The following is a 50,512-nucleotide window of genomic DNA, read 5'->3' on the forward strand; positions in this document are numbered from 1 at the left end:
TATGGCAAGGGCTACCAGGACGTGCAGCACCGCGTGCCGAAGATCGACAACACCATCGAAGAACTGGGCTGGAAGCCCGGGATCAGCATGGAAGCGGCGCTGCGCCGCATCTTCGAGGCGTATCGCACGCACGTGACGGACGCAAGGACGTTGGTGAACCAGGGGTGAGGCTGGAGGCAGTCTCAAGCCGCATGCCGAAGCCTGCTGGCGTTCCTTCTGGCTTGGGTACTCCCTCTCCCGCTTGCGGGAGAGGGTTGGGGTGAGGGCCAGGTGTATCGACGAAGTAACGCGTGTCGGTATGCCTGTGCCTGCCCTCACCCCCTGCCCCTCTCCCGCAAGCGGGAGAGGGGAGCACACCCGCGGCCTCAGCCGACCGACACTTCAATCCGCCGCGGCCGCGCCTCTTCCCTGCGCGGGATCGTCAGCTTCAGCACGCCGTCCTGCAAGTTGGCCTCGATGCGCGAGGCGTCAAGATCCGGGCTGAGCGTAAACGTACGTGCATAGCGCGGCTGCCGAATCTCGGCATGCTGCACGCGCAGGCTCGCGGGCGTCGGCACGACGGCTTCGCCTTCGATGCGCAGGCTGCTGTCGTGGACGTTGACCTCGAGGTTCTCGCGCGGCACGCCGGGCAGATCCGCCCACAGCGTGACTCCTGCTGAGGTTTCGTAGATATCGACCGCGGGCACCAGCGTCATGGTCTGGATTTCCTCGCGGCGTTGCGCGACGGCGCCCCGCTCGCCTTGGCCGCTTGTGTTCTGGTCGCGCTGGACGACCTGCTTCGAATCGTTCATGGCGTCCTCCTCACGTTAGCTGACGGTGATGGCGCGCGGACGCGACGCTTCGCGCTTGCCTACGCTGATCGAGAGGCAGCCGTTGGTATAGCGTGCCTGCACCTTGTCCGGATCGGCCGACTGCGGCAACTCGATCACGCGGCGGAAGCTGCCGAAGAAGCGCTCCTGCGCATAGGGCCGTATCTCGGCTTCGCCCTCCGGCTGCACCTGGGCACGCTCGCCGCTGATGGTCAGCAGGCCCTTGTCGATCGATACCTCGAGCTGGTCCGTCTTGATGCCGGGCGCGAACACCACGATCTCGATCGAGTCATCGGTCGCGCCGATATTCAGCGGGGGGAACGCCCCGAAACGCCCGGAGCGCAGGCTGGTTGAAAACCCGCCGAAGAGATTCGCCATCTGCCGTTGCATCCGGTCGAATTCACTGAACGGGTCGTTCCCGAAAAAGAAGTCACTCATGGTTAGATCCTCCTTCTATGCAGCGGGGAGGCGCAGGACCCTGATGTAGTGCACCTGGCCTCCTGCCAGGCCGCTGCAAACCAACGGAAAACACGCAGCGCCGCGTTGCCGCGACGACTGGGCAATCCATAATTAGTGCTGCCCCGCGCGAATTTCAAGGGGTCGGATAGCGGGACAATCTGACGCTGGCAGGTATCGACCGCATCACAGCCTCAGGTCCGGAATTCAGGCGCCGGCGCGATCGAAGCCGGCCTTGCGCGCCAGCACGATGGCCTGCGCGCGGTTCTCCACTTCCAGCTTGGCGAAAATGCTGGTGATGTGGTTGCGCACGGTCTTTTCACACAGGTCAAGATGCGCGGCGATCTGGGCGTTGTCGCGGCCCTGCGCGATCAGTTCGACGATATCGCGCTCGCGCCGTGTCAGCGCGGTGAAGGCCGGGTCGCGCACTGGCTCCCCAGCCTGCAGGAAGGCGCGCACCTCGTCCAGCCAGCGCAGCCATGCGGGCTCGGTTTCCAGCAACAGGTGATTGCCGCTTTCCAGCGGCACGAAGCGCGCGCCGGGAATCTCGCTGGCGATCAGGCGCCCTTCGTCGAACGGCACGCGCGCATCGCGCACCGCGTGCAGCACCAGTGTCGGGCACGATACCTGGGGCAGCAGCGCCACCACGTCGATCTCATTGAAGACGCGCATGAAGCGTGCGGCATTCAGCGGCGAGGTCGAGACCCGCTCCAGTTCATTGAACCATGCATGCTGCTCGGCCGTGCCGCCGGGGATGAACTGGGTGGTGAAGAACTGGCGGAAAGCCGGATTCTCCTGGCCCCAGCCAAGCTCGGCGAGCTTGTTCATCAGCTCGGCCTCTTCCAGCAGGCGCTGGCTCAGGTGGTCGCGCTTCAGGCGCCCCCGCGCGTAGCCACCGTGCAGCACCAGATGGCTGACCCGCTCGGGATGCGCGACCGCGTAGGCGACGGCAATCGACGCGCCCTGCGAGATGCCCAGCAACGGAAAATGGTCCACCCCGGTGGCGTCGACGATGGTTTCCAGGTCGCGCAGCCACGCGTCGAAGGACAGGTCCTCGATATCCCGGTCAGAGAGCCCGCAGCCGCGCTCGTCATAGCGGATCAGCGTATGCGTGGCAGACAGCGCCGTGATCATGTGGCTCCACACCGGGCTGCCGACGTCGAACTCCAGGTGGCTCATCCAGTTGGCCGCCTTGACCAGCGGCGCGCCGCTGCCCGTGATGGCGTACGCAAGGCGAACGCCGTCACGGCTGGTGCACAGGCGGAGCTGCTGCTTGAACATCGGCATGTCGGGGCCGCGCGGTGCTGGGACGGCCTGCCGGCAGCCGCGGGCCGCGGCTGCCATGCGGGCGCGCCGCGTGACTTCCCTAGCTTAGGCAAAGGATGGGCGGCGCCAAAGCGCCGTCGATCACTCAGGACAGGCATTCCTCGCTGCCGCGTGCATCGCTGCGCGCGCCGTCGGTGAAACCATCGCGAGAACTGATATGCGTCCCCTCGGTAAAGGGATCGAAGCGTCCCATGCGCGCGCCATCCGTGTATGGATCAGGCTTGCGCTTCGCATCCCGGTTCGGATCAAAGCCACGGACCACGCACACTGACATGCTGCCGCGAGCCACCACGGGCCGCATCGCGGCCTCGGCGGCCGGACTGCGCGCGCCGTCCGTGAAGGCGTCGCGCTGCGCGTTGTGGCGCGGCACGGCAGCGGCCAGGGCTTCGCCATATGCACCGGCGTGGGCGGCATGACTGAACCCGGCGGCGAGTGCGGCAGCGACTAGCAGGGTCTTGGCAAAATTCTCATGCATTGCAATCTCCAACAGGGATGCCGGCGGCATTGCCGCGACGGCACGCCTCATGCGGGCGATCGGCTACGAAACAGCACGGGCCGCACGGGATCGCCTCGAGCCGTGCCAGCCGTTGCCTGGCGCAAGCCGGCTGCCATCCCATCATGGCAGCGGCGCAGCGCCTGACTCCTGGATCAGTGTTATGCGGATGCGGGAAAGCGGCCGCCCTAGTGCAGCCATGCGAGCATCGCGAACAGCGCTGTCAGCGACGGCAGCAGCCGCGCCGGACTGCGCCCGAGTGCTGCCAGGCACGCCGCCCCCCGGTCGGCGGCCAGCTGCACCGCGGCGTGCCAGGCAGCCGGATCCGGTGCCTGGCGTCCGCGCAGGGAGCGCGCCAGCGACAACGCGCGTCCCAGCTCGCGCGCCGGCGCGCCGTGATCGTGACTCAGCTCACGCAGTGAGGCGAGGCACGATTCCCAGTTCGCATGTGAATGACAGAAGACGTAGAGCAGCAGGAGCGCCGGCAGCAGCAGCGGCAGCCACGGCGGCAGCGCCCGTCGCAGCCGACGGATGCGACGGATACCGTCGGCATGCCGGCTGGACTGGCGAGACCACTGCTGCAACGCGCACATGGCACAGGCTCCTTCTGGAAGAGACCGCCTTGAAGGCGGTCAGTGACAAGCTGAGGGTTGCATTGTGTGGCGCGGGGCGGTGTGCACGCATGAGGCCGGTGTCCCAGTTCGGGGTCCGCAATGCGCGACTTCCCGGGACATGCGCCCCGAGGGCAGCGCAAACCAGGCAGAAAGCAAAACCCCCGGGTTGCCTGGCGGCGCGTCCGGGGGTTGCTGAGTTCGACGGAAGCGGGCGCCGGGGCCCGCGCGCTCAGATCTCGACCTTGGTGCCCAGCTCCACCACCCGGTTGGCCGGGATCTGGAAGAAGTCCGACGGCTTGGCGCCGTTCTGGTGCATCCAGGCGAACAGGCTCTCGCGCCACATCGGCATGCCCGGCAGCTTGGACGGAATCACCGATTCGCGCGCGATGAAGAACGAGGTCTCCATCAGCTCGAAGTGCATGCCAAGCTTGTGGTCGGCCAGGTCCAGCACCCTCTGCACATCTGGCGTTTCCTTGAAGCCGTATTCGGACTTCAGGATAAAGACGCCGCCGCCGAGGTCCTTGCTGCTCACGCGCTGGTTGTCGTCCACGTAGGGGATATCGCGCGTGACGAAGGTCAGGAACACCACGCGCTCATGCAGCACGCGGTTGTGCTTCAGGTTGTGCAGCAGCGATACCGGCACGGAGTCGGTATTGCCGGTCAGGAACACCGCGGTGCCCTCGACCCGGTGCGGCGGGTGCGCCAGCAGCCCGGCGATAAAGGGCTCGAGCGGGATGCCGTCTTCCAGGCTGCGCGCGCGCAGCAGCTTGCGGCCGCTGTGCCAGGTCATCAGCAGGAAGAAGGCCGTACCGCCCATCAACAGAGGGAACCAGCCGCCTTCGGCAATCTTCAGCAGGTTGGCCGAGAAGAACGCCAGGTCGACCAGCAGGAATGACAGGCCGATCAGCGTGACCAGCACCGGATGCCACTTCCAGACATTACGCATCACGACGGCCGCCAGGAAGGTCGTGATCACCATGGTCGTCGTGACGGCAATACCGTAGGCAGCCGCCAGGTTCTCAGACTTCTTGAACGCCACCACCACGATCACCACCAGTACCAGCAGGATCCAGTTGATCACCGGCAGGTAGATCTGGCCGATTTCTGCTGCAGAGGTATAGCGGATGCGCATGCGCGGCACGAAGCCAAGCTGGATCGCCTGGCTGGTCAGCGAGAAGGCTCCCGAGATCACGGCCTGCGAAGCAATCACAGTGGCGGCGGTCGCCAGCAGCACCATCGGCAGCTGCAGCATGTCCGGCACCATCAGGTAGAAGGGATTGGAGATGTTTGCCGGATTGTTCAGCAACATCGCGCCCTGGCCAAAATAGTTGAGCATCAGGCAGGGCATCACCAGCGCGAACCACCCATACCGGATCGGGCGCGCGCCGAAGTGGCCCATGTCCGCGTACAGGGCCTCGGCACCGGTCAGCACCAGGAACACCGAACCCAGCACGACGAAGGCCTGCAGCGAATGCTCCATCAGGAAGCTGATCGCATAGTGCGGGCTGACTGCCAGAAGGATGCCCGGCGCCTTCACCAGGTGCAGCAGCCCCAGCGCACCAAGCGCGAGGAACCACGCAACCATGATCGGGCCGAACAACTTGCCCACGGCATGCGTGCCGCTGCGCTGGATGAGGAACAGCGCACACAGGATGACCAGCGTGATCGGAATGACGAATTGCGACAGGCCCGGCGCGGCGATCTCCAGCCCTTCCACCGCCGACAGCACTGAGATTGCCGGCGTAATGACCGCATCGCCATAGAACATGCAGGCACCAAAGATGCCCAGCATCATCAGCAGGCGCGCCATACGCGAGCGCGGTGCCGCTGTGCGCAGCGCCAGCGCCATCAGGGCCAGCACGCCGCCCTCGCCGTCGTTATCAGCGCGCATCACGAACATCACGTACTTGAGCGAAACGACGATGATCATCGCCCAGAACAGCATCGAGATGATGCCAAGCACGGCATCAGCGCTGAAGGGAATGCCGTGTTCCTGGCTGAAGCACTCCTTGAGCGCGTAAAGCGGGCTGGTGCCGATATCCCCGAAGACGACACCGATCGCTCCCACGATCAGCGCCCGCGTACTGGGGCTTTCGACAAAATAATGACTGGTTGTTGCGGATTGGGTCATGAGTATTGGTCTGATTGACCGGGCTCGCGGGCGATTGATGCCTCTCCGGCGACCCGGCCCTGACGCGGTGGCTGCGGGTCCGCTAACTTCTTCTATTGCATCGCACAAACGCGCGCAATTTTAGATGAACTGTCGACGATCGACCACTGCGGCAAAAAGGGATGCCGCTTTCGTGACTTCGCAAGGATGGGAGGGAAGCGGCGGATGGTCAAGCCCCGGGAGAGCAAAACAGCGTGTCCTTGCGCCCGCAAGCAGCGTTGCGGCAGGACAACATAAGGGTCTTATGCGGCGCTTTCCACCTCAAACGCCCAGATAGCGGTCCAGCGCTTCGGGCTTGCCGGCAAGATCCGACGCGGGGCCAGACATCACCACCCGGCCCTTTTCCAGCACCACGGCGCGGTCGGCGTGGGCCAGCACCGAGCGGAAATTGCGGTCGACCACGACCGAGGCGATGCCGGTGCCGCGCACGGTGGCGATGACCGCCCAGATCTCGCGCACGATGCGCGGGGCCAGCCCTTCGGTGGCCTCGTCCAGCACCAGGCAGTCGGGATTGGTCATCAGCGCGCGGCCGATGGACAGCATCTGCTGCTCGCCGCCGGACAACTGCTGGCCGCCATGGGACAGGCGTTCCTTCAGCCGCGGGAACAAGTCGAGCACGCGCGCCTCGTCCCAGTCGTTGCGGCCGTTGCAGCCCTTGCGCGCGGCCATCAGCAGGTTTTCACGCACCGACAGGCTGGGGAAAATGCCGCGGCCCTCCGGCACGTAGGCCACGCCCAGGCGCGCGACCTCGAACGGCTGCGCGCGCGAGACGTCGCGGCCAGCCACGCGGATCTGCCCCTGGCGCTGGCGCACATGGCCCAGCAGCGTGCGCAGCAGCGTGCTCTTGCCCATGCCGTTGCGGCCCAGCAGCCCGACCGTTTCGCCCACGCCCACGGTGAAGTCGACGTCGCGCAGCACGTGGCTGGAGCCATACCAGGCGTTGATGCCGGTGGCTTCGATCATCGGGGCATTCATGCGGCCTCGCTCTCTTCCTCGCCCAGGTAAGCGACCTGGACCTCGTGGTTGGTCCGGATCGCCTCGGGGCTGCCAGTGGCAATCACGGCGCCGTTGACCATCACGGTGATGCGGTCGGCGACCGAGAACACCGCGTCCATGTCATGCTCGACCAGCAGGATGGCGTGGCCCTCGCGCAGGCCGCGCAGCAGCGCCAGCATCCGCGCCGACTCTTCCGCGCCCATGCCGGCCAGCGGCTCGTCCAGCAGCAATGCGACCGGCTGCGTGGCCAGGCACATCGCCACCTCCAGCTGGCGCTTCTGGCCATGCGCCAGGTCGCTGGCGAGCCGGTCCGCCAGCGGTGCCAGGCCGGCCCGCTCCAGGGCCTCGTCGGCCAGCGTGGCGCTGGTGCGGCAGCCCTGGGCGCTTTCCCACAGCCGCCACGCGCGCTGCGCGCGCGATTGCGCGGCGAGCCGGCAGTTTTCGCGCACCGTCAGCGGCAGGAAGATATTGTTGCGCTGGTAGCTGCGCCCGACCCCATGGCGCGCCAGCCGCGGCTGCGACCAGCCGGTCACGTCCTCGCCCTTCAGGTGCAGGCGGCCGGACGACGGCGGCAGTTCGCCAGACAGCATATTGATCAGCGTGGACTTGCCCGCGCCGTTGGTGCCGATCACGGCATGGATCTCATGCAACTCCAGCGACAGGTCGACGCCCGCCACGGCGGTCAGGCCGCCGAAGCGCCGGGTCAGTTGCTGCGCCTGCAGGATCGGGGTTCCTTGCGATGTCATGCGGCCTCCGTATTGCGGCGTCCTTCGCGGCGGCTGTCCGCGGCGCCCGCGGCCTCATCCGTGCCGGTGCCGGCATCGCCATTGCGGCGTCCGCGGCGACCGTGCCGCAACACCGACGGCAGGCTGACCAGTCCGCGCGGCAGCAGTGCCACCGCGACGATGATGAAGCCGCCCATCAGCAGCTGCCAGTGCTTGGTCAGGGTGCTGAACCACTCGGCCAGCAGCACGAACGAGAACGCGCCCAGCACCGCGCCGGCCAGGCTGCCCACGCCTCCCAGGATCACCATCAGCATGGCGTTGCCGGACTGGTGCCACGACGCGATCTCCGGATTGACGAAGCCAAACTGGATCGCATACAGAAACCCGGCCAGCCCCGCCAGCAGCCCGCCCGCGACAAAGGCGCCAAGCTGGTAGCGGTAGGTGGCATAGCCGGCCGCGCGCATGCGCTGCTCGTTGTGGCGGATGCCGACCAGCGCGTGCCCGAAGCGCGAGCGCAGCACCAGCGCCAGCACCGCTACCGTCAGCACCAGCCCGATCCATACCATCCAGTAGAAATGCGTGGGATCGTTGACCGTCAGCAGGTGCTCGCCAGGCACCGGGAATTCCGGCCGGAAGTAGATATAGGTGCCGTCGCTGCCGCCCGCGATCTTGGTGTCATGGAAGACGAAATACACCATCTGCGCGAACGCCAGCGTGACCATGATGAAATACACGCCGCGGGTGCGCAGCACCAGCGCCCCCACCACCAGCGCCAGCAGCGCGGACGCGGCCAGCGCACCCGCCAGCAGCAGCCAGCCGTTGCCCGGGCCGGCCTGCGGCGCCAGGATTGCGGTGGCATACGCCGCCATGGCGAAGTACGCGGCATGGCCCAGGCTGACCAGCCCGGTGTAGCCGATCAGCAGCTGCAGCGACAGCGCGAAGATCGCCATGATCATCACCTTGCTGAGCAGCTCGATGTAGAACTTGTTGCTGTCCGCGGTCAGCAGCAGCGGCAGTGCCGCCAGCACCGCGAACGCCACCAGCCAGCCCAGCCCGGTGGCCAGCGTGGCATTGCGCAAGGAGTGCCGGCGCGCCGGCAATGTCGTCGGGTTCATGTCATCCTGCCTTGAACAGCCCCTGCGGCTTCCACAGCAGGATCACCGCCATAAGCAGGTAGATCAGCACGCCGGCCGCCTCCTGCCAGAACACCTTGCCGAAGGTATCGACGAAGCCCAGCAGCAGCGACGCCACCAGCGCGCCCTTGACCGAGCCGATGCCGCCGATCACCACCACCACGAAGCAGACGATCAGCACCTGCGCGCCCATGCCCGGATAGACCGACGACACCGGCGCGGCGATCATGCCGGCCAGCACTGCCAGCGCCACGCCCAGCGCGAACACGAAACGGTACAGCACCGTGATGTTGATGCCCAGCGACTGCACCATCTCGCGGTTGGTGGCGCCGGCGCGGATCATCATGCCCAGCCGGGTGCGCCGGATCACGTAGTACATCGCCAGGGCCACCACCAGGCATACCGCGGAGATAAAGAGGCGGTACACCGGATAGGTCATGTCGTTGCCGATCGCCAACGAGCCGTCCAGCAGCGCAGGCACCTGCACGCCGTGCACGTCATCGCCGACCAGGATGCTGCGCAACTCCTCGAACACCAGGATCAGCCCGTAGGTCATCAGCACCTGCTGCAGGTGGTCGCGCTCATACAGGTAGCTGAAGAAGGCCCATTCCAGCACGTAGCCGAATGCCACCGCCAGCACGATGCCGAGCGGGATGGCGATAAACAGGTTGCCGGTCAGGCCGGCGAGCGTGAAGGCCAGGTAGGCGCCGAGCATGTAGAAGCTGCCGTGGGCGAGGTTGATCACGCCCATGATGCCGAAGATCAGCGTCAGGCCGCTGGCCACCAGGAACAGCAGCAGGCCGTACTGGACGCTGTTCAGGCACTGGATCAGGAAGGAGACGATATCCATGTTGCGTCAGCCGCCACCGCGCCTGTCCCTGGAGGACGAAGGCGCGGTATCAGGCTGCTCCGGAAGAGCCGATCAGAGGCGGCAGCCGCGGGCCGGGTCGGCCAGTGCCTTGACGGCCACCGAGCTGACCTTGTTCTCGCGCCCGTCGACCTTGCGCAGGTAGAAATCCTGCACCGGGTTATGCGCCTTGGACAGCGTGAAGGCGCCGCGCGGGCTGTCGATCCTGGCCGCGCCCATGGCCTTGTACAGGTCGGCCTTGCGCGTCATGTCGCCCTTCACCGCCGTGGCGCCGGCGGCCAGCAGCTGGGCGGCATCGTAGCCCTGCACTGCGTACACGTCCGGCTGCAGCTTGTAGGTCTTGGCGTAGTCCAGGCGGAAGTTCTTGTCGCGCGGGTTGGTCAGGCCATCGGCGTAGTGCAGCGTGGTTTCCAGCCCCTGCGCGGCGTTGCCCTGTGCTTCGAGCGTGCCGTCGGTCAGGAAGCCCGAGCCGTACAGCGGAATCTTGTCCTTGAGCCCCGCCGCAGCCCAGTCCTTGACAAACTTGACCGCGCCGCCGCCGGCAAAGAACACGAACACGGCGTCAGGCTTGAGCGACGCCACTTCGGTGATCAGCGCCTGGAACTCGACATTGGGGAACGGCAGGTTCAGTTCCTTCACCACCTTGCCGCCCTTGGCCTCGAACGCTTCCTTGAAGCCCTTCACCGACTGTTCGCCGGCGGCGTACTTCCAGGTCAGCGTCACCACCTTCTTCAGGCCGCGCTCGCCCAGCACCTGGCCCATGGCGTAGCCCGGCTGCCAGTTCGAGAACGAGGTGCGGAAGATATTGGGGCCGCACAGCGGACCTGTTGCCTCATCCACGCCGGCATTGGGAATGATCAGCAGCGTGTTGTTCTCCTTGGCCACCTTGACGATGCCCATCTGCACGCCCGAATGCACCGTGCCGACCACCACGTCGACCTGGTCGCGCTTGACCAGCTTGGTGGCGTTCTCCGGCGCCTTGGCCGGATCGGATTCATCGTCGACCTTGAAGTACTCGATGTCGCGTCCGCCAAGCTTGCCGCCCTGCTGCTGCACGTACATGCGGAAGCCGTTCTCGATGGCCGTCCCCAGGGCCGCGTAGGTGCCGGTGTACGGCAGCATGAAGCCGACCTTGATCTTTCCCCCGGGTGCAGCGGGTGCGGGGGCTGCTGGCTGCGCGGACGCGCCGGCCATGGCAAAGACGGTGGCGACGGCAAGGCAGGCAGGCGCAAGCCTGCGCGAGGTGAAGCGACGCATGGTGTCTCCTGGTGGTCAAGCCGGTGGCTCGCTGGACCGTTGCCGGTCACCCCTGCCCTTGCCGTGTCCCGCGCTGGCGCATGCACCGTGAGGACCCTTCGCAACAGGCGGGAAGCCGAATTATTTTAGGTTTGAAGTATGCAGATTTATATGCCGAACGGCAGCCAGCGTCAACGGTTCTTTTTGGTCCCGGTGTGGCGAATGCCCGCATCGCGCGAGTTTAAGCAAGGTGGTCTGGGGGGCATATCGATGGATACCCTCGATCTGCGCCATGGTGCCGTACACGTCGTCCTCGCCCTGCACCGCCAGCACCGGGCAGCGCAGCCCAGACAGCAGCGGACGCAGGTCCCACTGGCGGAATTCGGGGTCGAGCCAGATATCGTTCCAACCCCAGAAGGCCGAATCGACGTCGTCATGGTGGCGCGCCAGCCGCTGGCGCAGGTCGGTTTCCAGGTAAGCCCGGCGCGTGCCCGCGATGCTGCGCACCGACAGGTCTTCGACCACGATATGCGGCGCCAGCACGGTGATGCCGGCAACCGCCTGTGGAAAGCTGGCGGCGTGGATCAGCGCGATCGAGCCGCCGTCGCTGTGACCCAGCAGCCAGGGCATGCCGTGCGCGCGGCCGGGACCGATGTCGAGCGCGTCGAACAATGCGGGCAGCGCCTCGCATGCCTGGCGATGCATGAAGTCGGGACGCCATTTTTCGTCGTGCGGCCGCGGCGTCGAACGTCCGTAGCCGTAGCGCGAGAACACCAGGCCACGATAGTCGCCGGCTTCACAAAATTCACGCGGAAAATCGCGCCACATGCTGACCGAGCCCAGCCCCTCATGCAGGAACACCACCAGCGGGCGCTGCGCGCGTTCAGGTCGCAGCCACTGGTACTCGATCCGGATACGGCGGTTGTCGAAGGGAATTTCCACCAGGCTGCTTTGCATGGGCACGCTATTGTCTTGCATCGGTTCAGAAGGAATGTCCAGAAGCTACGGGCGCTTCATTGCGCCGCCTCCCGCGCGGCTTGCTCGCGCTGGCGCAGGCGGAAACGCTGGATCTTGCCGGTCGCGGTCTTGGGCAGTTCGGGCACGCATTCGATCTGGCGCGGGTACTTGTACGGCGCGAGGCGCGACTTGATAAAGGCCTGCAGTTCCGCCGCCATGCCGTCATGCCATTGTTGGCCGGGCCGCAGCACGACAAAGGCCTTGGGCTTGACCAGTTCGTCGGCATCCGTGACGCCGATCACCGCCGCCTCCAGCACGGCCGGGTGCTGCGCCAGCGCGGCCTCGACCTCGAACGGCGACACGTAGATGCCGCCGACCTTGAGCATGTCGTCGCTGCGGCCGGCATAGGTGTAGTAGCCATCGGCATCGCACAGGTACTTGTCGCCGCTGCGCGTCCATTCGCCGACAAAGGTATCGCGACTCTTGTCGCGGTTGCACCAGTACATCAGCGCGGCACTGGGGCCCTTGATATAGAGATCGCCGATCTCGCCGGGCGCGCACGGCTCGCCGCGCTCGTCCAGCAGCTTCAGCGCGTAGCCTGGCACCGGCTTGCCGGTGGTGCCGTAGCGCACCTCACCCGGCCGGTTCGACAGGAAGATATGCAGCATCTCGGTGGAGCCGATGCCATCCAGGATGTCGCAGCCGAAATGCGCCAGGAAGCGTTCGCCGATATCGCGCGGCAGGGCCTCGCCGGCAGAGGTGCATACACGCAACGCCACCTCGGCGCGCGGCGGCAGCTCAGGCGCCGCCAACATGCCCGCAAACAGCGTGGGCACGCCGCAGAACACCGTGGGCCGCTGCTCGCGCAGCCGCCTGAACACGGCCGCCGGCGTGGGCCGCTCGGCCATCAGCACGGTGGTGGCGCCGACCGACATCGGAAAGGTTAGCGCATTGCCCAGCCCGTAGGCAAAGAACAGCTTGGCGGCCGAGAACACCATGTCGTCTTCGCGGATGCCCAGCACCTGGCGGGCATACAGGTCAGCCGTATGGAACAGGTTGCCATGCGTGTGCACGGTGCCCTTGGGCCGTCCGGTCGAGCCCGACGAATACAGCCAGAACGCCATGTCGTCCGGGCCGCTGCGCACGGTCTGCGCGGGGGAACGCGTGCGCGCCAGCATCGCGCCCACGCTGCACGCCGGCGCGCCATCGGCATGCGGCGCCGCCTGGATCACCATCGGCGCCAGCCCGCTCTTCTCGATGGCCGCCTTCATCACCGGCAGCAGCGGCTCCGACACCACCACGGCGCGCGCGCCGCTGTGGCCAAGCATGTAGGCGTAATCGTCCGCGGTCAGCAGGGTATTGACCGCCACCGGCACAACGCCCGCCAGCAGGCAGCCGAGAAATACCGTGGGGAAATCAATGGTATCGAGCGCGCACAGCAGCAGCCGCTCTTCCTGGCGGAAGCCCGCGTCGCGCAGCGCGCCGGCAAAACGGCGGGCGCGGGCATCGAGCTCGGCGTAAGTCAGCGAGGTGGTGTCGTCGATGTAGGCAGTCTTGCCCCCGCGCCCTGCCTCCAGATTGCGCGACAGCAGGTCCTCGGCGGCGTTGTAGCGGGTGGGCAGTGCCGCCACGACATCGGTAGCGGGTGGAACATCCGGCAGCACGGGCGATGCTGCCGCTGGCATGCCGGCGGCGGTATTGGGGGGCGTCATTGTCTCCACTCCTTGGTGTCGCGCCGCGGGCCACGGGCGCCGCGCCAGCGTCAGTCCAGTCGCTGTTCTGTTTGCCGATGTCCGCCAATGTGCATGCCGGCATCCGCTTGTTGATGCATTTTATTTCATATCAACTATTATGCAAGCGAGGGGATGCACTATAGGACAGGCTTTATCGAACCGACTGCCTGCCGCGCCACTTGGCGCACCAGGGCTGCTCGTATAATGCGCCCTTGCTTTTTCTGCCGGTCAACCCGAAACCACCACCATGCGCCGCGATCCCACCCCGCTGCCCGCCAACGAGACCGAAGCCGACGCGCGCCCTGCCGGGGATGCGCCCGCCGCAGCCGCCAACGCCGAGCGCGACCCCTACCTGACGCTGCTGGGCGAGCGCATCCGCTCGCTGCGCGCCTCGCGCGGCATGTCGCGCAAGGACCTGGCGCGCGGCGCCGGCGTGTCCGAGCGCTACCTGGCCAACCTGGAAACCGGCACCGGCAATGCGTCGGTGCTGCTGCTGCGCCAGGTGGCGCGCGCGCTCGACGTGCCGCTGCCGGTGGTGCTGGCCGAAGTGGACGGCCTGAAAGGCGAGCAGGCCACCGCGTTTGCGCAGATGGTGCAATGGCTGGCGCAGTTGCCCGCGGGCGATCTGGCGCGCGTGCGTGAAGCCTGCCGCCATGCACTGGCCCCCGCAGAGTCCGGCGATGCGCGCCACCGCCGCATCGCGCTGATCGGCCTGCGCGGCGCCGGCAAGTCCACCCTGGGCCGCGCGCTGGCAGCGGCCAGGGACGTGCCCTTTGTCGAACTGAACACCGTGATCGAGCAGGAAGCCGGCGCCAGCCTGTCGGAAATCCATTCGCTCTACGGCCAGGCGGCCTACCGCCGCTACGAAATGCGCGCGCTGGAACGCACCCTGCGCGAGCACGACCGCCTGGTGCTGGCCACGCCGGGCAGCCTGGTCTCTGAACCGGCCACCTTCAACCTGCTGCTGTCGCAGTGCTACACCATCTGGGTGCGCACCTCGCCGGAGGAACACATGGCGCGCGTGGTGGCCCAGGGCGACATGCGGCCGATGGAAGGCAACCGCGAGGCCATGGCCGACCTGCGCCGCATCCTGCAGGCACGCGCGCCGCTCTATGACCGCGCCGATATCTCGATCGACACCAGCGGCCAGGACGCCGCCGCCTCGCTGCAACAGTTGCGCGCCCAACTGCAGGCCGCCGGCGCCTGACCACCCTGCCGGCGGCGCACGGCTGACAAAGACATTGCGCCGGCCGCCTCCATGCACTATATTTCATCAAAAGCCGCAAGGCACTATAGTGCACTCAGGAGACAGCCATGTCCGCGCCGGCAACCGCCCCACTGCGCCCTGACCAGGCAGCCGCCCCGTCAGATGCGCCCGCCCCCGTCACCTTCGAGCGTCATCCCGACCAGTACCGCCACTGGAAACTGAGTTTCGACGGCCCCGTCGCCACGCTGGCGATGGACGTCGACGAGGAAGGCGGACTGCGCCCCGGCTACGCGCTGAAGCTCAATTCCTACGACCTTGGCGTCGATATCGAACTGCACGACGCGCTGCAGCGCATCCGCTTCGAACACCCCGAAGTGCGCACCGTGGTGCTGACCAGCGCGCGCGAGCGCATCTTCTGCTCGGGCGCCAATATCTTCATGCTGGGGCTGTCGTCGCATGCGTGGAAGGTCAACTTCTGCAAGTTCACCAACGAGACCCGCAATGCCATCGAGGATGCCAGCCGGCACTCGGGGCTGAAGTTCATCGCCGCCTGCAACGGCACCACCGCCGGCGGCGGCTATGAACTGGCGCTGGCGTGCGACGAGATCGTGCTGGTCGATGACCGCTCGTCCGCGGTAAGCCTGCCCGAGGTGCCGCTGCTCGGCGTGCTGCCCGGCACCGGCGGCCTGACCCGCGTGACTGACAAGCGCCACGTGCGCCGCGACCACGCAGACATCTTCTGCACCACCACGGAAGGCGTGCGCGGCCAGCGCGCCAAGGACTGGAAGCTGGTTGACGAAGTGGTCAAGCCGGCGCGCTTTGCCGAGCATATCGCCGAGCGCGCGGCGGCGCTGGCGGCCACCAGCGACCGGCCACAGGGCCACCATGGCATCACGCTGACACCGCTGTCGCGCACCATCGAGCCCGACGGCTACCGCTACGAGACCGTGCGCGTGCATGTCGATCCCGCTGCGCGCAAGGCCACGCTGACCGTGTTCGGGCCCGACAAGCACCAGCCCGCGGATCTCGCCGGCGTGGTCGCGGCCGGCGCGCAATGGTGGCCGCTGAAGATGGCGCGCGAACTGGACGACGCCATCCTGACACTGCGCGCCAACCACCTGGATATCGGCATCTGGGTGCTCAAGACCGATGGCGACTCGGCCGCGGTGCTGGCCGCCGACGCGCTGCTGCAGGCGCATGCCGGCCACTGGTTCGTGCGCGAGACCATCGGCATGCTGCGCCGCACGCTGGCGCGGCTGGATGTGTCGTCGCGCAGCCTGATCGCGCTGATCGAAGCCGATTCCTGCTTTGCCGGCACGCTGCTGGAACTGGCGCTGGCCGCCGACCGCAGCTACATGCTGCACCTGCCCGACGCCCCGGACGATGCGCCGCGCGTGTTCGCGTCCGCGCTCAACTTCGGCCACTACCCCATGCCCAACGGGCAAACCCGGCTGGCGGCGCGCTTCTATGGCGACGAGGCCGCGCTCACGGCGGTACGCGAGCATATCGGCGCGCCGCTGGATGCGCTCAGCGCCGACTCGCTCGGGCTGATCACCGCCGCGCCCGACGATATCGACTGGGAGGACGAAATCCGCATCGCCCTGGAAGAACGCGCCAGCCTGTCGCCGGATGCATTGACCGGGATGGAAGCCAACCTGCGCTTCGGCGGCGCCGAGACCATGGAAACGCGCATCTTCGGCCGCCTGACCGCATGGCAGAACTGGATCTTCCAGCGCCCCAACGCCGTCGGCGAGTACGGCGCGCTGAAGGTCTTCGGCAGCGGCAACAAGGCACGCTTCGACTGGGACCGGGTGTAGCGCCCGGGCCCCGCCAGACAACAAGGAGACAGCACGTGAGCATCGACTACAGCCAGAAGATTCCCAACAACGTCAACCTGTCCGACGACCGCGCGCTGCAGCGCGCGCTGGAACACTGGCAACCAGCGTTCCTCGACTGGTGGCACGACATGGGACCGGACGGCTCGCACAACTTCGATGTGTACCTGCGCACCGCGGTGTCGGTCGATCCATCGGGCTGGGCGCACTTCGACCACGTCAAGATGCCGGACTACCGCTGGGGCATCTTCCTGCAGCCGGCCGACCCCGAGCGCAGGATCCACTTCGGCGAGCACAAGGGCGAAGCCACCTGGCAGGACGTGCCGGGCGAGCACCGCGCCAACCTGCGCCGCATCATCGTCACGCAGGGCGACACCGAGCCCGCCTCGGTCGAGCAGCAGCGCCACCTGGGCCTGACCGCGCCGAGCCTGTACGATCTGCGCAACCTGTTCCAGGTCAATGTGGAGGAAGGCCGCCACCTGTGGGCGATGGTATACCTGCTGCACCGCTATTTCGGCCGCGACGGCCGCGAGGAAGCCGAGGCGCTGCTGGAGCGCCGCTCGGGCGACCAGGACAATCCGCGCATCCTCGGCGCCTTCAACGAGCGCACCCCGGACTGGCTGGCGTTCTTCATGTTCACCTACTTCACCGACCGCGACGGCAAGTTCCAGCTGTGCGCGCTGGCCGAATCCGGCTTCGATCCGCTGGCGCGCACCACGCGCTTCATGCTGACCGAGGAAGCGCATCATATGTTCGTGGGTGAATCCGGCGTGTCGCGCGTGATCCAGCGCACCTGCGAGGTGATGCGCGAACGCGGCATCGAAGACCCCGCCGAAGTGCGCGCCGCCGGGGTGATCGACCTGGAGACCATCCAGCGCTACCTGAACTTCCACTACAGCGTCACCATTGACCTGTTCGGCGCCGACCAGTCGTCCAACGCCGCCACCTTCTACAGCGCCGGCCTGAAGGGCCGCTTCGAGGAAGGCAAGCGCGCCGACGACCACGTGCTCAAGAGCGATGTCTACCGCGTGCTGGAAGTGCGCGACGGCCACCTGGGCGAGCGCGAGGTGCCAATGCTCAATGCGCTCAATGAAGTACTGCGCGACGACTACATCAAGGACAGCATGGGCGGCGTCGCGCGCTGGAACAAGGTCATCGAGAAGGCCGGCATCGCGTTCCGCCTGACCGTGCCGCACAAGGCCTTCAACCGCAAGATCGGCACGCTCGCCAATGTGCACGTCTCGCCCGAGGGCCAGCTGATTTCCGAAGCCGAGTGGAAGGCCAACGAACGCAAATGGCTGGCCACCGATGAAGACCGCGCCTTTGTGGCCTCGCTGATGGGCCGCGTGGTGGAGCCGGGCAAGTACGCCAACTGGATCGCGCCGCCGGCGGTGGGCATCAACCGCCAGCCGATGGATTTCGAGTACGTGCGTTTCAACTGAACCAGAACCACAAGGACAGGCCAGGAGCCACCGGAGACACGCCATGGGCGCCCCCGACATCATCAAGCAGCACCTGATCGATCCGGAAATCTGCATCCGCTGCAATACCTGCGAGGACACCTGTCCGATCGATGCCATCACCCACGACGACCGCAACTACGTGGTCAGGGCGGACGTGTGCAACGGCTGCAACGCCTGCCTGTCGCCCTGCCCGACGGGCGCCATCGACAACTGGCGCACCATGCTGCGCGGCCAGGCCTACCCGATCGAGGCGCAATTGCTGTGGGACGAATTGCCGGCCGAGGTGCCGCTGCCGGAACTGGCCGACCTGGGTGAGGCACCGCAGGCAACCCTCGGCAGCGGCACGGCAACCGGCGCCGCACCCGACGCCGTCATCCAGTCCGTGGAAACCAGCCGCCACACCTCGCCGCGTGCGCCGTGGTCGGCGGCCCATCCCTATGTGAACCTGCATGGCGTGCGCGCACCGGTCACCGCGACCGTGGCCGGCAACTACCGGCTGACCGCCGAGGACGCGTCCAGCGACATCCACCATATCGTGCTGGATTTCGGCACGCACTTCTTCCCGATCCTGGAAGGCCAGTCGATCGGCATCGTGCCGCCCGGCACGGATGCGTCGGGCAAGCCGCACTACATCCGCTTGTACTCGGTGGCCAGCCCGCGCGACGGCGAGCGCCCCGGCTACAACAACCTGGCGCTGACCGTCAAACGGGTCGACCAGGACCACGATGGCAAGCCGGTGCGGGGCGTCGCGTCCAGCTACCTGTGCGACCTGGCCAAGGGCGACAACGTTCAGGTGGTGGGCCCGTTCGGATCGACCTTCCTGATGCCCAACCATGCCGAGGCCAGCATCATGATGATCTGCACCGGCACGGGCTCGGCGCCGATGCGCGCCATGACCGAGCGCATGCGCCGCAACATGGCGCACTTCGGCGGGCGCCGGATGCTGTTCTTCGGCGCCCGCAACGCCAACGAACTGCCCTACTTCGGCCCGCTGCTGAAGCTGCCCAGGGACTTCCTGGACATCCATTTCGCCTTTTCGCGCGACCCCGCCGCGCCGCGCCGCTACGTGCAGGACGCGATCCGCGAGGCCGGGGACAGCGCCGCCGCCCTGCTGGCCGATCCCAACGGCCATGTCTATATCTGCGGACTGAAGGGCATGGAAGCAGGCGTGCTGGAGGCATTCGAAGCGGTGTGCGCCGGCGCCGGGCACGCCTGGCTGGAGATCGAGGCCGCCATGAAGGCGGAGGGCCGGCTCCATATCGAGACCTACTGACGCCGCCCCGCTGCTTGCTGGTCTTTTCAGCAAGCGCTTCCCTTCTGAAAGGCATCGCCTATAATATTTCTCAAGAAACAGGAGTGATGGCGATGCAATCCAGGCGGATTCCGGAAATCGATCCCGCCGGCGGCCCCGACCCCGGCACCACGCTGACCAAGGCGGTGATGCGCGCCGCGGGCTTCCTCGGCATCAGCCAGGCCATCGTGGCAAGCGTGCTGGGCATCAGCACGGCATCGGTATCGCGTATGGCATCTGGCGGCTATGTGCTCGATGCGCACCGCAAGGAGTGGGAATTCGGCGTGCTGTTCGTGCGCCTGTTCCGATCGCTGGATGCCATCCTGGGCCACGGCGACCAGGCCCGGCTATGGCTGACCAATGAAAACCTCGCGCTGGGCGGCAAGCCCCTTGAAATGATCCGCACAACGGAAGGTCTGGTCCGTGTCGTTCACTACCTGGACGCCACCCGCGGTCGCATCTGAGCGCCGGCAGTTTGCGCTCACGCTGTGGCGGGCGGTGGAGGCCCAGCACGTCGTATCCACCATGCCGCTGGTCGACAGCCTGGAAGAACAGGCTGTGCTGGAAGCCGTGCTTGACGCCGGCAAACCCGCCGTGCCCGCCGAGGCGCGCCACCTGCACTACCTGCTGTTCACCCCGTTCCGCTATCCGCCCTCGCCCTGGGGCTCGCGCTTTCGCGCCAGCCAGGACCCGGGCGTGTTCTACGGCGCCAACGAGATCCGCACCGCCTGCGCCGAACTCGGCTACTGGCGCTGGCGCTTCCTCAACGACAGCCCCGCGCTGCCGGGCATCGACGCCCGCGCGCAGACGCTGTTCGAAGTGCGCGTCGAGACCTGGGGCGTGGCGCTGGACACACCGCCGTTCGACCAGGACCACGCAACCTGGACCGACCCCGACCACCACGAGCCCTGCCAGGCCTTCGGCCGCATTGCGCGCGAGGCCGGCCTTGGCATGATCCGCTACACCTCCGTGCGCGATCCCCAGCATGGCCCCTGCGGCGCGGTGCTGACCCCGCGCGCGTTCTCCCACCCGGCGCCGCTGGCCACCACCACCTGGATGCTGACGGTACGCCGCGACCGCGTGATCTGGCAGCGCGACGACCTGCAGCAACGCGACAGCTTCGAGTTCGAAGCCGCGCTGTGGCAGCGCACAACCAATAGCGCTGGAAAGGGCTGAACCTCTGCCCCGTGCCGGCGATCTAATCGTTATGGCAGGCGGCAATGCTCACCGCTGGAAGGTATTTTTAAACAAGTGTTGCATTGCGCAACCGGATGCCATATAATCTTTTCTTCGACGGACGCGGGGTGGAGCAGTTGGCAGCTCGTCGGGCTCATAACCCGAAGGTCGCAGGTTCAAGTCCTGCCCCCGCAACCAACCGCATGATGCGTATCATGTGGCGCCGTTAAAGCAGATAAACCCGCCTCTGGCGGGTTTTTTGTTTTCTGCTGCCCCGGTGCTGGCAATCGGATGCTGCCCTCCGTGCAGCACGCAGGTTGCGTTGACCGATGGTGCCCCACCGCCCCAATCATGCCTGCCGGCCCCCTCGGCAAGGGTGATACACTTTCGCCATTCCTCCCGGACGCCCCTCATGAAATTCTGCTCGAACTGTGGTCATGCGGTCGTGTTGCGCGTGCCTGACGGCGACAACCGCCCGCGCAGTGTTTGCGACAACTGCGGCACCATCCACTACGTCAATCCCCGCAACGTCGTCGGCACGATCCCGGTGTGGGAAGACAAGATCCTGCTGTGCAAGCGCGCGATCGAGCCGCGCTACGGGTTCTGGACCCTGCCGGCGGGCTTCATGGAGATCGGCGAGACCACCGCGCAGGCCGCCTCGCGCGAGACACTGGAAGAAGCCGGCGCGCGCGTGCAAGTTGGGGAACTGTTCTCGATACTGAACGTGCCGCATGTGCACCAGGTGCATCTTTTCTACCTGGCCACGCTGGACGACCTGGATGTCGCCCCCGGCGAGGAAAGCCTGGAGGTCAAGCTGGTGGAAGAGGCCGATGTGCCCTGGGATGAACTGGCGTTCCCCACCGTGATCCACACCCTGCGCTGCTTCTTTGCCGACCGCGCCGCCGGCCGGCTGCAGGACGGCAGCTTCCGGCTGCACAGCCTGGATATCGACAAGCCGATGCGCCCGCTGACCAGCCGGGCCACGGTCACGCCCTGAGCGGCGCGGCTGCCGCGCATCGCCCTACGGCGCAGCCCGCATGATTGCCTGGCTGGACCCGCAAGATCCGTTTCCGCCGGTTGCCGAGGCGCTTGGGCCCGATTCCGAGGCCCCCGGCCTGCTGGCGGCCAGCCGCGACCTGTCGCCCCAGCGGCTGCTGCTGGCGTACCGCCAGGGCATCTTCCCGTGGTATTCGAGTGGCCAGCCGGTGCTGTGGTGGAGCACCGATCCGCGCATGGTGCTGCCCCCGTCGGCGCTGCGCGTCTCGCTCAACCTGCGCAAGACCCTGCGCCGCGTGCTGCGCGATGCTGACTGGGAGATCCGCGTCGACGACGACTTCCTGGCGGTGATGCGCGCCTGTGCGACCACGCCGCGCGACGGCCAGGATGGCACCTGGATCACCGACGACATCATTGCCGCGTACGGTACGCTGCACCGCAACGGCATGGCCCATTCGGTCGAAAGCTGGTACCGCGGCGAACGCGTGGGCGGCCTGTATGGGGTGGCGCTGGGGCGGATGTTCTTCGGCGAATCGATGTTCGCGCACCGCACCGATGCATCAAAGATTGCGCTGGCGGCGCTGTGCGCGTTCCTCGGCAATCACGGCGTGGCGATGATAGACTGCCAGCAGGAAACCGACCACCTGGCCTCGCTGGGTGCGCGCCCGATCCCCCGCGCGGAATTCGTGGCCCATGTGCGGGCGGCGACGGCGCAACCGGCGATCAGCCCGTGGCGGTTCGACAAATCGGTGCTGGAGCGCTGGGCCGGGACGCCAGCCGCGCCGGCCGGCTGAAACCTGGCACGGGGCGCCCCGCTGACTGCGCGTCCGGCCGCATCGTCCCGCCCGGAGCCCCCTGAGTCATGAGCAAGCTGAAGGAACTTCCGCTCTCCGCGCTGCAGTTCTATGCCACGGCGCCCTACGCTTGCAGCTATCTCGACGGCCGCATGGCACGCTCCCAGGTCGCCACCCCGGCGCACCTGATCAATGCCGACGTCTATTCACGCCTGGTGCGCGCCGGCTTTCGCCGCAGCGGCATCTTCACCTACCGGCCGTATTGCGACGAATGCCACGCCTGCACGCCATGCCGCGTGGTGGTCGACCAGTTCGCGCCGGACCGCTCGCAGCGCCGCGCCTGGAGCCGCCACCAGCACCTGCAGGCACTGGTGGCGCCGCTGACCTATGTCGAAGAGCATTATTCGCTGTACCTGCTGTACCAGTCGATGCGCCACGCCGGCGGCGGCATGGACCAGGACAGCCGCGACCAGTACGAACAATTCCTGCTGCAGAGCCGCGTCAACTCCCGTCTGGTGGAGTTCCGCGAACCGCCGGGCTCGCCCGAGGCCGGGCGCCTGCGCATGGTCAGCATGATCGACGTGCTCGACGACGGACTGTCGTCGGTCTACACCTTCTACGACCCGCTCGAACGCAACGCCAGCTACGGCACCTACAACATCCTGTGGCAGATCCGCCAGACGCGCGAGCTGGGCCTGCCGCACCTCTACCTGGGCTACTGGATCGCCGACAGCCGCAAGATGGCCTACAAGGCACGCTTCCGGCCGCTGCAGGTGCTGACCGGCAACCACTGGCATGCGTTCGAGGACGAAGCCGGGGATACGGCCACCGCCGCGCCTGCACCCACCCGGGAATAGGCGGGTCGCGGCATCCGTCCGCGCGCTGCCCGGGTATGCGGCCCAGCCGCTACAATGCGGGCCTGGTATTCACTCTGCCCTGCCTCACGTGCTCAACGCGCTCTACCCCCTGTTTCGCCCGGCCCTGTTCTCGATGGATGCCGAGGACGCCCACCATTTCACGCTGAACAACCTGCTGCGCGCCCACCGCATGGGCCTGGGCGGCTGCATCGGCAATAAGATCGCCGACGACCCGCGCACGGTCATGGGGGTGCGTTTCCCCAACCCGGTCGGCCTGGCCGCGGGGCTGGACAAGGACGGCGCCTATATCGACGGGCTGGCCGCGCTCGGCTTCGGCTCTATCGAGGTGGGCACGGTCACGCCGCGCGCGCAGCCGGGCAACCCGCGCCCGCGCATGTTCCGGCTGCCGCAGGCAGATGCGCTGATCAACCGCATGGGCTTCAACAACGGCGGCGTCGATGCCTTTGTCGCCAATGTGCGGGCCTCGCGCTGGAAGGCCGAGGGCGGCGTGCTGGGGCTGAACATCGGCAAGAACGCCGATACGCCGATCGAGCGCGCCAACGATGACTACCTCTACTGCCTGGAGCGCGTCTACCCGCACGCCAGCTACGTGACGGTCAATATCTCGTCGCCCAACACCAAGAACCTGCGCCAGCTGCAAGGCGCGAGCGAGCTGGACAGCCTGCTGTCGACGCTGAAGGACGCGCAGCAGCGCCTGGCCGACCAGCACAAGCGCTACGTGCCGCTGGCGCTGAAGATCGCGCCGGACCTGGATGCCGACCAGGTCGGCAACATCGGCGACGCGCTGGTGCGGCACAAGATCGACGGCGTGATCGCCACCAACACCACCATCTCGCGCGAGGCGGTCAAGGGCCTGCCCCACGCTGAAGAAGCCGGTGGCCTGTCCGGCCGCCCGGTGTTCGAGGCCTCGACCCGGGTGGTGCGCGCGCTGCACGGCGTGGTCGGCGACGCGGTGCCGATCATCGGCGTGGGCGGCATCTTCGGCGGCGCCGATGCGCGCGCCAAGATCGATGCCGGCGCGAAGCTGGTGCAGGTCTACAGCGGCCTGATCTACCGCGGCCCGGCGCTGGTGCGCGAGTGCGCCGCGGCGCTGCGCGGCTGAGCCGGCGCCGTCAGGCAGGACTGGCGCGGCTCAACCCATCGCAGCCGGCCGCGTCAGTACGGAGCATTCACCACGACGTACTGGGTTCCCTGCGGCTGATACCAGGTGCTGCCGCATTGCTGGTACACCATGCCGCCATAGCTGACTGGGACGCAGCTTGGCGGGACCGAGCGCACGACCGACCCCACCACGGCAGCGGTCACAGCCACCGTTGCGGTAACGGCGGCAGCGGTGGCAACCGGATGGTAGTCATTGTCCCAGCCGCCGCAGCATCCGCCATGCGTGTCGACATTGACGTTGACGTTCCGGTTCGTATTGACGTTGACATTCCGGTTGGCACTGACACTGTTCACGCTGGCGCTGCGGACATTGTTCGTGCGCGCGTCGGCCCGCACGTTGCTGACCTGTGCGCCGCCGCCACCACCGCCGCGCCCCGCGGCGTGACCGCCGCCACGCGCTTCAGCCTGCGGCACCCAGCCATAGGTGGCAAGCACGACGGCACCCAGGACCGCGAGGAGGGACGTTTCGACTCGTTTCATGTGCCTCTCCTTCACTGGGTCTTGAGCGGAACGAACTTGGCCTCACGGGCGCCCTGCGGCGGCGTGAAGTGGAAGACGGAATCCTTGAAAGCCGGCTTCAGCTTCCAGTCCAGCCAGGTTACCGACTGCGGACGTGCCTCGTCAGCCCGGTTGGTCATCACCACCTTGCGCGGCACCGGACGGCTGCCGCTTGCAATCCAGATCTGCCAGTCGACCGCCTCCTGGCGCAAGGCATAGTGATCGCAGAGGGTGCCATCGATGTAGTCGCTGCCCGCATACATGGCCGAGGTGATGTTGTCCACGGGTGCCGCGGGCGTTCCCCACAGGAACAGGTCGCCGATCGGCACCTCGATCCCGAACCGCTGGCGCAGATGAACGATCAGATCGCCAAGGTTTTCCGTCACGCCGGCTGACGCGTAGTACTTTTGCGCCGGCTGGTAGAGCGTAACGGTCTTGCCGTCGTAGATCAGGTCACGTTGCGCGCGCGCGCTTCGCATCTGCGCCCGCATCTTGTTCGGCCGGTCGATGTCGACCTTGGCGGTCGCCGAATGCTGCAGCTTCTGGCCATCGGCCAGGACGCGCTCTCCGTCCAGGTCGATATCGACGCTGAAACGCTTCAGCGTCGACAGGTAGGTGCCCATGTTGTTCAGGGCCTGGATCACCGCCGGGTCCACGGCATTGGCTGCCGGCTTGCTGGCAGCCGCCGGTTCAGTGGAAGCCGCGGGCTGGACCGACGCGGGCTGGGTAACCGGCGCCGAAGCTGTCGGGGCCGGGCTGCTGCACGCCGCAAGCGAGACCCCCAGCACGGCAATACTCAAGACACGATACATAGCGAACCTCACAGGTTTTGATGCCATCACGGAGGACAATCCATCTCATCGCTCGCGGATCCGGCGATGTGCCGGAGAGTTCGGGGCAAAGCCCTCTTCCAGGGGTGTCCCGGCGCTGCCACGGTGGATGAATGCTAGCTGATCTGAAATTCCGGATATCGATCGGAAGACATGAATCTTTTCGAAACGTGAATTCAAGATCCCCGCTTTGACCGCCACTACGTGGCGCGTGCCGCATCGTTTTCATCATGCTGGTGAAAGCCAGGGATCGAGGAAAGCCTCGACACCCGGATCGCGCAATTGCATGAAGATGTCGCCGCCGCAATCAGGGTAATCCACAAGCAAAATATGAATCCCGCGCAATAAAATGCGCCTCGATGGCGGATTGCGGGCGTCTGACAGCATCCGATGCCCCACTTCGGCATGATGACTGTCCATATCGTGCGCGGGAAGTGGTATCCTCGCAGGCTTATCGCTGTCGCATCCGACGCGCCCGCGCACGCTCCCTCCAGCCGCAGGAAGCCGCCGCGCCCGCCCGGACCGGCACCGTACGCCAGCATGCGCGCGGGCCAGGACGGCGGACCGAACCATCCGCGGCCGTATCCAATCCAGAACCGAGTTTCGGGGGAGAACAGACAATGAAGTCCATCAGGGGTCTCGCAGCAACCAAGTCCATCCTGGGCGGCGCCGTGGCGCTGGCACTGCTGTACGGCGGCGCCGTGCAGGCCCAGACCGTCAAGGTGCTGTCGATCGTTGACCATCCCGCGCTGGACGCCATCCGCGACGGCGTGCGCGCCGAACTGAAGGCCGCCGGCTATGACGCCGACAAGAGCCTGAAGTGGGAATACCAGAGTGCCCAGGGCAACACCGGCACCGCGGCGCAGATCGCCCGCAAGTTCGTCGGCGACAACCCGAACGCCATCGTTGCCATCGCCACGCCGTCGGCCCAGGCCGTGGTTGCCGCCACCAAGACCGTGCCGGTGGTGTACTCGGGCGTGACCGATCCGGTCGCCGCGCAGCTGGTCAAGAGCTGGTCGGCCTCGGGCACCAACGTGACCGGCGTGTCGGACAAGCTGCCGCTGGACAAGCAGGTCGCCCTGATCAAGCGCGTGGTGCCCAAGGCCAAGACCGTGGGCATGGTCTACAACCCGGGCGAAGCCAACTCGGTGGTCGTGGTCAAGGAACTGAAGGAGCTGCTGGCCAAGGACGGCCTGACGCTCAAGGAAGCCGCCGCGCCGCGTACCGTTGACATCGGCCCGGCCGCCAAGAGCCTGATCGGCAAGGTCGACGTGATCTACACCAACACCGACAACAACGTGGTGTCGGCGTATGAGTCCCTGGTCAAGGTCGCCAACGAATCCAAGATCCCGCTGGTGGCCGCCGATACCGACAGCGTCAAGCGTGGCGCCGTGGCCGCGCTGGGCATCAACTACGGCGACCTCGGCCACCAGACCGGCAAGGTCGTAGTGCGCATCCTGAAGGGCGAGAAGCCGGGCGCGATCGCCTCGCAGACCAGCGACAACCTGGAGCTCTTCGTCAACACGGGCGCCGCTGCCAAGCAAGGCGTCACGCTGTCGCCTGAGCTGGTCAAGGAAGCCAAGACGGTCATCAAGTAAGCACAGACCAGCATTGCCCCCTGCCGCCGCAAGGCGGCGGGTGCTCCGTCGGGCCTATCCGGCCCGACGGGACAGAACAGGGCGAGGCGGCCGGCAGCCCCACACGGGCGTGCCGGCCCACCCGCCCCGAAGGCGGCGCCAAGGCAGCCGCCAGCCCCTGCAACAGGATTCCCCCATGTCCCTCTTTTCCCTTCTGGGCGCCCTGGAGATCGGCCTGATCTTCAGCCTGGTGGCGCTCGGGGTGCTGATCTCCTTCCGCATCCTCAACTTCCCCGACCTGACCGTTGATGGCAGCTTTCCGCTCGGCGGCGCCGTCGCCGCGACGCTGATCGCCGCCGGCCAGGACCCGTTCGTGGCCACTGCCGTGGCGATCGCGGCCGGCGCGCTGGCAGGCTTCATCACCGGCTGGCTCAATGTGCGCCTGAAGATCATGGATCTGCTCGCCAGTATCCTGATGATGATCGCGCTGTACTCGGTCAACCTGCGCATCATGGGCCGCCCCAATGTGCCGCTGATCACCGAGCCCACGCTGTTCACCATCCTGCAGCCCGAATGGCTGCCTGACTACGTGCTGCGCCCGCTGGTGCTGCTCGTGGTGGTGGTGGTGGCCAAGGTCGGCCTGGACTGGTTCTTCAGCTCGCAGCTGGGCCTGGCGATGCGCGCCACCGGCGCCAACCCGCGCATGGCCCGCTCGCAGGGCATCCCCACCGGCCGCGCCACGCTGGCCGGCATGGCGCTGTCCAATGCGCTGGTGGCACTGGCCGGCGCGCTGTTCGCGCAGACGCAGGGCGGCTCCGATATCTCCATGGGCATCGGCACCATCGTGATCGGCCTGGCCGCGGTGATCATCGGCGAAACCATCCTGCCGGCACGCCGCCTGATCTGGACCACGCTGGCCGTAGTGCTGGGCGCCATCCTGTACCGCTTCTTCATCGCGCTGGCGCTGAACAGCGACTTCATCGGCCTCAAGGCGCAGGACCTGAACCTGGTCACCGCCGCGCTGGTGACGATCGCGCTGGTGCTGCCGGCGACCCGCAAGAAGCTGTTCGCCCGCAAGAACGGAGGTGCCTGAGATGCTGCGCGCACAAGACCTGAAGCTCACCTTCAACCCGGGCACCCCGATCGAGACCCGCGCCCTGCGCGGCCTCAGCCTGGAGATCCCGAGCGGCCAGTTCGTGGCCGTGATCGGCTCCAACGGCGCCGGCAAGTCGACCTTCCTGAACGCGATCAGCGGCGACCAGATGGTCGACTCGGGCCGCATTGCCATCGATGACACCGACGTCACGCGCCAGCCCGCATGGGACCGCGCCCAACTGGTGGCCCGCGTGTTCCAGGACCCGATGGCCGGCACCTGCGAGGCGCTGACCATCGAGGAAAACATGGCCCTGGCCATGGCCCGCGGCAGCCGCCGCGGCTTCCGCCCGGCACTAAACCGCGTCTCGCGCGAGCTGTTCCGCGAGAAGCTGCGCCTGCTCAACCTGGGCCTGGAAAACCGCCTGACCGACCGCATCGGCCTGCTCTCCGGTGGCCAGCGCCAGGCGGTGAGCCTGCTGATGGCGTCGCTGCAGCCGTCGCGCATTCTGCTGCTGGACGAGCACACGGCCGCACTGGATCCGAAGACCGCGGCCTTCGTGCTGGAACTGACCGCGCGCATCGTCGAGGAAAGCAAGCTGACCACGATGATGGTGACGCACAGCATGCGCCAGGCGCTGGACTATGGGCAGCGCACGGTGATGCTGCACCAGGGGCAGGTGGTGCTGGACGTGTCGGGCGACAAGCGCAAGGGCCTGGATGTGCCGGACCTGCTGAAGATGTTTGAGCAGACGCGGCACGAGCAGCTGGATGATGATGCGCTCTTGCTGGGTTGAAGACAGCGTGCAATGAAGAGGGGGAGCCAGGCGGCTCCCCTTTTTCATGCCAGTGCGCGACGCGTCAGTCGATAGTGATATGCCGCTGCCGAATCACGCCGGCCCAGCGCGTACTTTCCTTCTGGATGGTGGTGGCAAGCTGCTGCGGCGTGCCGCCGGCCGCTTCCATCCCCAGCGTGGCCAGCTTTTCCTTCAGCGTCGCATCAGCCAGCACTGCATCAACATGCTGACTGAGCTTGCGCACGATCTCCGCGGGCGTACCGGCCGGGGCCATCAGCGCATACCACGACAACGCCTCGAACTTCGGGAAGCCCTGTTCGGCGATGGTCGGTACATCGGGCAGCACCGCCGAGCGCTTGGCGCTGGCCACACCCAGCGGGCGCAGCTTGCCGGCCTTGATATAGGGCAGCGCCGCCGACATCTGCGCGAACATCATCGTCACCTGGCCGCCGACCACATCGGTCATGGCCGGGCTGATGCCCTTGTACGGCACGTGGTTCAGCTTGACATGGGCATCCAGCTGCAGCAGTTCGCCGGCCAAGTGCGCCTGGCTGCCGGCGCCGGGCGAAGCAAAGCTCAGCTCACCCGGCTTCTGCCCGGCCAGCTTGAGCAGTTCCGCCAGCGATTTGACTGGCGTGGCCGCATTGACCACCAGCACGTTCTCGGCGGTGGCCAGCATCGCCACCGGCGCCAGGTCGGCCGGCTTGTACGGCAGGTTCGGCATCAGCGTGGGGTTAACCGCGATATTGCCGACCGGCACCAGCGCCAGCGTATAGCCGTCGGGCGCGGCCTTGGCCACCATGTCGACGCCGATGGTGCCGGCGGCGCCGGCCTTGTTCTCCACCAGCACGCTCTGGCCGGTGGCCTTGGCGATGCCTTCGCCGACCGCGCGGCCGAGCACATCGGCGGGCCCGCCGGCGGCGAACGGCACCACGATGCGCACCGGCTTGGCGGGATACCCAGGCGGCTGGGCCAGCGCGGGTGCGGCAGCGAGCCACGGGGCGCAGGCCGCGATGCAGGCAAGCACGCAGCGCATGGCCATGCGTCGAAGGACAGGATTTACGGCGGGCTTCACGGCAGCTTCCACATCAGGTTTCACAGCGGTCTTCATGACGGTTTCCCCCATTTGGCAGTGATCAGGCTTGGCTCCCCCACCGCGCCGGCAGTCTAGTTATCGTGCTTGGCCGTGCCCGGTCCGGCATCGGTCAGCGCAAACCCCGCCTGGTCCGCTTCGCGTGCGAGTTCAGGCAGAACGGCATAGTCGGCCGGTTGCACCGGCGCAAAGCGCGCCAGCCCCAGCATGGACAGCAACGCGCTCCCCGTTGCACCCTCATGCAGCGTCAGCAGCGCGGCACGCACATACGCGCACTCGTGCGGGTCGGCCTGCGCGGAGGCGACCAGCGGCGGGATCGGCGCGGCCGGGGTCACCTCCAGCGTTTTCAGCTGCCCCGCGAGCCCGGGTTCGAAGCGGCGCAGCAGGTCCAGCACATAGCTGTCGACCACTCCCACCTCGGCATCCCCGCCGATGACCGCGTCGATGACTTGGCGCGGGGTCGGCGTGGGTGCGGCGGCAGGCCGGTACAGCGCACGGGTGCCGGCCGGCGCCAGCCGCATCAGGTGATGGCGCGGCGCGTTGTAGCCCGAGTTGGACTCAGGCAGCATGCATGCCAGCCGAGCGCCGAAGGTCTGCGCCAGCGCCTGCACCGGCGCGTCAGCACGCACGATGAATTCGCTGAAGTAGACCGGGCGCCCGCCGTAGCGCGCCAGCGCCGGCACCGGCGCGGCCAGCAATTGCGGCGTTGCCGGCGCGCTGGCATAGGGATAGCCGCACATGAATACGCAGCCGCAGTCCAGCCGCGCCCACAACGCGTTGACCGGGGCCGGCGCGGGATGTTCGACATATGGCAGGTCCACGCCGGCGCGGTCGGCCACGTGCGCCAACAGCGCGCGCCACGCCTGCTCCACCGGCGCGCTGACCGAGTACATGCGGGCGTTGGCGATCATGCGTAGAGCAACCTCTGGCCCAGGCCGCGGCTCTCGGCCTTTTTCAGGATAGCGTGGCCCAGCGCGATATCGCTCAGCGACAGGCCGCGGTGCCAGAACAGGTTGGTCTCGTCGTCGCTCTGGCGGCCCGGCTTGCGCCCGGCGACGATCTCGCCCAGTTCGGCATAGAGCGTCTGTTCCGACAGCTTGCCGGCTTCCACATGCGCGCGCAGCGAGCCGAACATGCCGCCCTTGCACTGGCCCCAGTCATCCACCACCATCCTGGTCATGATGTCGGTCAGCGACAGCTCGACCGCGCTCATGGTGCCGTACGGCACGATAAAGGCGCCGGGCTTGATCCACTCGGTCTTCAGCATCGGCGTCGGCCGCTCCAGGCGCGAGGCCTCGATCACGATATCGGCGCCGCGCACGCACGACTCCCAGTCTTCGGTGACGACGATCTTCTTGCCGAGATCACGCTCCAGCCTCGCGGCGAAGGCATTGCGGCTTTCGGGGCGGCGCGAGTGCACGCGGATCTCGTCGAAGTCGAACAGGCTGTCGAGCAGGCGCACATTCCAGTAGGAGGTGCCGCGCGCGCCGATATGGCCCAGCACCTTGCTGTTGCGGCGCGCCAGATGCTTGGCGCCGAGCGCGGTTAGCGCGCCGGTGCGGGCATCGGTAATGAAGGTGGCATCGATCATCGCCACCGGCATGCCGGTGCGCGGATCGAACAGGTTGAGCATCGCCATTTCCGATGGCAGCCCGAGCTTGTAGTTGTCGACGAAGTCGCCGACGATCTTGACGCCTGCCAGCCCCAGCGGCGCCACATAGCCGCGCAACACGTTGAAGTGGCCGTTGAAGGCGGGGTCGGGAATCAGGTGCACGCGTGGCTCGATCACGGTCTGGCCGTTGCCCTGCGCCACGAGCGCCTGCTCGACCGCGTCGAGGATCTCGGCGTCGGTCATTTCCAGGCGTGCGATGTCCTTGCCGTTGATGTAGGTGAGATGGATGTCGCTCATACAGTCTCCTGCCTCCGGGATGGAAAACCCTGCACATCGCTGGTGCGTGCCCTGCGGCGCGCGGCGTGTGTCGATGGAGTTCAGTGTAGGTATGGCGCCATTGACTGTCATATGCTTATATGTCCGCCAGCCTTAACATCAGGTTAATGTCATGAAAATGAACCTGCGCCAGATCGAGGTGTTCCGCGCGGTGATGCTGACCGGCTCGATCAGCGGTGCGTCCAAGCTGCTGTACGTGTCGCAGCCGGCCATCAGCCGGTTGATGTCGCACACCGAGCAACGCCTCGGCCTGGAATTGTTCCGCCGCACCAAGGGGCGGCTCTACCCTACGCCGGAAGCGCGGCGCCTGCTGGGCGAAGTGAATGCGGTCTATGAAGGGATCGAGCGCGTCAACGAGATCGCCGAGGACCTCGCGGCCAACCGCACCGGCAGCCTGCGCCTCACATGCAGCCCCAACCTGGGCCAGACCGTGCTGCCGCGCGCCATCGCGAGCTTTCGCGCTGCGCACCCGGCGGTGCGGGTGGTGGTGCGTACGCAGATCCCCGGCAATATGCTGCGCGCGTTACTGTCGGGACAGGTGGACCTGGCCGTGTCGAACATGCCGCTGGTGCACCCCAACCTGGAGGCGCGCCTGCTGGTAAAGAACGCGATCGTGGCGCTGGTGCCGGTGGATCACCGGCTGGCCACGCGGAGTTGGGTGCGCCCGGCCGAGCTGGTCGGGGAGGACCTGATCGGCTACGGACCGGACGTGCCGTTCGGATTGCTGGTCCATGAGATGTTCGGCAGCGAGGGCAACCAGCCCGATATGCGCGTGCAGGTGGAGCAGGCGCACGTGGCGCGCGCGCTGGCGCAGGCCGGCGCCGGCATCGCGCTGGTCGATGCCATGACCGTGTTCGGCCAGAGCTGGCCCAATATCGTCGCGGTGCCGGTACGCACCAAGGTCAATGCCTCGGTGCAGATCTTCCATGTGCAGACCGAACCGCTGTCGCGGCTATCGCTGGAATTCGTGGATACGCTGACGGGGATGATGAAGGGTTAGTGGTGCTGTACTGAAGCCTCAGACTGTTGCCGCCTTGTCCAGCCAGCGCGTCAGCTGGTCTGTCACAGCCGAGCTCGAGAACGAGCAGCTATCCTGCGCGAACACTGCCGACATCTCGAGCCGGCGCAGCAGCTCTTCCATTGCCTGCCCGTAGACCGGCGGCAGCGCCAGCCCCGTACCGGCTTCGCGCCATGCGCGCACCAGGTCGCCAGCGGGCATCGATCCGGCCAGGTGCTGGTCCAGTGCGGCACGCATGCGCACCAGTGCTTCGTTGTTGGCGGCGCTCATGAACGTGCCCTCCTTTCCTTGTACAGTTCGCGGAACGTGCGGCCCGACGGGGCCGGCATGTCGCGGGTTTCGGTCCAGCCCTTGCCGGCCATCGGCAGGCTGGCAATCAGCTTGTTGCTGCCGCCCATGCGGCCCAGCAGCCAGGCGCCGATGCGGGTGGCAAAGGCATACAGCTCCGGGCGCTTGGCGACGTAGCCCCACGCCTGCAGCGCGAAGCGCTCCTGCCATGGGCGCAGCCCGCGTTCCATCTGCTTCTCGCGCAGCTTGCGCAGCAGGTCCGACAGCGGGATCGATGCCGGGCACACGCGGTTGCACTCGCCGCACATGGTCGCCGCCTGTGGCAGGTCGATCGCATTGGCGAGGCCGACATAGCTTGGCGTCAGCACGCTGCCCATCGGTCCCGGGTAGACCCAGCCATAGGCATGGCCGCCGATCTTCTGGTACACCGGGCAATGATTCATGCAGGCGCCGCAGCGGATACAGCGCAGCATCTCCTGGAAGTCGCCGCCGATCAGCCCGGTGCGGCCGCCATCGACCAGCACGAAGTACATGTGCTCGGGGCCGTCGCGCTCGCCCTCGGCGCGCGGGCCGGTCAGCAGCGAGAAGTAGTTCGAGATGGCCTGGCCGGTGGCCGAGCGCGGCAGCAGGCGCATCACCGTGGCCAGGTCTTCCAGCGTCGGCAGCACCTTTTCGATGCCGGTCACGGCCACGTGCACGCGCGGCATCACCGTGCACATGCCTTCGTTGCCCTCGTTGGTGACCACCGCCACCGAGCCGGTCTCGGCAATGATGAAGTTGCCGCCGGTGACGCCCATGTCGGCGCTCAGGAACTCGGGCCGCAGCACTTCGCGCGCCTCGCGCGTCATCTCCGGGATCTCGGTCAGCCGCGGCTTGTGGTGAACCCTAGCGAACAGGTCGGCGATCTCGTCCTTGTCCTTGTGCACCACCGGCGCAATGATGTGCGACGGCGGCTCCGAGTCGTTGATCTGCAGGATGTATTCGCCCAGGTCGGTCTCGATGCTCTGCACGCCCATCTCGCCCAGCACCTGGTTCAGCCGCATTTCCTCGGTCACCATGGACTTGCTCTTGATGACCTTCTTCACGTCATGCTTCTGCGCGATCTCGGCCACCAGGCGCGCGGCATCGGCGGTGGTCTCGGCAAACAGCACCGTGGCGCCGCGCCTGGTCGCGTTCTCTTCGAAGGTGGCCAGCCAGACGTCGAGGTTTTCCAGCGCGCGGTTGCGGCGCTCCTTGAGGGCCTCGCGCGTGGCGTCGAAGTCGATATCGCGGATCGCATCCGCGCGGGCCGTGACGAACTTGGTCGAAAGCTTCTTCAGGTTCTGCTGCAGGCGCTGGTCGGCCAGCTTCTGGCCGGCGCGCGCCTTGAATTCCATGCTGTGGACTTGCATCGTGGCGATTCCCCGGATTTCAGCGGATGTCAGGCGTCGCCCGCCAGCACCTGGGCGATATGCAGCACGCGCGTGCTGCTGTCGCCGGTGCGGCGCAGGCGGCCTTCGATATTGAGGATGCAACCCAGGTCGCCCAGCACCACCGTATCGGCGCCGCTGGCCTTGATGTTGGCGCACTTCTCATCGACGATCGCCGTCGAGATATTGCCGTACTTGACCGAGAAGGTGCCGCCAAAACCGCAGCAGGCTTCGCAATCCTTCATTTCTGTCAGCTGCACGCCCGGCAGGCGCGACAGCAGCTCACGCGGCTGCTGCTTGACGCCCAGCTCGCGCAGGCCGGAACAGGAATCGTGATAGGTGACATGGCCCGAGAACGACGACGGCAGCGTCTGCACCCTGGCCACGTTGACCAGGAAATCCGTCAGCTCGAACACGCGTTCGCGCAGGCGCTCGTAGCGGCCGTTGAGTTCGGGATCGTTGTGCAGCAGGTCGCCGTAATGCTGGCGGATCATGCCGCCGCAACTGCCCGACGGCACCACGATGTAGTCGAACATCTCGAACTCGCGCAGGAATTTCTCCGCCAGGTCGCGCGACACCGCGCGCTCGCCCGAGTTGTAGGCCGGCTGGCCGCAGCAGGTCTGCGCCTCGGGCACCATGACCTCGTAGCCGGCGGCTTCCAGCAGCTTGAGCACCGAAAACCCGATTTCCGGACGCATCAGGTCCACCAGGCAGGTGGCGAACAGACCAACTCGCATTGTCGACTTCTCCAGACCCCGAAACCCCACAATTATGCGCGTTTGCGTCGCGCGTGGCGCACAAACCGTTCAGCAAGGGCGTGAATCAGGTGCAATGCACATCACTTGCGCGAGCGACATCACCGGGCATTTCTTACGGTAATGTCATTTCACCTATTGAAATTTTCACAATGCGAGATAGAATCAGGCAGACGCTTAAAAATGCCGCACGGCAACATTTCTCTTTTTTCCCATCTATGTCCGACGCAGACAAGTCACCCGGCAAGACGTCCATCCAGGTCATCGAGCGCATGATGACCCTGCTGGACGCGCTCGCGCAGCACGCCGACCCGGTCAGCCTGAAAGAGCTGTCACTGGCCACGGGGCTGCATCCCTCAACTGCCCACCGCATCCTCAACGACATGGTGGCCTGCCGCTTTGTCGACCGCTCCGATCCCGGCAGCTACCGGCTCGGCATGCGGCTGCTGGAACTGGGCAACCTGGTCAAGGCACGCCTGTCGGTGCGCGACGCGGCGCTGGCGCCGATGCGCGCGCTGCACCGCGTCACCGGCCAGACCGTGAACCTGTCGGTGCGCCAGGGCGACGAGATCGTCTACATCGAGCGCGCCTACAGCGAGCGCTCGGGCATGCAGGTGGTGCGCGCCATCGGCGGCCGCGCGCCGCTGCACCTGACCTCGGTCGGCAAGCTGTTCCTGGCTGCGGACGAAGCCGCGCGCGTGCGCAACTACGCCACCCGCACCGGGCTGGCCGGACATACGCGCACCTCGATCACCGACCTGACCAAGCTCGAGCGGGAACTCAGCTGGGTGCGCTCCAACGGCTATGCGCGCGACAATGAAGAGCTGGAACTTGGCGTGCGCTGCATTGCCGCCGGCATCTATGACGATTCGCGCCGGCTGGTGGCCGGGCTGTCGCTGTCGGCGCCGGCCGACCGGCTGCAGGACAGCTGGCTGCAGAACCTGAAGGACACGGCGCTGCAGATCTCGCGCGGCATGGGCTACGTGACCGAAGCTGCCGCCTGAAAAGACCGAATCACCAGCCACCGCCAACGCGCGGATTGCCATCATGGCAGTCCGCGCGTTTTGCTTTGGGGCCGCGGCCATCCCAATTCAATGGTTTACCCTATGTTTTCAGATAACCAGCAAACCTTATAATCGGCACTATGCGAACCCGTGCCGTCACCCTCACCGAACAGGTCACCCGCCAGTTGCGCGCCGACATCGAAAGCGGCACCTACCCCGTCGGCAGCCGACTGCCGACCGGCAGGCAGCTGGCCGAGCAGTACGGCGTCAGCGCCGCGGTGATCCGCGAAGTCACCGAGCACCTGCGCTCGCAGGGGCTCGTCGAGTCACGCCAGGGCGTTGGCTGCACGGTGCGCTCGCGTACCGGCGCGGCGGGGTTCCAGCTGCCGCGCGAACCCGATATCGACGCCAGCGGGCTGGCGGACCTGTACGACCTGCGCATCGACCTGGAAGGCGCCGCCGCGGCGCTGGCCGCCGCGCGCCGCAGCGATGAGGACGTGGCCGCACTGAGCGGGTTGCTGCAGCGGCTGCACGCTCATCTCTATGACCCGCAGCCGGCCGCCGATATCGACGCCGCCTTCCATATCGGCATTGCCGCCGCCACGCACAACCCCTACTACCGCCAGCTGCTGCAGTACCTGAACCTGCAGCTGCACCAGGCCGTGGCCACCGCGCGCGCCAATACGCTGCGCCAGGCCGGCCTGGCCGAGACCGTGCATGCCGAGCATGAAGCGATCGTCGATGCTATCCGCCGTGGCGATGCCGCGGCAGCCCGCGCCGCCGCGGTGACGCACCTGCAATGCGCCGCACGCCGACTTGGCCTTGTGCTGCGCACGCGCGCCGATGAAACGTCGACAGCGCGCGCCAGCAGCCACCCTTCCCTTTCCTGAAACGACACCGCCATCATGCAAACCGGCCAATTCGCCCAGCGGCTCACCGAGGCCCTCGGCGCCGACACCGTCCTGACCAACCCCGACGACATCGCCCCGTGGCTGTCCGACTGGCGCGGCATCTACCGCGGCCAGGCCCAGGCCGTGCTGCGGCCGCGTACCGTGGACGAGGTGTCGCGCGCCCTGGCGCTGTGCCAGCAGGCCGCGGTGCCGGTGGTGCCGCGCGGCGGCAATACCGGCCTGTGCGGCGGCGCCACACCCGATGCGCAGGCGCAGAACGTGGTGCTGAGCCTGGATCGCATGAACGCGGTGCGCTCGCTCGACACCATCGCCAACACCATGGTTGCCGAGGCCGGCTGCATCCTCGGCAACCTGCGCCGCGCGGCGCAAGACGCCAACCGGTTGCTGCCGCTGTCGCTGGCGGCTGAAGATTCATGCCAGATCGGCGGCAACCTTGCGACCAATGCCGGCGGCGTGAACGTGGTGCGCTATGGCATGGCGCGCGAGCTGGTGCTGGGCGTGGAAGCCGTGCTGCCCAACGGCGAGGTCTTCCACGGCCTGCGCACGCTGCGCAAGGACAATACCGGCTATGACCTGAAGCAGTTGCTGATCGGCTCCGAAGGCACGCTCGGCGTGATCACCGCGGCCGCGCTGCGGCTGTTCCCGCGCACCGACACGCGCAGCGTGGTGCTGGCGGCGGTGGCCTCACCGGCGCAGTCGCTGGCACTCTACGAGCTGCTGTTCGCGCAATGCGGCGCGCGCCTGCAGGCCTTCGAGTTCTTTACCGGCGACTGCCTGGACCTGGTGCTCACGCACGCGGAAGGGGTGCAGGAACCGTTTGCGCAGCGCTACCCCGCCTATGTGCTGGTGGAACTGGCCGACACCACCGATGAAGCGGCACTGAACGCGCTGCTCGAACGCGTCATCGGCGAGGCGCTGGAGCGCGAGCTGTGCCTCGATGCAGCCGTGTCTGCCTCGCTCGCACAATTGCAGGCGCTGTGGAAACTGCGCGAGGAAATCTCCGAGGCACAGCGCGCCGACGGCCCGCACCTGAAGCACGACATCTCGCTGCCGATCGAGCAGATCCCGGCCTTCATGACCTCGATGGAAACGCGGCTGCGTGGGCTCGATCCCGCCATCCGGCCCTTTATCTTCGGGCACTTCGGCGACGGCAACCTGCACTACAACCTGTCGCGCCCAGCCGGCGCGCCCAGGGACTGGGCGGCCACGCAAGGCGATGCGGTGACCGACGCAGTGCTGGACGAAGTGATGCGCTACGGCGGCAGCATCAGCGCCGAGCATGGCATCGGCCAGCTCAAGCGCTATGCCTTCCTGGCCATGAAGGACCCGCTGGAACTGCGGCTGATGCGCGAAATCAAGGCCGTGTTCGACCCGGCCGGGATCATGAACCCCGGCAAGCTGCTCTGACGGCCGCGGCCGCCAAAAAGAAAAACGCGCCGTAGCACGGCGCGTTTTTTCCGGTCAGGCGTTCCGTATCAAATGCCGCGCGACTGCTGCGAAGCCAGGATCGCGTGCGCGCCGCCCGGAGCCTGCGTCAGGTTCGGCGACGACGGGAAGCCACGCTGCGGGGACGATGGCGACGGCGCATGCTCCAGCCATTCCTTGACGCGGTTGGCATCGGCAAAGCGCGACAGCTTGCCGGCCGAGTCCAGGAACACCATCACCACGTTGCGGCCCTGGACCTTGGCCTGCATCACCAGGCACTGGCCAGCTTCGGAGATAAAGCCGGTCTTCTGCAGGCCGATCTCCCAGTTGCCGCCGCGCACCAGGCGGTTGGTGCTGACGTAGTGCTGGGTGCGGCCCATCACGTTGACCTCATGCTCGGTCTGCGTCGAGAACTCGCGGATGGTCGGGTTGCGGTACGCTGCGTTGACCATGCGCACCAGGTCTGTCGCGCTCGACACATTGCTGCTCGACAGCCCGCTGGAATCGACGAAGTGGCTGTCGTTCATGCCCAGCTCGCGGGCCTTGCGGTTCATCGCCTGCACAAAGGCCGGCAGGCCGCCCGGATAGTTGCGGCCCAGTGCCGACGCGGCGCGGTTCTCGGACGACATCAACGCCAGCAGCAGCAGTTCCTGGCGCGTCAACTGCGTACCGAAGCGCAGGCGCGAACTGCTGTGCTTCTCGGTGTCGCGGTCGTCCTCGGAGATGGTCAGGACTTCGTCCATCGGCAGGCGGGCGTCCATCACCACCAGCGCGGTCATCAGCTTGGTGATCGAGGCAATCGGCAGCACCGCGCTGGCGTTCTTCTGGAACAGCACCTCGTTTGAGTTCTGGTCCATCACCAGCGCCACGCTGGAACGCAGTGCCAGCGCGTCATCGGTGTCGCGCAAGCCCATGGCTTCGCCAAGCGACGGCTTGGCCGGGGTGAAGACGGCGCGCACGGGTGCCGCGCGCTGGGCCACAACGGTATGGCGCTTGCCGTTCCTCAGCACCACCACCTTGCGCGTGCTGCTTGCTTCGCTCTTGGCGACCTTGCCGCCACGCGAACTCTTGGCGACAGTCTTCGAAGCACTCTTTTTCTCGGCGTTAGCCGATTTTGCCTGCTTCTTGGACGTTTTTTGGGTGGTTGCAGACGTGGTGGCCGCTAGGGCCACGGGTGCCGCGACCATCGACACCGACACCAGGACCGCGGCAGCAACAGCGGACAGGGGTGCGGAGCCGAAGAATCTGGAAAAAATGGAATCAGACCGGAACATGATTCGTTCAGCGCATAGGAATGGCGCTAGTGTAGGAAAGAAAGAAATTGTTAGCAAGATTAAAGACTTACAGACGCTCCTTAAAGTTCGATTTGCAAACATTTCCACATTGTGGAAAAAGCAACCAAAAGGTCACGTTTGCATGCGAACCGCCTCTGGCTTGCCCCGGGCGTACCCGGGTTCACCTTGCTGCCTCCTGGAAACACTCCAGCCAACACAGGGAAGTCACCTTGTATATCGGCATTCATCGTTACACATTGATACAAGCTTTACTATGAGAGGAAACGCGCGAACTCGCTGACCGGTTCACGTTCCGTGGTCAGTTGGTTCTCGATCGCTTCCGGGTCGGCAAAACCCAGTGACATGCCGCACACCACCATTTCCTCCGGCGGCAGCCGCAGGTGACTGCCGATGATCTTGTGGAATTGCGTGAACGCCGCCTGCGGGCAGGTATCGAGCCCCCGCGCCCGGGCGGCGACCATGATGCTTTGCAGGAACATGCCGTAGTCCAGCCAGCTGCCCTGCTCCATGATGCGGTCGATGGTGAAGATCATCCCCACCGGCGCATCGAAGAAACGGAAGTTGCGCGCATGCTGTTCATGCATGCGCGCCTTGTCTTCACGGCTGATCTCAAGCAGCCCGTACAGGTCCCAGCCCACCTTGCGCCGCCGCGACAAGTAGGGATCGGCCCACTCGCGCGGGTAGTACGGATACTCCTCCAGGTACTTGCTGTCGCGCTCGGGGTCTTCGTAGGCGCCCAGCACATCGGCGCACAGCTTGGCCTTGGCCTCGCCGGACAGCACATAGACGCGCCACGGCTGCGTATTGGTGCCCGACGGCGCACGGCTGGCCACGGCCAGGATTTCTTCGACGGTCCGGCGCGGCACCTGCGTATCGAGAAAGGCCCGCACCGAACGCCGCGTCAGGATCGCGCGATCCACGCAGTCCACGGCATCCTGCGAACCGAATTGCACCTCGTGGGACATCTTGTTCATCTCCTGTTGCCCCGTTCCTACCGTTGCCCGCCCGCCACCGCGTCGGTCATCACCAACGGCAGCAGCGCCTCGCGCAGCGGCTCGGGCAACGGCACCGGCCGGCGCGTGGCGCGATCGACATAGACGTGGATGAAATGCCCCTGCGCGGCGGCGATCTCGTTGTCGCCGCTGAACAGCCCGACCTCATAGCGCACGCTCGACGTGCCCAGCCTTGCCACGCGCAGGCCGGCCACGACGGTCTCGGGGAAGCTGAGCGACGAGAAGTAGTTGCACTGCGTCTCGATCACCAGCCCGATCGTGTCGCCCGATGTGACATCGAGCACGCCCTGCCGGATCAGGTAGGTATTCACCACGGTATCAAAATAACTGTAGTAGACAACGTTGTTAACGTGGCCATAGACATCGTTATCCATCCAACGCGTGGTGATCGGCTGGAAGTACAGATAGGCACTGCGCGACTCGGCTTGCGGTTTCATGAGACGTGGACGGAACAGGATGGAATAGGAATACTCTGAAGTAGCCGCGTACGCGACTCGAACGCGCCGCGGCTAGCGGCGGATGACAAGTGCGACACCCAGCGCCGCGAGCACCATGCCGGCAGCGGCCAGCGGCGGAAAGCGCTCGCCGAAGAGCAGCCAGGCCATCACTGCGGTAGTGGGCGGCGTCAGGTACATCAGGCTCGACACCTTGGTGGCCGCGCCCTGCCGGATCAGCAGGAACAGCAGCGAGATCGCGCCGATCGACAGCGCCACCACCGACCACGCCATGGCACCGAACATCGCGGCACTCCACTGCACCGCGCGGGTCTCGAACAGGAACATGAACGGCACGCACGCAAGTGCCGCCGCGGCGAACTGGATCACCGAGCCCATGCGCAGGTCGAACACCGGGCAGTAGTGCTTCTGGTAGACCGTGCCGACCGTGATGCTGAGCAAGGCGCCACCCGCCAGTGCCAGGCTTGCCGGCGTGAGCCCGCTGGCACCCAGTTTGTTGGCCACCACCAGTGCCACGCCGGCAATGCCCAGCAGCAACCCCAGCCACTGGCGCGCGCCGATGCGCTCACCCATGCGCGTGGCGATCAGCGCGGTCAGGATCGGCTGCATGCCGACGATCAGCGCCGATATGCCGGCGGGCATGCCAAGCTTGATCGCCGCCCAGACGCCGCCCAGGTAGCCCGTCTGCAGCAGCAGCCCGGCGACGGCGATATGGCCGACGGCGCGCCAGTCCGTTTCCGCCTTGCCTGGCAGGCGCGGCAGCGGCACGCGCGCCAGCAGCACGAATGGCACCATCAGCACCACCACGCCGGCAAAGCGCAGGAACAGGAAGGTCATCGGCTCCGCATACGGCATGCCGTATTTGGCGACGATAAAGCCGGTGCTCCAGATCAGCACGAACAGCCACGGCATCGACGCCACCCACAGGGTGGCGCGGGCGCTTGCCGCTGCGCCGCCTTGCTCCATCACGCCACTCATGAGGCCAGCGCCACCTGTGCATGGCGCGCGTGATATTGCGCGGCTAGGCTCACAGTCTGCGCGTGGACCGCAACCGTATCCTCGATCTGGTTGCCGTAGCCGCCCGCCATCGCCACTGCCACCGGCAATTGGCGTGCATGCGCGGCATCGAACACCAGCCGGTCGCGCCGTGCCAGGCCCGCCAGGGTCAGCCTGAGCCGCCCGAGGCGATCGCCCTCATGCGGATCGGCACCGGCCAGGTAGATGAGCAGTTCAGGATCGAAGCGACTGAACAGCGTGTCCAGCGCCGCCTGCAGCGCCTGCGCATAGGTGTCGTCGTCGCAGCCGTCTGGCAGGCCGACGTCCAGGTTGCTGGCTTCTTTGCGGAACGGATAGTTCTTCTCGCCATGCAGCGACAGCGTGAACACGGAGGGATCGCCTTGCAGGATCGACGCGGTGCCGTTGCCCTGGTGCACGTCCAGGTCGACCACGGCCACGCGGCGCACGGCACCATCGCGCTGCAGCACGCGGGCCGCAATGGCGGCATCGTTGAACACGCAGAAGCCGCCGCCCTTGTCGGCATACGCATGGTGGGTGCCGCCCGCCAGGTTCACGGCAACGCCTTCGCGCAGCGCCGTCCGGCAGGCCTCGATGGTGGCGCCGGCGGAGCGCCGCGAGCGTTCCACCATGGCCTCGGACCACGGGAAGCCGATTTCGCGCTGGCGCGCCGCGTCGAGCGTGCCGGTTGACGCGGCCTGCACGTACCCGGGCGTGTGCGCCAGCAACAAGGCGTCGTCGCCCGCGCGCGGCGCCTCCACCAGGCGCAACCCCGGCACCTGCGCCGCGACGGCATCGCGCAGCATGCTGTACTTGCGCATCGGGAAACGGTGCCCGGGTGGCAGTGGCAGCACAAAGTGGTCGGCGTAGAAAGCGAGCATGGAAGTGGCCTGGGCGGTTCGGTTCACGTCTTGTTGGATTCCCGGCGGCGGCCAGCCGTGCGGGCGCGGGCAATCCGGGATGGTAGCACCCCTGCCCGGCCATCGCCGGAGCGTGCCGGGATAGCGCAGCCGCCACATCCGTACATCGTCTGCAACGCTCTTTTGTGCATCGCACAAAATCCACTTGACATTGAATCCGGCGTCTCTACAATAGGAATTGTTGCGGCGCACCAAACAAGAAATGCGCCTTGACCCACCCACACGCCTGGGCTGGCCGAATCCGGCACAACACCGTCACGGCCCTGACATCTAGGCGGCTTAATTTGCTAGACCTTGAAGTTCACCACTGGAGACCAGCAATGATCCTCACCCCGGAACAAGTTGCAGCAGCGCAAAAGGCCAACCTCGAAACGCTGTTCGGCCTGACCACCAAGGCGTTTGAAGGCGTCGAAAAGCTCGTCGAGCTGAACCTGCAGGTCGTCAAGACCTCGTTCGCAGAAAGCGTCGACAACGCCAAGAAGGCACTGTCGGCCAAGGACGCGCAGGAACTGCTGGCCATCCAGGCCGCAGCCGTGCAGCCGGTTGCCGAAAAGACCCTGGCCTACACGCGCCACCTGTATGAAATCGCTTCGGAAACCCAGAGCGAGTTCACCAAGGTAGCCGAGGCCCAACTGGCCGAAGGCTCGAAGAACGTGCAAGCCCTGGTCGAGAACCTCGCCAAGAACGCCCCGGCCGGTTCGGAATCGACCGTGGCCATCGTGAAGTCGGCGATCTCCGCTGCCAACAACGCCTACGAGTCGGTGCAGAAGGCGACCAAGCAAGCGGTCGAAATCGCTGAAACCAACTTCCAGGCTGCGGCAACGGCTGCCACCAAGGCTGCCCAGCAAGCCAGCGCCACGGCCCGTACGGCCACGGCGAAGAAGACGACGGCTGCCTGATAGCAGTCTGCGTTGAAGATGGACCGGCTACGGCCGGTCCGTTGGCAAAGCATATCGACGCCTGGCGTTTGCGGTGTGCTTTGCCAACGATGAAGGTAGTGCCCTGACTGAGTTGCACCGGCGCTGCCTTGTCTGCCGATGTCTCCTCGGTACCGCGGTCTCCTTGTCCAAAGGTATCGTTAAACCCGACCTCTACAGGTCGGGCTTTTTTTTTGCGCTTCCCCCTTCCACCAGGTTGGTCCCAGCGACCAGCGGCTGTGGGCACTGCGCCTGCATGCCGGCTTATTCCCCGATGTACACAGGAATCCGCCGCCGCCCGAACTGACGCTCAAAATTCCCGAAACGTCCTGCAATCTGCGCAAAGCAGTCCGGGCAAGTTCCCGTGGGCGTCAGGCGATAGCTTTCGATCGCATGCCAGTCGCGCACAATGAGCTGCGCGCGGCAAACAGGGCAATACGTGGTGGCACCGGCAGTATCGTGGACGTTGCCGGTGTAGACGTAATGCAGCCCCTCCGCCAACGCGTGCTTGCGAGCGCGCGCAAGGGTGGAGCATGGTGTCGGCGGCACGTCGCGCATCTTGTAGTCCGGATGGAATCCGGTGAAGTGCAGCGGAACGTCGGGCCCAAGCTCCCTGGCGATCCACTGGGCCTCGGCGCGAATCTCGTCATCGCTGTCGTTCTTGCCGGGAATGAGCAGCGTCGTGATCTCCAGCCAGACATCGGTTTCGTGTTTCAGGTACTGGAGCGTCTCCAGTACCGGCTGCAGGTGCGCCCCGGTGAAGGCAACATAGAACGCGTCGGTAAAGCCTTTCAGGTCGACGTTTGCCGCATCCATCCTGGCGTAGAAATCACGCCGCGCCTGGGCGCCCATATACCCGGCGGTCACTGCCACCGCCTTGATCCCCAGTTCGTGGCAGGCATCGGCTACGTCCATGGCGTATTCGGCGAAGATCACCGGGTCGTTGTAGGTGAAGGCCACGCTCTTGCAACCATGTGCCGCCGCCGATGCGGCGATCGCTTCGGGCATGGCCGCATCGGCCAGGGTCTCCATCTCGCGCGATTTACTGATATCCCAGTTCTGGCAGAACTTGCAGGCCAGGTTGCAGCCGGCCGTGCCGAACGACAGGACGGCGGAGCCCGGGTAAAAGTGGTTGAGCGGCTTCTTCTCTACAGGATCGATACAGAAGCCCGACGAGCGGCCGTAGGCGGTCAGCACCATCCGATCGCCGACCCGCTGGCGCACGAAGCAAGCGCCGCGCTGCTCGCCGTGCAGGCGGCAGTTGCGCGGGCACAGGTCGCATTGCATGCGACCGTCATCCAGGAAATGCCAGTAACGGCCGGGGTAGCTCCCTGAACCGGGCACATCCTTCATGGATGGTCCTTGTGCGGCTTGCTGATCACGGTTACCGACAACACATCCAGGTCGAAGAACGGGCTGTCCGCCGGAGGCGGGGGCAATCCGGCACCCCAGCCGGCGATGGCATGCTTGATGTACTCTGCCATCTGCTCGTCGGCAACGTCCCTGGGCTGGTCGATCATCACGACATAGCGGCGAGTGCTCATGGCGGATCCTTTATGGCGCCCATGACAGGCAACCATGGTGGCATCACGAACGTGTCCGGCATCATCGATGCCGGCGACCCCATTCACGCGGCGTTCAGCGATATACCAGCACCGGAATCTTGCTGTGGGTCAGTACCTTCAGGGTTTCGCTGCCGATCAGCAGACCCTTCACACCCCTGTGTCCATGAGATGCCATGACAATCAGGTCACAATCCTTTTCTTCGGCAGCCTTGATGATGGCATCGTAGGGGTGGTCGTCGACCACGCTGCTGGTGTCACAAGGCACGCCTGCCGCGGCGGCCTCTCGGGCGATGCCGTCCAGGTATTTCGATGCGTCCTCGAGGACCGCCTCTTCGAACTGCTCTCGGGTGTCGGTGAGCATTTCGGTGTGGTAAGTCGTGATGTGGAAATCCGGGCAGGCGCGCACCGCCGTAATGCTGGCTTGCGTCTCCTGCGCGAACACCAGTGCCTTGCGAAAGGCCGCTTCGGCCAGGGCGGAGCCGTCTACCGCAACAAGAAGATGCCTGAACACGTCGTGCCTCCTTGTCAGCTGAACGGTAGCCACACGGGGGGCCACCGGATCCCGCCAGCAGACATCTGGCAAGCGAACGGCCGCGTGCGAATATGCAGTGCCGCCCTCGGTTGCATTGAGGTGCATGCCGGCTGCATTCAGTATAGGCAGCGAAGATCTTGCGCCGCTCCTGTCGCAAACTGCATCCCGGCCGCGATGCAAGCGGTTGTGGCACCAGATCTCGCGGACGCCGCCAAATCTTGGCGGTTAATTGCATAATTGCCCATGAGAAAGCCCGCCTGGACAGGCGGGCTTTCTCGCATGCGGCGACCGGCGCTCAGCGCTTGCGCGGCGGAGGCACGTCAGTACACGTACCTTCATAGATCTCCGCCGCCATGCCGATCGACTCACCCAGCGTCGGGTGCGGATGGATGGTCTTGCCGATATCCACCGCGTCGGCGCCCATCTCGATCGCCAGGCAGACCTCGCTGATCAGGTCGCCGGCATGCGTGCCGACGATGCCGCCGCCGATCACGCGATGGGTTTCCTCGTCGAAGATCAGCTTGGTGAAGCCCTCGTCGCGGCCGTTGGCGATGGCGCGGCCCGAAGCCGCCCAGGGGAACACGCCCTTGCTGTACTTGATCCCATTCGCCTTGCATTCGTCTTCGGTCAGGCCGGCCCAGGCCACTTCCGGATCGGTGAAGGCCACCGACGGGATCTGCTTGGCATCGAAGTAGGCCTTCTCGCCATGGGCGGCTTCCGCCGCCACGTGGGCTTCGTGCACGGCCTTGTGCGCCAGCATCGGCTGGCCGACGATATCGCCGATCGCAAAGATATGCGGCACGTTGGTGCGCAACTGATTGTCGACGTTGATAAAGCCGCGGTCGGTCACGGCAACGCCTGCCTTCTCGGCGCTGATGCGCTTGCCGTTGGGCGAGCGGCCTACCGACACCAGCACCAGGTCGTAGCGCTGCGGCTCGGCCGGTGCGGCCTCGCCTTCGAACTTGACGTAGATGCCGTCCGATTTGGCTTCCACGCCGACGGTCTTGGTCTTCAGCATGACCTTGCCGAAGCGGTCCTTGTTTTTCTTTTCCCAGACCTTGACCAGGTCGCGGTCAGCGCCGTTCATCAGGCCGTCGAGCATTTCCACGACGTCGATGTCGGCACCCAGCGTGCTGTACACCGTGGCCATTTCCAGGCCGATGATGCCGCCGCCAATGACCAGCATCTTGTTGGGCACTTCGGGCAGCTCCAGCGCGCCGGTCGAGTCGACGATGCGCGGGTCGTCGGGGATGAAGGGCAGCTTCACCGCCTGGCTGCCGGCGGCGATGATGGCCTTCTCGAAACGGATCACGGTCTTCTTGCCGGTGGTCTGCTTGCCCTCGCCTTCAGTCAGCTCCACCTCCAGGTGATGCGGGTCGAGGAAATTGCCGACGCCGCGCACCACCTGCACCTTGCGCGCCTTGGCCATGCCGGCCAGGCCGCCGGTCAGCTTGCCGACCACCTGGTTCTTGTAGTGGCGCAGGCCGTCCAGGTCGATCTTGGCTTCGCCGAACAGGATGCCGTGGGCAGCCAGCGCCTTGGCTTCGTCAATCACGGCGGCGTTGTGCAGCAGCGCCTTGGACGGGATGCAGCCCACATTCAGGCAGACGCCTCCCAGGGTGCCGTAGCGCTCCACCAGCACGGTGTTCATGCCCAGGTCTGCGGCGCGGAAAGCGGCCGAATAGCCGCCGGGGCCGGCGCCCAGCACCAGCATCTCGCACTGGATATCGGCGCCGCCGCTGTGGCTGGCGGCGGCAGGAGCCGGGGCCGGAGCAGCCGCCGCGGGTGCGGGAGCCTGCGCCGGTGCCGGGGCTTGCGCGGGCGCCGGGGCGGCCGCGGCCTGCTGGGCCTCGATGGTGCAGATCACCGCGCCCTGGCCGACCTTGTCGCCGACCTTGACCTTGACCTCAACCACCTTGCCGGCGGCCGACGACGGCACGTCCATGCTGGCCTTGTCGGATTCCAGCACGATCAGGGACTGTTCCACCTCGACCGTGTCGCCGGCCTTGACCAGCACCTCGATCACTTCCACCGCGTCGAAATCGCCGATATCCGGCACCTTGACTTCGATCACACTCATGTTTGCTCCTCTATGCGCGCCCGCCTCTCGGCTTCAGGGCGCGCCGTCGTTGTTGGTTGCCGCGCTGTCGGGTGCTGTATTGCCGGTCGACGGATTGCCACCCGCGGTACCGCCAGCCACCGCCGCCGGTGCGGCGTCACCCTCGTGCAGCCGCACGGTGTGCACCTCGATCGGCCCCGCCGAACTCTTGTCGAACTCCACGCCCGCATCGACGCCGATACGCGCGATCTCGCCCGCATCCAGGTCCGGCCGGTCATAGACCGCATGCATCGCGCCCAGCGCGTAGTTGCGGCCCGAGCCGATGCCCCAGAAGCGGTCGAACGAAAACACCTCGCGGTACGAATAGACGCCGAAGATGCCCGCCGGATTGGCGATCAGGCATACGATCTGCGACGACTCGTAGGGATCGTCCTCGTCTTCCTTGGTGTTGACGAAATAGTCCGACTTCAGCTTCTCATGCACCTTCAGGAAGGTGCGGAACACGTCGTCGCGCGAGCCCAGCCGGCACTCCTCGCCCAGCCCCGCCAGCAGCGTGCGCATGACCGGGAAGTGCGCGGTGGTCCCGGCCAGCGCGATAAAGCCGTCGCCCACCGGGAACACCTTCTGGTTGCGCTCGTAGGCACGCGACAGGCGCGTGTCGCCAAAGGTGACCAGCGCGTCTGCCGCGATGGCCACCTCGGCGCCCTTCCTGACGACCACGCAGGTAGTCATGGCTCGCTCCCGGTTGCGCGTGGTGCGCCGGGCAGGCCAGGCCGTCGGCCTGCCCGGCGCAACCCCGCTTACAGCAGGATCCGGCGGAAATCCGCCAGCAGTTGCCCGAAGTACGTGTTGAAGCGCGCGGCCTCGGCACCGTCGATGACGCGGTGGTCCCACGACAGCGACAGTGGCAGCGTCAGGCGCGGCACGAACTGCTTGCCGTCCCACACGGGCTTCTGGTACGACTTGCACACGCCCATGATGGCCACTTCCGGCGCATTGATGATCGGCGTGAAGTACGTGCCGCCAATGCCACCCAGCGACGAGATCGAGAAGCAGCCGCCCTGCATCTGGTCCGGCTTGAGCTTGCCGTCGCGTGCCAGCTTGGCCAGTTCGTTCATTTCCTGGCTGATCTCCAGCACGCCCTTCTTGTCGGCGTCCTTGATCACCGGCACGACCAGGCCGTTCGGGGTGTCCGCGGCGAAACCGACGTTGAAGTACTTCTTCAGCACGAGGTTGTCACCGTCCAGCGAGGCATTGAAGTTCGGGAACTTCTTCAGCGCCGCCACCGTGGCCTTGATCATGAAGGCGAGCATCGTCACCTTGATGCCGGCCTTTTCGTTTTCCTTGTTCAGCTGGACGCGGAAGGCTTCCAGTTCGGTGATATCCGCTTCGTCATGGTTGGTGACGTGCGGGATCATGACCCAGTTGCGGTGCAGGTTGGCGCCCGAGATCTTCTTGATGCGCGACAGGGCCTTGCTTTCGACCTCGCCGAAGCGGGTGAAATCGACCTTCGGCCACGGCAGCAGGCCGAGCTCGCCACCACCGGCACCAGCCGCGGCGGCCTGCGCGGGCGCGGCGGCCTGGCCGCTCATCACGCCCTTGACGTAGCCCTGCACGTCTTCCTGGGTGATACGGCCCTTGGGGCCGGTACCCGGCACGCGCGACACGTCCACGCCCAGCTCGCGTGCGAACTTGCGCACCGAGGGGCTGGCGTGGGCGGCCTTGCCGGTTGCGCCAGCGGCGGCCGGCGCGGCAGCAGGCGCTGCGGCCGGAGCCGGGG

General features: G+C 66.3%; 51 protein-coding genes, 1 tRNA gene and 1 pseudogene. 20 read left to right on the top strand and 33 right to left on the bottom strand.

Features of this window, described 5'->3' with window-relative positions; translation table 11 throughout:
• A pseudogene (locus tag AC3WL8_RS33900) lies at positions 1–168 on the top strand (bifunctional UDP-4-keto-pentose/UDP-xylose synthase); the annotation flags it as partial.
• A 197-nt stretch (positions 169–365) separates the two neighbouring features.
• Here AC3WL8_RS33900 and AC3WL8_RS33905 read toward each other — a convergent pair.
• The 13 genes from AC3WL8_RS33905 to AC3WL8_RS33965 form a co-directional block, all read right to left on the bottom strand.
• A complete protein-coding gene (locus AC3WL8_RS33905) occupies positions 366–791 on the bottom strand; it encodes an Hsp20/alpha crystallin family protein (RefSeq protein WP_013956438.1) in 426 nt (141 codons plus the stop codon).
• 15 nt (positions 792–806) lie between these two features.
• Entirely contained in the window at positions 807–1,247 is a 441-nt protein-coding gene (locus AC3WL8_RS33910; RefSeq protein ID WP_153956169.1) for an Hsp20/alpha crystallin family protein, read from the bottom strand.
• 225 nt (positions 1,248–1,472) lie between these two features.
• Positions 1,473–2,609 (bottom strand): alpha/beta fold hydrolase, encoded by a 1,137-nt coding sequence (locus tag AC3WL8_RS33915; RefSeq protein ID WP_211980973.1) that lies wholly within the window; start codon positions 2,607–2,609, stop codon positions 1,473–1,475.
• Between the two features lie 67 nt (positions 2,610–2,676).
• Positions 2,677–3,066 carry a hypothetical protein gene (locus AC3WL8_RS33920; RefSeq protein WP_153956167.1) on the bottom strand — a complete coding sequence of 130 codons (390 nt, stop codon included), beginning with the start codon at positions 3,064–3,066 and terminating at the stop codon, positions 2,677–2,679.
• Positions 3,067–3,272: 206 nt separating this feature from the next.
• Positions 3,273–3,677, bottom strand: a complete 405-nt coding sequence (locus AC3WL8_RS33925; RefSeq protein WP_153956166.1) for a hypothetical protein — start codon at positions 3,675–3,677, stop codon at positions 3,273–3,275.
• A 250-nt stretch (positions 3,678–3,927) separates the two neighbouring features.
• Positions 3,928–5,829 carry a potassium transporter Kup gene (locus tag AC3WL8_RS33930; RefSeq protein WP_153956165.1) on the bottom strand — a complete coding sequence of 634 codons (1,902 nt, stop codon included), beginning with the start codon at positions 5,827–5,829 and terminating at the stop codon, positions 3,928–3,930.
• A 300-nt stretch (positions 5,830–6,129) separates the two neighbouring features.
• The gene (locus tag AC3WL8_RS33935) at positions 6,130–6,843 is read right to left on the bottom strand and encodes an ABC transporter ATP-binding protein (RefSeq protein WP_013956432.1); all 714 of its coding nucleotides are present in this window, start codon (positions 6,841–6,843) and stop codon (positions 6,130–6,132) included.
• Entirely contained in the window at positions 6,840–7,610 is a 771-nt protein-coding gene (locus AC3WL8_RS33940; protein WP_013956431.1) for an ABC transporter ATP-binding protein, read from the bottom strand. Before AC3WL8_RS33940 ends, AC3WL8_RS33935 begins: the two co-directional genes overlap by 4 nt.
• Positions 7,607–8,704 (bottom strand): branched-chain amino acid ABC transporter permease, encoded by a 1,098-nt coding sequence (locus AC3WL8_RS33945; protein ID WP_013956430.1) that lies wholly within the window; start codon positions 8,702–8,704, stop codon positions 7,607–7,609. Before AC3WL8_RS33945 ends, AC3WL8_RS33940 begins: the two co-directional genes overlap by 4 nt.
• A 1-nt stretch (position 8,705) precedes the next feature.
• On the bottom strand, positions 8,706–9,572 hold the full coding sequence (locus AC3WL8_RS33950) for a branched-chain amino acid ABC transporter permease (protein WP_153956163.1): 867 nt from the start codon (positions 9,570–9,572) through the stop codon (positions 8,706–8,708).
• A gap of 72 nt (positions 9,573–9,644) precedes the next feature.
• Complete coding sequence (locus AC3WL8_RS33955) at positions 9,645–10,847, bottom strand: ABC transporter substrate-binding protein (protein WP_013956428.1); 1,203 nt, start codon at positions 10,845–10,847, stop codon at positions 9,645–9,647.
• Between the two features lie 120 nt (positions 10,848–10,967).
• Positions 10,968–11,804 (bottom strand): alpha/beta fold hydrolase, encoded by an 837-nt coding sequence (locus tag AC3WL8_RS33960; RefSeq protein ID WP_013956427.1) that lies wholly within the window; start codon positions 11,802–11,804, stop codon positions 10,968–10,970.
• Between the two features lie 35 nt (positions 11,805–11,839).
• On the bottom strand, positions 11,840–13,495 hold the full coding sequence (locus tag AC3WL8_RS33965) for a benzoate-CoA ligase family protein (protein WP_153956162.1): 1,656 nt from the start codon (positions 13,493–13,495) through the stop codon (positions 11,840–11,842).
• 268 nt (positions 13,496–13,763) lie between these two features.
• Here AC3WL8_RS33965 and AC3WL8_RS33970 point away from each other — a divergent pair, with 268 nt between their 5' ends.
• The 11 genes from AC3WL8_RS33970 (at position 13,764) to AC3WL8_RS34020 (ending at position 24,258) form a co-directional block, all read left to right on the top strand.
• Positions 13,764–14,723, top strand: a complete 960-nt coding sequence (locus AC3WL8_RS33970; RefSeq protein WP_013956425.1) for a helix-turn-helix transcriptional regulator — start codon at positions 13,764–13,766, stop codon at positions 14,721–14,723.
• Between the two features lie 107 nt (positions 14,724–14,830).
• Positions 14,831–16,540 carry a 2,3-epoxybenzoyl-CoA dihydrolase gene (gene boxC, locus AC3WL8_RS33975; protein WP_013956424.1) on the top strand — a complete coding sequence of 570 codons (1,710 nt, stop codon included), beginning with the start codon at positions 14,831–14,833 and terminating at the stop codon, positions 16,538–16,540.
• Between the two features lie 35 nt (positions 16,541–16,575).
• Positions 16,576–18,000, top strand: coding sequence for a benzoyl-CoA 2,3-epoxidase subunit BoxB (gene boxB / locus AC3WL8_RS33980; protein ID WP_211980972.1), 1,425 nt, complete (start codon positions 16,576–16,578; stop codon positions 17,998–18,000).
• Between the two features lie 43 nt (positions 18,001–18,043).
• A complete protein-coding gene (gene boxA, locus AC3WL8_RS33985) occupies positions 18,044–19,294 on the top strand; it encodes a benzoyl-CoA 2,3-epoxidase subunit BoxA (protein ID WP_013956422.1) in 1,251 nt (416 codons plus the stop codon).
• Positions 19,295–19,386: 92 nt separating this feature from the next.
• On the top strand, positions 19,387–19,776 hold the full coding sequence (locus tag AC3WL8_RS33990; RefSeq protein ID WP_013956421.1) for an MbcA/ParS/Xre antitoxin family protein: 390 nt from the start codon (positions 19,387–19,389) through the stop codon (positions 19,774–19,776).
• The gene (locus AC3WL8_RS33995; protein ID WP_013956420.1) at positions 19,736–20,488 is read left to right on the top strand and encodes an RES family NAD+ phosphorylase; all 753 of its coding nucleotides are present in this window, start codon (positions 19,736–19,738) and stop codon (positions 20,486–20,488) included. Before AC3WL8_RS33990 ends, AC3WL8_RS33995 begins: the two co-directional genes overlap by 41 nt.
• A gap of 122 nt (positions 20,489–20,610) precedes the next feature.
• A tRNA-Met gene (locus tag AC3WL8_RS34000) sits at positions 20,611–20,686 on the top strand.
• A gap of 214 nt (positions 20,687–20,900) precedes the next feature.
• On the top strand, positions 20,901–21,485 hold the full coding sequence (locus AC3WL8_RS34005; protein WP_153956161.1) for an NUDIX hydrolase: 585 nt from the start codon (positions 20,901–20,903) through the stop codon (positions 21,483–21,485).
• Between the two features lie 40 nt (positions 21,486–21,525).
• On the top strand, positions 21,526–22,278 hold the full coding sequence (gene aat / locus AC3WL8_RS34010) for a leucyl/phenylalanyl-tRNA--protein transferase (protein ID WP_013956418.1): 753 nt from the start codon (positions 21,526–21,528) through the stop codon (positions 22,276–22,278).
• Positions 22,279–22,346: 68 nt separating this feature from the next.
• Positions 22,347–23,135 (top strand): arginyltransferase, encoded by a 789-nt coding sequence (locus tag AC3WL8_RS34015; RefSeq protein WP_013956417.1) that lies wholly within the window; start codon positions 22,347–22,349, stop codon positions 23,133–23,135.
• An 88-nt stretch (positions 23,136–23,223) separates the two neighbouring features.
• Entirely contained in the window at positions 23,224–24,258 is a 1,035-nt protein-coding gene (locus AC3WL8_RS34020) for a quinone-dependent dihydroorotate dehydrogenase (protein WP_114136441.1), read from the top strand.
• Positions 24,259–24,311: 53 nt separating this feature from the next.
• Here AC3WL8_RS34020 and AC3WL8_RS34025 read toward each other — a convergent pair whose 3' ends face one another.
• The 3 genes from AC3WL8_RS34025 to AC3WL8_RS34035 all read right to left on the bottom strand — a co-directional run bounded on the left by AC3WL8_RS34025 (position 24,312) and on the right by AC3WL8_RS34035 (position 26,065).
• Positions 24,312–24,797 carry a hypothetical protein gene (locus tag AC3WL8_RS34025; RefSeq protein ID WP_013956415.1) on the bottom strand — a complete coding sequence of 162 codons (486 nt, stop codon included), beginning with the start codon at positions 24,795–24,797 and terminating at the stop codon, positions 24,312–24,314.
• Between the two features lie 11 nt (positions 24,798–24,808).
• A complete protein-coding gene (locus AC3WL8_RS34030) occupies positions 24,809–25,627 on the bottom strand; it encodes a DUF2092 domain-containing protein (protein WP_013956414.1) in 819 nt (272 codons plus the stop codon).
• Positions 25,628–25,873: 246 nt separating this feature from the next.
• Positions 25,874–26,065 carry a hypothetical protein gene (locus AC3WL8_RS34035; protein WP_148271572.1) on the bottom strand — a complete coding sequence of 64 codons (192 nt, stop codon included), beginning with the start codon at positions 26,063–26,065 and terminating at the stop codon, positions 25,874–25,876.
• Positions 26,066–26,265: 200 nt separating this feature from the next.
• Between AC3WL8_RS34035 and AC3WL8_RS34040 the strand changes: the two genes are divergently transcribed.
• The 3 genes from AC3WL8_RS34040 (at position 26,266) to AC3WL8_RS34050 (ending at position 29,111) form a co-directional block, all read left to right on the top strand.
• Positions 26,266–27,243, top strand: a complete 978-nt coding sequence (locus tag AC3WL8_RS34040; protein ID WP_013956413.1) for an ABC transporter substrate-binding protein — start codon at positions 26,266–26,268, stop codon at positions 27,241–27,243.
• Between the two features lie 175 nt (positions 27,244–27,418).
• Positions 27,419–28,315: an ABC transporter permease gene (locus AC3WL8_RS34045; RefSeq protein ID WP_013956412.1), complete on the top strand. Its 897-nt coding sequence runs from the start codon at positions 27,419–27,421 to the stop codon at positions 28,313–28,315.
• 1 nt (position 28,316) lies between these two features.
• A complete protein-coding gene (locus AC3WL8_RS34050) occupies positions 28,317–29,111 on the top strand; it encodes an ABC transporter ATP-binding protein (RefSeq protein WP_013956411.1) in 795 nt (264 codons plus the stop codon).
• A 64-nt stretch (positions 29,112–29,175) separates the two neighbouring features.
• On the opposite strand, the gene AC3WL8_RS34055 is transcribed toward AC3WL8_RS34050, so the two are convergent.
• The 3 genes from AC3WL8_RS34055 to AC3WL8_RS34065 are packed head-to-tail and all read right to left on the bottom strand — an operon-like array spanning position 29,176 to position 32,113.
• Positions 29,176–30,222, bottom strand: a complete 1,047-nt coding sequence (locus AC3WL8_RS34055) for a tripartite tricarboxylate transporter substrate binding protein (protein ID WP_211980971.1) — start codon at positions 30,220–30,222, stop codon at positions 29,176–29,178.
• Between the two features lie 56 nt (positions 30,223–30,278).
• Entirely contained in the window at positions 30,279–31,115 is an 837-nt protein-coding gene (locus tag AC3WL8_RS34060) for a phosphate/phosphite/phosphonate ABC transporter substrate-binding protein (protein ID WP_013956409.1), read from the bottom strand.
• The gene (locus tag AC3WL8_RS34065) at positions 31,112–32,113 is read right to left on the bottom strand and encodes an ornithine cyclodeaminase family protein (protein ID WP_013956408.1); all 1,002 of its coding nucleotides are present in this window, start codon (positions 32,111–32,113) and stop codon (positions 31,112–31,114) included. Before AC3WL8_RS34065 ends, AC3WL8_RS34060 begins: the two co-directional genes overlap by 4 nt.
• 151 nt (positions 32,114–32,264) lie before the next feature.
• On the opposite strand from AC3WL8_RS34065, the gene AC3WL8_RS34070 reads away from it, so the two are divergent.
• Positions 32,265–33,152, top strand: a complete 888-nt coding sequence (locus AC3WL8_RS34070) for a LysR substrate-binding domain-containing protein (protein WP_013956407.1) — start codon at positions 32,265–32,267, stop codon at positions 33,150–33,152.
• 18 nt (positions 33,153–33,170) lie between these two features.
• On the opposite strand, the gene AC3WL8_RS34075 is transcribed toward AC3WL8_RS34070, so the two are convergent.
• Genes AC3WL8_RS34075 through AC3WL8_RS34085 form a run of 3 tightly spaced genes read right to left on the bottom strand, consistent with a single transcriptional unit; the run spans position 33,171 to position 35,604 of the window.
• Positions 33,171–33,440: a hypothetical protein gene (locus AC3WL8_RS34075; protein ID WP_153956159.1), complete on the bottom strand. Its 270-nt coding sequence runs from the start codon at positions 33,438–33,440 to the stop codon at positions 33,171–33,173.
• Positions 33,437–34,849 (bottom strand): LutB/LldF family L-lactate oxidation iron-sulfur protein, encoded by a 1,413-nt coding sequence (locus AC3WL8_RS34080; RefSeq protein ID WP_153956158.1) that lies wholly within the window; start codon positions 34,847–34,849, stop codon positions 33,437–33,439. Before AC3WL8_RS34080 ends, AC3WL8_RS34075 begins: the two co-directional genes overlap by 4 nt.
• 29 nt (positions 34,850–34,878) lie before the next feature.
• Positions 34,879–35,604: a (Fe-S)-binding protein gene (locus tag AC3WL8_RS34085; protein ID WP_011615043.1), complete on the bottom strand. Its 726-nt coding sequence runs from the start codon at positions 35,602–35,604 to the stop codon at positions 34,879–34,881.
• Between the two features lie 236 nt (positions 35,605–35,840).
• Here AC3WL8_RS34085 and AC3WL8_RS34090 point away from each other — a divergent pair, with 236 nt between their 5' ends.
• The 3 genes from AC3WL8_RS34090 to AC3WL8_RS34100 all read left to right on the top strand — a co-directional run bounded on the left by AC3WL8_RS34090 (position 35,841) and on the right by AC3WL8_RS34100 (position 38,944).
• Complete coding sequence (locus AC3WL8_RS34090) at positions 35,841–36,626, top strand: IclR family transcriptional regulator (RefSeq protein ID WP_013956405.1); 786 nt, start codon at positions 35,841–35,843, stop codon at positions 36,624–36,626.
• A 140-nt stretch (positions 36,627–36,766) separates the two neighbouring features.
• Positions 36,767–37,516 carry a FadR/GntR family transcriptional regulator gene (locus AC3WL8_RS34095; RefSeq protein WP_153956157.1) on the top strand — a complete coding sequence of 250 codons (750 nt, stop codon included), beginning with the start codon at positions 36,767–36,769 and terminating at the stop codon, positions 37,514–37,516.
• Between the two features lie 15 nt (positions 37,517–37,531).
• Positions 37,532–38,944, top strand: a complete 1,413-nt coding sequence (locus tag AC3WL8_RS34100) for an FAD-binding oxidoreductase (protein ID WP_211980970.1) — start codon at positions 37,532–37,534, stop codon at positions 38,942–38,944.
• Positions 38,945–39,012: 68 nt separating this feature from the next.
• On the opposite strand, the gene pbpG is transcribed toward AC3WL8_RS34100, so the two are convergent.
• The 5 genes from pbpG to AC3WL8_RS34125 all read right to left on the bottom strand — a co-directional run bounded on the left by pbpG (position 39,013) and on the right by AC3WL8_RS34125 (position 43,620).
• Positions 39,013–40,236 carry a D-alanyl-D-alanine endopeptidase gene (gene pbpG / locus AC3WL8_RS34105; protein WP_211980969.1) on the bottom strand — a complete coding sequence of 408 codons (1,224 nt, stop codon included), beginning with the start codon at positions 40,234–40,236 and terminating at the stop codon, positions 39,013–39,015.
• A gap of 272 nt (positions 40,237–40,508) precedes the next feature.
• Positions 40,509–41,231 (bottom strand): nitroreductase, encoded by a 723-nt coding sequence (locus tag AC3WL8_RS34110; protein ID WP_153956154.1) that lies wholly within the window; start codon positions 41,229–41,231, stop codon positions 40,509–40,511.
• A 17-nt stretch (positions 41,232–41,248) separates the two neighbouring features.
• A complete protein-coding gene (locus AC3WL8_RS34115) occupies positions 41,249–41,707 on the bottom strand; it encodes an acyl-CoA thioesterase (RefSeq protein ID WP_211980968.1) in 459 nt (152 codons plus the stop codon).
• 72 nt (positions 41,708–41,779) lie between these two features.
• Positions 41,780–42,703 (bottom strand): DMT family transporter, encoded by a 924-nt coding sequence (locus tag AC3WL8_RS34120; RefSeq protein ID WP_249221260.1) that lies wholly within the window; start codon positions 42,701–42,703, stop codon positions 41,780–41,782.
• The gene (locus AC3WL8_RS34125) at positions 42,700–43,620 is read right to left on the bottom strand and encodes a histone deacetylase family protein (protein ID WP_041228360.1); all 921 of its coding nucleotides are present in this window, start codon (positions 43,618–43,620) and stop codon (positions 42,700–42,702) included. Before AC3WL8_RS34125 ends, AC3WL8_RS34120 begins: the two co-directional genes overlap by 4 nt.
• A 359-nt stretch (positions 43,621–43,979) precedes the next feature.
• Between AC3WL8_RS34125 and phaP1 the strand changes: the two genes are divergently transcribed.
• Positions 43,980–44,558: a TIGR01841 family phasin PhaP1 gene (phaP1, locus tag AC3WL8_RS34130; protein WP_013956397.1), complete on the top strand. Its 579-nt coding sequence runs from the start codon at positions 43,980–43,982 to the stop codon at positions 44,556–44,558.
• Positions 44,559–44,840: 282 nt separating this feature from the next.
• Here phaP1 and amrS read toward each other — a convergent pair whose 3' ends face one another.
• The 6 genes from amrS to AC3WL8_RS34160 all read right to left on the bottom strand — a co-directional run.
• Positions 44,841–45,929, bottom strand: a complete 1,089-nt coding sequence (gene amrS / locus AC3WL8_RS34135; protein WP_153956152.1) for an AmmeMemoRadiSam system radical SAM enzyme — start codon at positions 45,927–45,929, stop codon at positions 44,841–44,843.
• Positions 45,926–46,120 carry a hypothetical protein gene (locus AC3WL8_RS34140; protein WP_013956395.1) on the bottom strand — a complete coding sequence of 65 codons (195 nt, stop codon included), beginning with the start codon at positions 46,118–46,120 and terminating at the stop codon, positions 45,926–45,928. The genes amrS and AC3WL8_RS34140 overlap by 4 nt, the downstream gene beginning before the upstream one ends.
• Before the next feature lie 94 nt (positions 46,121–46,214).
• Positions 46,215–46,652, bottom strand: coding sequence for a universal stress protein (locus AC3WL8_RS34145; RefSeq protein WP_041227872.1), 438 nt, complete (start codon positions 46,650–46,652; stop codon positions 46,215–46,217).
• Positions 46,653–46,968: 316 nt separating this feature from the next.
• Positions 46,969–48,753: a dihydrolipoyl dehydrogenase gene (lpdA, locus tag AC3WL8_RS34150; protein WP_211980967.1), complete on the bottom strand. Its 1,785-nt coding sequence runs from the start codon at positions 48,751–48,753 to the stop codon at positions 46,969–46,971.
• 33 nt (positions 48,754–48,786) lie between these two features.
• The gene (locus AC3WL8_RS34155; protein WP_013956392.1) at positions 48,787–49,464 is read right to left on the bottom strand and encodes an Ntn hydrolase family protein; all 678 of its coding nucleotides are present in this window, start codon (positions 49,462–49,464) and stop codon (positions 48,787–48,789) included.
• Positions 49,465–49,532: 68 nt separating this feature from the next.
• On the bottom strand, positions 49,533–50,512 hold a 980-nt coding region (locus AC3WL8_RS34160; protein ID WP_492379733.1), incomplete at its 5' end, for a dihydrolipoyllysine-residue acetyltransferase.

The organism is Cupriavidus sp. FW305-F7, from assembly GCF_058782875.1.

Excerpts from the sequence above, each read along its gene's own strand:
- AC3WL8_RS33905 (WP_013956438.1), bottom strand. The coding sequence starts at position 791 with ATGAACGATTCGAAGCAGGTCGTCCAGCGCGACCAGAACACAAGCGGC.
- AC3WL8_RS33910 (WP_153956169.1), bottom strand. The coding sequence starts at position 1,247 with ATGAGTGACTTCTTTTTCGGGAACGACCCGTTCAGTGAATTCGACCGG.
- AC3WL8_RS33915 (WP_211980973.1), bottom strand. The coding sequence starts at position 2,609 with ATGGCAGCCGCGGCCCGCGGCTGCCGGCAGGCCGTCCCAGCACCGCGC.
- AC3WL8_RS33920 (WP_153956167.1), bottom strand. The coding sequence starts at position 3,066 with ATGCATGAGAATTTTGCCAAGACCCTGCTAGTCGCTGCCGCACTCGCC.
- AC3WL8_RS33925 (WP_153956166.1), bottom strand. The coding sequence starts at position 3,677 with ATGTGCGCGTTGCAGCAGTGGTCTCGCCAGTCCAGCCGGCATGCCGAC.
- AC3WL8_RS33930 (WP_153956165.1), bottom strand. The coding sequence starts at position 5,829 with ATGACCCAATCCGCAACAACCAGTCATTATTTTGTCGAAAGCCCCAGT.
- AC3WL8_RS33935 (WP_013956432.1), bottom strand. The coding sequence starts at position 6,843 with ATGAATGCCCCGATGATCGAAGCCACCGGCATCAACGCCTGGTATGGC.
- AC3WL8_RS33940 (WP_013956431.1), bottom strand. The coding sequence starts at position 7,610 with ATGACATCGCAAGGAACCCCGATCCTGCAGGCGCAGCAACTGACCCGG.
- AC3WL8_RS33945 (WP_013956430.1), bottom strand. The coding sequence starts at position 8,704 with ATGAACCCGACGACATTGCCGGCGCGCCGGCACTCCTTGCGCAATGCC.
- AC3WL8_RS33950 (WP_153956163.1), bottom strand. The coding sequence starts at position 9,572 with ATGGATATCGTCTCCTTCCTGATCCAGTGCCTGAACAGCGTCCAGTAC.
- AC3WL8_RS33955 (WP_013956428.1), bottom strand. The coding sequence starts at position 10,847 with ATGCGTCGCTTCACCTCGCGCAGGCTTGCGCCTGCCTGCCTTGCCGTC.
- AC3WL8_RS33960 (WP_013956427.1), bottom strand. The coding sequence starts at position 11,804 with ATGCAAGACAATAGCGTGCCCATGCAAAGCAGCCTGGTGGAAATTCCC.
- AC3WL8_RS33965 (WP_153956162.1), bottom strand. The coding sequence starts at position 13,495 with ATGACGCCCCCCAATACCGCCGCCGGCATGCCAGCGGCAGCATCGCCC.
- AC3WL8_RS33970 (WP_013956425.1), top strand. The coding sequence starts at position 13,764 with ATGCGCCGCGATCCCACCCCGCTGCCCGCCAACGAGACCGAAGCCGAC.
- boxC (WP_013956424.1), top strand. The coding sequence starts at position 14,831 with ATGTCCGCGCCGGCAACCGCCCCACTGCGCCCTGACCAGGCAGCCGCC.
- boxA (WP_013956422.1), top strand. The coding sequence starts at position 18,044 with ATGGGCGCCCCCGACATCATCAAGCAGCACCTGATCGATCCGGAAATC.
- AC3WL8_RS33990 (WP_013956421.1), top strand. The coding sequence starts at position 19,387 with ATGCAATCCAGGCGGATTCCGGAAATCGATCCCGCCGGCGGCCCCGAC.
- AC3WL8_RS34005 (WP_153956161.1), top strand. The coding sequence starts at position 20,901 with ATGAAATTCTGCTCGAACTGTGGTCATGCGGTCGTGTTGCGCGTGCCT.
- aat (WP_013956418.1), top strand. The coding sequence starts at position 21,526 with ATGATTGCCTGGCTGGACCCGCAAGATCCGTTTCCGCCGGTTGCCGAG.
- AC3WL8_RS34015 (WP_013956417.1), top strand. The coding sequence starts at position 22,347 with ATGAGCAAGCTGAAGGAACTTCCGCTCTCCGCGCTGCAGTTCTATGCC.
- AC3WL8_RS34025 (WP_013956415.1), bottom strand. The coding sequence starts at position 24,797 with ATGAAACGAGTCGAAACGTCCCTCCTCGCGGTCCTGGGTGCCGTCGTG.
- AC3WL8_RS34030 (WP_013956414.1), bottom strand. The coding sequence starts at position 25,627 with ATGTATCGTGTCTTGAGTATTGCCGTGCTGGGGGTCTCGCTTGCGGCG.
- AC3WL8_RS34035 (WP_148271572.1), bottom strand. The coding sequence starts at position 26,065 with ATGGACAGTCATCATGCCGAAGTGGGGCATCGGATGCTGTCAGACGCC.
- AC3WL8_RS34040 (WP_013956413.1), top strand. The coding sequence starts at position 26,266 with ATGAAGTCCATCAGGGGTCTCGCAGCAACCAAGTCCATCCTGGGCGGC.
- AC3WL8_RS34045 (WP_013956412.1), top strand. The coding sequence starts at position 27,419 with ATGTCCCTCTTTTCCCTTCTGGGCGCCCTGGAGATCGGCCTGATCTTC.
- AC3WL8_RS34050 (WP_013956411.1), top strand. The coding sequence starts at position 28,317 with ATGCTGCGCGCACAAGACCTGAAGCTCACCTTCAACCCGGGCACCCCG.
- AC3WL8_RS34055 (WP_211980971.1), bottom strand. The coding sequence starts at position 30,222 with ATGAAGACCGCTGTGAAACCTGATGTGGAAGCTGCCGTGAAGCCCGCC.
- AC3WL8_RS34060 (WP_013956409.1), bottom strand. The coding sequence starts at position 31,115 with ATGATCGCCAACGCCCGCATGTACTCGGTCAGCGCGCCGGTGGAGCAG.
- AC3WL8_RS34065 (WP_013956408.1), bottom strand. The coding sequence starts at position 32,113 with ATGAGCGACATCCATCTCACCTACATCAACGGCAAGGACATCGCACGC.
- AC3WL8_RS34070 (WP_013956407.1), top strand. The coding sequence starts at position 32,265 with ATGAAAATGAACCTGCGCCAGATCGAGGTGTTCCGCGCGGTGATGCTG.
- AC3WL8_RS34075 (WP_153956159.1), bottom strand. The coding sequence starts at position 33,440 with ATGAGCGCCGCCAACAACGAAGCACTGGTGCGCATGCGTGCCGCACTG.
- AC3WL8_RS34080 (WP_153956158.1), bottom strand. The coding sequence starts at position 34,849 with ATGCAAGTCCACAGCATGGAATTCAAGGCGCGCGCCGGCCAGAAGCTG.
- AC3WL8_RS34085 (WP_011615043.1), bottom strand. The coding sequence starts at position 35,604 with ATGCGAGTTGGTCTGTTCGCCACCTGCCTGGTGGACCTGATGCGTCCG.
- AC3WL8_RS34090 (WP_013956405.1), top strand. The coding sequence starts at position 35,841 with ATGTCCGACGCAGACAAGTCACCCGGCAAGACGTCCATCCAGGTCATC.
- AC3WL8_RS34095 (WP_153956157.1), top strand. The coding sequence starts at position 36,767 with ATGCGAACCCGTGCCGTCACCCTCACCGAACAGGTCACCCGCCAGTTG.
- AC3WL8_RS34100 (WP_211980970.1), top strand. The coding sequence starts at position 37,532 with ATGCAAACCGGCCAATTCGCCCAGCGGCTCACCGAGGCCCTCGGCGCC.
- pbpG (WP_211980969.1), bottom strand. The coding sequence starts at position 40,236 with ATGTTCCGGTCTGATTCCATTTTTTCCAGATTCTTCGGCTCCGCACCC.
- AC3WL8_RS34110 (WP_153956154.1), bottom strand. The coding sequence starts at position 41,231 with ATGAACAAGATGTCCCACGAGGTGCAATTCGGTTCGCAGGATGCCGTG.
- AC3WL8_RS34115 (WP_211980968.1), bottom strand. The coding sequence starts at position 41,707 with ATGAAACCGCAAGCCGAGTCGCGCAGTGCCTATCTGTACTTCCAGCCG.
- AC3WL8_RS34120 (WP_249221260.1), bottom strand. The coding sequence starts at position 42,703 with ATGAGTGGCGTGATGGAGCAAGGCGGCGCAGCGGCAAGCGCCCGCGCC.
- AC3WL8_RS34125 (WP_041228360.1), bottom strand. The coding sequence starts at position 43,620 with ATGCTCGCTTTCTACGCCGACCACTTTGTGCTGCCACTGCCACCCGGG.
- phaP1 (WP_013956397.1), top strand. The coding sequence starts at position 43,980 with ATGATCCTCACCCCGGAACAAGTTGCAGCAGCGCAAAAGGCCAACCTC.
- amrS (WP_153956152.1), bottom strand. The coding sequence starts at position 45,929 with ATGAAGGATGTGCCCGGTTCAGGGAGCTACCCCGGCCGTTACTGGCAT.
- AC3WL8_RS34140 (WP_013956395.1), bottom strand. The coding sequence starts at position 46,120 with ATGAGCACTCGCCGCTATGTCGTGATGATCGACCAGCCCAGGGACGTT.
- lpdA (WP_211980967.1), bottom strand. The coding sequence starts at position 48,753 with ATGAGTGTGATCGAAGTCAAGGTGCCGGATATCGGCGATTTCGACGCG.
- AC3WL8_RS34155 (WP_013956392.1), bottom strand. The coding sequence starts at position 49,464 with ATGACTACCTGCGTGGTCGTCAGGAAGGGCGCCGAGGTGGCCATCGCG.